Genomic DNA, 55,492 nt, shown 5'->3' on the forward strand with positions numbered 1-55,492 from the left:
CTGCACATCACCTCCGACCACGGGTCTGCCGACATCCCTGGCTACTCGGTCGTCATCGTCCCTGCAGGCGCCAGCAGCATAGAGGTCAAAAGCGCCGGCAGCTTCTTCATCCTCTACACCACCCAGAGCAAGGACATTGCCGCCAAGGCCGTCAATGCTGCAGCCTATGCCGCCCCCCGGCACCACGTCGCCCCCTGGGCCCCCTGGCCAGACCCGATTGGCGGCCCGAAGATCCGCCGCTACAGCATGGAGGTCGCCAACGAACCCGGCCGCTTCGGCCGTATCTGGCGCTGCTCCACCTTCATGGTCAACCTGTTTGTGGAAACCGCCCCGCGCGATGTCGAGAAGGTCTCGCCCCACTACCACGACGACTTCGAGCAGGGCTCGCTGCTCATGACCGGCACCATGAGCCACCACATCCGCTGGCCCTGGACCACCAACATGCGCAACTGGCTGCCCGACGAGCACATGGACTGCAGCAGTCCCTCGATTGCCATCATCCCGCCACCGGCCATCCACACCTCCAACGGCACCGGCACAGAGCTGCGTTTGATGGTCGATGTGTTCTGCCCGCCACGCATCGACTTCTCGCAAAAGCCGGGCTGGGTGCTCAACGCCCATGAATACCCCATGCCTGCGCAGGAAACCGCCCCGGCCTGATTGCCCCCGATCGCCACACCCCCGCCCCCCAAAAACAAGGCACACCATGACCACCCCACAAGGCGTACCCGCCGGTACGCGCGCCGCTGCATTCCGCGAACGCGTCCTCAGGCGCGAAACCGTCTACGGCACCTTCATCAAGACCTCGACCAGCCACAGCATAGAAATCATCGGCGGTGCGGGTTATGACTTCGTGCTGATAGATGCAGAACACGCCCCCTTCGACCGGGTCACAACCGACACCTGCATCCTGGCGGCCCGGGCAGTCGGGGCGGCCCCGCTGGTGCGGGTGGCCTCGCCCAACGACATCCTGGGGGCGCTGGACGATGGCGCTTTCGGGGTGATGGTGCCGCACATGACCTCGGCCAAAGCTACCAAAGAGATCGTGGATCTTTGCCGCTACTCGGGCAAACGCGGTTTCTCGAACTCGCCACGGGCCGGTGATTACGGCGTGCGCACGACCTGGGAGCACATTGATGCCTCTGACAAGGAAGTGTTGCTGCTGGGAATGATTGAAGACCCGGAGGCCATAGACCGGGCCGATGAGATCGTGGCGGTTGAAGGGCTGGATGCGGTCTTTATTGGCCGGGGTGACCTGACGGCGGCTTACCGCGACCGTGAAGCTGGCTCGCCAAAGGTGAAGGCAGCGACCTTGAGGGTCATTGAGGCCTGCAGGCGGCACGGCAAACCGGCTTTCCTCTTGACGGCGAATGCGAAAGAGGCGGCTGAGTATGCGGCGCTGGGCGTGAGCGGCTTTGTGACCGGCTCTGACCAGGGGTTCATGCGCTCTGCGGCTACTGCGGCTTTGCGTGAGTACCAGTCGGTACTGTCCAAAAAGTAAGGCGCGGGAAGCAGACATGAACGCCAGATTTATATCCGCCTTGTTTACCGCCATGTGCATGGCCATCCTGCCAGCGGCAGCGCAGGAAGCCTTCCCGGGCAAGCCCATCAAAATCATCGTTCCATTGGGTGCAGGCGGGTCGTCGGATCTGGGCGCAAGAATCGTTGCACGCAAGCTGTCCGAAGAACTCAAGCAGTCCGTCGTGGTTGAGAACCGCTCCGGAGGCAACCAGGTCATAGGAATTGGCGCGGTCAAAAGCGCACCCGCTGACGGCTACACCCTGCTCTGGACAACCAGCGGCATTTTTGCCGCTTCGGTCGTCAACAAAAACGTGCCCTTCGATGCGCTGAAAGACTTTGACCCCATCACTTTGGGCGGGCGCACCAACGCAGTGGTCATCGTGCACAACTCGGTGCCTGTCACTGACCTGAAGTCGTTTGTCGAGTATGCAAAGGCTAACCCCGGAAAGCTCAACTTCGCCTCAACCGGCGGTTCCGTCACGCTGCTGATCCAGTATTTCATGCAGACCGTCGGCATCGACATGCCTGTCATCACCTACAAAAGCCAGCCCGCGAGCATGAATGACTTTTTAAGCGGGCAGGTGCAGGTCATGATAGACAGGCCCAGTGTCTACAAGGCCCAGATTGCTACCCACGGCCGGGCTGTGGCAGTTACCGGCGCAAAAAGGGACAGGGACACGCCAGACGTGCCGACCGTCGCCGAACTGGGCTACAAGGGCTTTGACATTGACACCTGGCAGGCCATGTTCATCAGGTCAGGCACGCCCCCTGACCGCCTCGCAAAAATCCGCAGCGCCATGGCCAAAGTGATGGCCGACCCCGAGGTGCGCAAACAGTTTGCAGACATCGGCGTGGAGCCCGCGGGATCAAGCGCAGAAGAACTGGCCGCATTGAGCCGCAGCGATGCCGCGCGCTGGAAGGCCGTTGCCGCCAGATCGAAATACCAGGCTGAATAGCCACCCTCCGAACCACATCCCCACTTTCATTTTTTTAAATCGAACTGACAAGGCCGCACATGGTTAACGACGACACCCTCAAACTCAACGCAGTGCTTTCACTGCAGCTGTCCGAATACTGGAACGAAATCGACGTCAACGGCGGCAAGAACGCGCATACCTATTACACGGAAGACGCCGAGTTCCATGGCCAGTCTGCCTCGTATCTGGGGCGCGCGAAGATCCAGCAGTTTTACGACTGGCGCGTAAGCCAGGGTCCGCGCCTGTCGGTGCACAGCTTCACCAACTTCAGGGCCTGGTTCACCGGCGCTGACACGGCAGAAGCCACCAACTATTTGTGCCTGTATGCCGCCAACGGCGTGCGCATATTGCCGACCCATGCGCCCATCACCATATCGCTCGCCACCGACCGCTACAAGCGCGCAGCAGACGGCCGCTGGCTCTGCACCTACCGCCGTTTCGAGCACTGGTTTGAAGGCGGCGCGCCGATCACCAACCCCAACCTGGATGACAAATAACCGTCACCATCCGCCGCAGTTTTTTCAACGTCCATCAACGATGGTCAATTTCCCGAGGTATACGAATGTCTGAAGTCATCATCATCACCGGCGCCAGCAGTGGCATAGGCGCAGCCACCGCACGCATTCTTGCGGCGCAGGGCGCCAGCATCGTCATCAACTACGTCAGTTCCAAAGCGCTGGCTGAAGGTGTGGTCGCCGAAGTCAAGGCCCTGGGCGGTAAGGCGATTGCCGTGCAGGCCGACATGGGCATTGAGGCCGACATCGTTCGCCTGTACGCAGAAACCGACAAGGCCTTTGGTCCCGTCACCGGCGTCGTCAACAACGCAGCTGTCAATTCGCCCCACCACCTGAAGGTTGTCGACTACACCTTTGAAGAAGTCATGCGTGTACTGGGCGTCAACACCGCAGGCGTGCTGATCTCCTGCCGCGAGGCCGTCAAGCGCATGTCGACCAAAACCGGCGGCAAGGGCGGCGCCATCGTCAATGTGTCGTCCATAGGCGCACTGACCGGTTCGCCTGGCCGGTTCATTCACTACGCAGGTTCGAAAGCCGCCGTCGACACCATGAGCATGGGCATGGGGGTCGAGCTGGCACGCGAAGGCATACGCGTCAATTCAATACGCCCCGGCATGGTCGACACACCCATGCACGGCAAGACGGGCCAGGCAGATCGCGTTGCAGAAGCCGGTGCCGCCACACCGCTGGGCCGAGCAGGCCGGCCGGAAGAAGTCGCCGAATCCATCGTCTGGTTCCTCTCCGACAAGGCATCGCTTGTGACAGGCGCCTGCCTCAATGTGATGGGCGGGCAGCGCTGATGACGCAGGCTATTCAAAACGCAAGGACGGGCGTACCTGCCAAAGGTGCGTGGCGCACCAGCAACCCGGGACTGAGCAAGTCGCTGATGGTGGGGGCCATCGACCTGCACTGCCACAGCGGCCCCTCCGTCATGCCGCGCTACTTCGACCACTATGAAGCCATGCAGGAGGCATCGGATGCAGGCGTGCGCGCCCTGCTCATCAAGGACCATTACTACTCTGCCACGCCGGTAACCGAGCTGCTGAACAAACACTTCAGCCACCTGAAAGTCACACTGCTGTCGGGTGTGCCGCTCAACAACCAGGCCGGCGGGCTGAACATCTATGCCGTCGAGCACGGCATTGCCATGGGCGCAAAGCTGGTGTGGATGCCGACCTTCTCGGCCAAAAACCACATCGAGCACCACAAGCAGGGCGCCACGCCGGGCTTTCCATATGCAAAAAAGGCCATGAAGTCGCCCACGCCGCTGAGCATCCTCGACAGCGCCGGCAAGCTGGTGCCGGAAGTCTTCGAGATCCTCGACGCGATTGCCGAACATGACGTGGTGCTCTCGTCAGGCCACCTGCACATCACCGAAATCTGGCCGCTGTTTGAAGAGGCGATACGTCGCGGCGTCAAACGCATGATCTGCAACCACCCGACCTATGTCATCGATGCCACGCTGGAAGACATCACACGCATGGCGGGCATGGGCGTGTACATCGAGCACTCGATGTGCATGTTCTCGGAACTTGCGAAATGGCGCATCTATGAACCTGCAGCGCTCGACAGCCTCATCCAGGCCGCCGGTGTGGACAAAACCATTCTCGGCTCCGACCTCGGCCAGGTGGGCAATCCGCGGCTGGTTGACGGTTTTCTCGACGTCATCGAAACCTGCCTGGACCTTGGCTACAGCGAGGCCGACGTTCGCAAGATGGTGTCGGTCAACGCCGCAGAGCTGGTCGGTCTCTGACTGACCGCAGATCACGCGAACAGAGTCGGCAAACCCAAACATTATTTTTAAAGGAGACAAAATGACCACGAAACTGACAACATTCCTTCAAACATGCGTCCTGACGACCGCGTGTATTTTCAGTGCACAGGCGATGGCGCAAGCCTACCCCACAAGGCCGGTGAAGCTGGTGGTGCCCTACCCTGCCGGCGGCCCGGTGGACGGCGTTGCCCGGGGCGCTGCAGATCGCCTGTCGAAGATCTGGGGCCAGCCCGTCGTCGTTGAAAACAAGGCCGGGGCGAATGAGGTGATCGCGGCTGACTTTGTCGCCAAGTCACCCGCCGACGGCTACACCATCCTGTTCGGGGCCGACCCGACTTTTGCAACCAACCAGTTCCTCTTCAAGAAACTGCCTTACGACCCTGTCAAGGACCTGGTGCCCGTGAGCCGCATCGCCATCGTGAACATGGCCATCATCCTGAGCGGCACCTTCCCGCCGAACAACATGAAGGAGTTCGTGTCGCTGGTCAAGGCCAACCCCGGCAAGTTCAACTACTCCGCCGGTGCAGGGACTGCTGCGCACGTCCAGTTTGATGCCTTCCTGCGGCAGCAGGGCCTGGAGATGACGCACATTGCCTACAAGGGAACAGCTTCCGCATTGCAGGACATCCTTAGCGGCCAGATACAGGCCACCATGGGCGGCATCACGGTGGCCAAACCCCACCTCGCTTCAGGAAAGATGAAGCTGCTGGCCATCAACGGCAACAAGCGCACCAAATCGCTGCCTGATGTGCCGACCTACGCAGAAGCTGGTTTCCCGAATACCCAGGCCTTCTTCTATGTGGGTTTCGCAGTACCCAAGGGCACGCCCAAAAACGTCATCGACGCCATCACGACGGCCAACCGCAAGGTTGCCAACGATGCTGAATTTATCGAGAAGTCGCTCGATCCGTATGCCTACGAGCCGATCACCGAAACCCCTGAGCAGTTTGCGAAGTTCCTCGTCGGCGACCGCAAGCTGGCCGAAAAGCGGATTCGTGAAGCAGGCGCGCGCCTGGAGCAATGAAATCCCGATACCCCATCAATAAAACCCGACCATAACTGGAGACAACCATGACCAAGAAGACATTTATCAACGCCATCCTGCTGGGCGCAGCATGCCTGCTGTCCGCCCATGCGACGGCGCAGGGTTACCCGAACAAACCCATCAAGCTCATCGTGCCTTACGCTGCCGGCGGCCCGGTCGACGGGGTCGCCCGCGGCTACGCAGAACGCCTGTCAAAGGAATGGGGCCAGCCCGTGCTGGTAGACAACCGCGCCGGCGCCAATGAAGTGATTGCGGCAGACCTGGTGGCCAAGTCGCCCGCCGACGGCTACACCATTCTCTGGGGCGCCGACCCCACCTTCTCGACCAACCAGTTCCTGTTCCGCAAGCTGCCCTACAACCCGCTCACCGACCTGATTCCGGTCACCCGCGTGACCTTTGTCAACATGGCCCTCATCGTTGACGGCAGGCTGCCGGTCAACACCATGAAAGAGTTTGTCGCACTGGTCAAGGCCAACCCCGGCAAATACAACTACGGCTCTGCAGGCGCCGGCAGTGCTGTGCACGTGCACTTTGACGCCTTCCTCCGCCAGGAAGGCCTGAGCATGCCGCATATCGCCTACAAGGGCATCGCGCCTGCGGTGCAGGACATGCTGGGCGGCCAGGTGCACGCCATGATGGCCGGCATCACAGCGGCCACGCCGCACCTGGCATCGGGCAAGATGAAGATCCTGGCCATCAACGGCAACAAACGCGCCAAGATGATCCCGAATGTGCCGACCTTTGCAGAAGCGGGCTTCCCAAACACCCAGTCCTACTTCTTCATAGGCCTGACGGTGCCAAAGGGCACGCCAAGGCCCGTGGTCGACGCCATCGTGAGCGCCAATCGCAAGGTCCTGGCGGATCAGACGTTTGTCGAAAAGACCCTCGACCCCTATGCCTTTGAACCGCAAGCCGATACGCCGGAGCAGTTTGCAGCCTTTCTCGTGACTGACCGCAAGCTCGCAGAGAAAAAGGTCCGGGAAGCGGGCGCATTGCTCGACAACTAGGCCGGCCCCCTCAACATGCCCATCAACTGCCGCGCGTGCCTCTGGGTGCCGCGGCAGTTTGTATTTCAGTGCGGGCTGCATGACAACCAGCCCGTCATTTCCCGACATCAAGGAGACAGATGATGAACAACATCCACAAGCATCGCGACGCGCTCAGCAGGGTCAAACCGCTGGCCATTGCCCTTCTGCTGGCCGCAAGCAGCCATGCGGCACTGGCAGCCGCTGAGCGCGCGCCGGTGAACGCCCGCGCAAAGCCGCCCATCGTCCTGCAATCGACAGGCGCGTATGAAGTGGGCGGCAGGATCATCACCAACCCCGCCGACCCCAGGCAGACGCTGTCCTGTGACCACGGCTATGTTGAATACTTCATTCCCGCGAAACCGCGCAAGGTGGGCCTCATCATGTGGCACAGCTCGAGCACCAAGGTGTGGGAAAACCGCTGGGACGGCGGCGAGGGTTACAAGAGCATGTTCCTGCGCCAGCGCTACCCGGTTTACCTGTGGGACGGCCCGCGTGTCGGGCGCGCCAACTGGAGCTGCGAGCCCATCAACTACAAGCCCGAATTTTTCGACCAGCGCAACTTCATCGCCTGGCGTTTCGGGTCGGCCTACCCCAACTGGAATGCCGGCCTGCAGTTCCCGGTCAATGACCCGGAAGCGTGGAACCAGGCAACGCGCGCGCGTTATGACGAGTTCGACACGCTTGACAATGCCTTGCTGCAGGGCGAGGCCGGCGGCCAGGCCATCGACAAAATCGGCCCCGTGGTGGCCGTGACCAACTCTGCGGGCGGCTGGCGTGCCATGCTGTCGGCGCTCAAGGCCACGGGCAGCAACATGAAGGGCATCGTTGCCTACGAAACCCCGGGCTTTGTCTTTCCCGAGGGCGAGGGGCCTGCGCCCGACCCCAAAGGCCCGTTCGGGCCGCATTCGGTGCCGCTTGCCGAGTTCATGAAGCTGACCAGATTCCCGATGCAGATGGTCTTCGGCGACAACACCGCCACACATCCGTTCTGGGCAGGCTCACTCAACACGGCGCGCACCTTCTGTAGCATCGTCAACCGGCACGGCGGGGACTGCGAAGTTCTGGTGCTGCCCGATACCGGCCTGCGCGGCAACTCGCACATTCCGTTTGCCGACCTCAACAACGAGGCGGTGGGCCGCGAGTTGTCAAAATGGTTGCGGCGCAAGGGCCTGGACAGGTAGCGAACGGTGTTTTGACAGGGGGGTGACAAGGTCCGGCCACGCGGCCGTGACCTTGTCAGCTCAGAAGTGGCCGCCAGTCCTCACGGCTACCCCGCGCAACAGCCGCAGGCCGTTGCCCACCACCAGCAGGCTGGCCCCCATGTCTGCAAAAACGGCCATCCACATGCTTGCCGTTCCGAAAACGGCCATGACCAGAAATACAGCCTTGATGCCCAGTGCAAGCGATATGTTCTGCCACAAAATCGTGTGCGTCCGCCGGGAGAGCTGTACGGTTTCTGCAACCCGCTCCAGGTTGTCATTCATGATGACAACGTCTGCAGCTTCCATGGCTGTATCGCTGCCGGCACCTCCCATCGCAAAGCCCACATCAGCCTGGGCCAGAGCCGGCGCATCGTTGATGCCGTCACCCGTCATGCCCGTGGCGCCGTAGCGGCGCTGCATCTCCCTGATGGCCTCCAGCTTGGCCTCCGGCAGCAAATCACCGCGCGCATCTTCAATGCCCGCTTCACTGGCGATGGCCTTTGCTGTGGCAGCGTTGTCACCCGTCAGCATCACGGGCGTAACGCCAAGGGCTTTCAGCCTGGCAATGGCTTTGCGTGAGGTTTCCCTGATCGTGTCAGCCACTGCGAACAATGCCAGCACCTGTTTGTCATTGGCCAGCAAGGTGACCGTACGCCCCTGCTGCTCATGCGTCAACAGCTCGGCCTTCAGCGCCGGTGACGAAAGATTTTTTTCTTCCATCAAGCGGTGATTGCCCATAAAAAATGTTTCGCCATCCACATTGCCCTGAACACCGCGCCCCGGCAAAGCCGTGAAGTCCTGGACCCCGGCAACGTCCATTTGCAGGCCGGCTGCAATCGCTTTCGATACAGGGTGGTCAGATCTACCCGCAAGGCTTGCTGCGGCATGCCGCACGGCAGCTTGCTGTGCAGTGCCCCATAAGCGCCAGTCCACCAGTTTTGGCTTGCCTTCGGTGATGGTGCCGGTTTTGTCCAGTGCCATCGCCTTCAGGAGCCGGGCATCTTCCAGGTAGGTACCGCCCTTGATCAGGATGCCCCGGCGCGCCGCCGCAGACAAACCGCTCACCACAGTCACCGGTGTCGAGATCACCAGCGCACACGGACAGGCGATGACGAGCAACACAAGCGCCTTGTACAGCGCCTCATGCCAGGCCAGGCCCATCAGAAACGGCGTGAGCAAGGCAACAGCAACTGCAATCGCGAAGACGGCCGGCGTATAGATTGCTGCAAACCTGTCGACAAAACGCTGGGTCGGCGCGCGCGTGCCCTGCGCCTCTTCGACCGCGTGAATGATTCGCGCCAGAGTCGTGTTGTTGGCGGCTGCGGTGACACGTATTTCAAGCTCGCCGGTTTCATTGATGGTGCCCGCGAAGACCACATCACCTGCGGCTTTGTCTGCAGGAATACTCTCACCCGTGATCGGCGCCTGGTTGACCGCGCTGTTTCCCTTCGTCACCGTTCCGTCAAGCGGAATGCGCTCCCCGGGCTTGATGCGCACCACGGCCTCAAGCGGTACGTCGGCAACGGGTTTTGAAACCCACGCGCCATTCACCAGGACCAGCGCTTCTTCAGGGGCCATGGCCAGCAGGCCCTTGATGGCGTTGCGGGCACGGTCAACCGCCCTGGCTTCAATCAGTTCCGCAATCGCATACAGCGCCATCACCATGGCGGCTTCCGGCCATTGCCCAATCAAAAAAGCGCCGGTCACGGCCACCGCCATCAGGGCGTTGATGTTCAGCCTGGCCCTGAAGAGAGCGGCCATGCCCTTCCTGTAAGTCTCCAGGCCAGCCAGCGAGATGGCAACGCCGGCCACAGTCATGCCTGCGATCTTCCAGGTGGGCGTGCCAGGTGCGAAATAGGAGACGGCCTCCGCGCCAATAGCCAGCGCCAGCGCAGCCGCAAGGCGGTATATGCCGCCACCAGCGGCATGCGTTTCATGCAACGCGTGTTCATGTCCATCTTCATGACCGTCCTCGCCAGCCGGCTTGCCGCCCGTTGACAGGGGTTGAGGGTCGAAGCCCGCCTTGCGAATTGCATCAAGCGCAGCCGGGTAAGCATCTTCGGTCGCATCAATTCTCAGCGTGCGTGCACCCAGCTGAAAACCCAGCGAGCGGATGTTGGCAATCGGCTCAAGCGCCCGGCGAATCTCCGACTCTTCGGCGCTGCAATCCATGGTGGCGATGCGAAATGATCTGCCGCTCGCCCCAGTCCTTGCGCTGGCCGGGGAAGTCAATGCGACAGGCGCAGCGCAATCGGGTGTGCTGCAGCAATCTGTTCCTGTAGTGACGGTGGTTCTTGAATTCATGACCTGATTGGAAACCCTGAACAGACTTTAAGGTCAAGCGAAGCACAGCCCCGGTCAAAAAAGGGATTGTTAATACAGGAGTTAACATTTCCACCAAAAGTTAATATGGAAGTTAACTTTTGGTGGTTTTCTGACCCAATCAGCCTGCTCAACCCCGAAAAATGGCCTGAAAAAGCCGCTTTTGAGGCATCAAAACGGCTGCAGACCAATGAATACGCACGTGAGCAGCTACCAAATAAATAGCATCACATGCACTTAATGGGTGTGACGGTGGTGCGCGTCGGGGAAGTGGGCGTGTGTGTGCGAGATCGGCAGGTGCGTGTGGACATGCGTGTGGCGTGTGTTTGTACCGGCAAGGCCAGTCACGCCGTCGTGCGCGTGCTCATGGTGCTCGTCCCCGCTGCCGTGCACATGCTCATGGCTGTGTTCAATCGGCTCGTGAACATGCGGGTGCGCGTGGCGTTCTGACAGGTGCAGCCACAGGCCGACAGCCATGAGCAGGCCGGCAATCACCAGCGAAACCGTCAGCGGCTCACCCAGCACGCCCAGCGCCAGCACCGCACCGACAAAAGGCGCAATCGAGAAGTACGCGCCGGTGCGCGCTGCCCCCAGGTGCCGCAGACCGACAACAAACAGCGCAAGGCTGGCACCGTAGCTGCCAAAACCCAGCAGGCCCGCCCCAACAACCACAACAGGTGCAGGCCAGACAGCACCCAGCAGCATGGCCAGCACAAGATTGGTCGCGCCTGCCGCCAGGCCTTTCACCATGGCGATAAACGAGGCATCGGCCAGCGACACCCTGCGCGTGAGGTTGTTGTCCACGCCCCAGGCCAGGCAGGCACCCAGCACCGCCAGCGCCGGCCATGCCGCACCAAAACGCGCCTCTGAGGGCCACGACAACACCAGCCCGCCGGCCACGATGGCCAGCATGCCCAGCGCAATACGCCGCTCAAAATTCTCTTTGAAAACAAACCACGCGATCAGCGCGGTCAGCACGCCTTCGGCATTGAGCAGCAGCGACGCGCCCGAGGCCGGCATACCCGTGAGCCCCATCATCAGCAGCACAGGCCCGATGACCCCACCCGACAGCACGGCGCCAGCCAGCCACTTGCCTTCGCCGCGAGGCAGATGCACTTCAGGCGCACGGCGAAACGTTCGCAGCAACAGCAGGCCCGCGCCGGAACCCAGGTACAACAAGGCCGCCAGCAACCACGGGCTGGTCTGCGCCAGCAGCAGCTTGGCCAGCGGCGTGCCTGCGCCAAACAGCACGGCAGCGACCAGCGTTGCCATGACTCCCGGCTGCGCGAGGGGTTTCACACCATCACCCTGCCCGCCTGCATGGCCGTCTGGCGGTGCGGGTCTGGTCCGAACGGGTTTTCAGTTGCATCAAACGCCTTCCGCTGTTTATTGACCTCTTCACGATGCCCGTATTTGTCAAACTCCCCCCACGCACATGAGCCATCCATGAAACAAATTCTGCTTATGCTGCGAACGGACTAGGCAGATGCAGCCTGTCGACTTAGCATAGCCTCCAGTACCTTGCGGGCCGGCTTGCAGGAATATATTCCGGCGCAGTCACTGCAGAAGGTGCGAAGCAAAACCATCACAAACCGGAGACAAAGATGAACTCAAAGACAATTCTGGCACGCACCTGTGCAGTTGCATGTGCAGCCGTGCTTGCAGGGTGCGCAGCGCCCACTGCCCCCATACAGCCACCGCCAGCCGGCCCGGTCTTCACGCTTTGGTCTCCCGCCTTCGCCGATGGCGCCGTCCTGAGCACGGCGCACGCGGGCAATCTGGCGAGCAACCCCAACTGTGTGGGCCAGAACGTCACGCCGCCACTGGCCTGGGCCAATGTGCCAGCGGGCACCAAAAGCCTTGCCATGCTGGTGCACGACCAGGAAGGGCGCGGTGGCCTGGGCGTTGCGCACTGGGTCGCCTATGGCATTTCACCAGCCCTCACCGGCTTCGCCGAGAACGAGATTGGCCAGGCCTCACCCAAATACACAGGCGGCAAAAGCACCCTCAACCTGGGCAACTACATGGGCCCATGCCCGCCCGCAGGAACAGGCCTGCACCACTATGTGTACACCGTTATCGCGACGGACGCCGAACCAGCAGAACTCCCGGCAGGGCTGACCATGCAGGAGTTGCTGACCCGCCTGCAGGGCCGTGCCAAGGTTGCCAGCAGCATCGTCCTGCGCTACGGGCGTCCGTAAAAAGCTGCCGCTGGCGGGTGCGCCGCCGATTGGCATCCTCAGCGCTTGCCGCGCCTGCGGCGGCGCTGATGTTTCCCGATTGTGAGTTGCGGCAAATCTCTTTCGCTCGCCGCATGTAAAGTCTACTTTACATTTGGGAGCTGGGGGCGGCCCGATCAGGACAGTTTTGCCGAAAAACTGTCAAAAAAGGCCATTTTTGACTGTCAAATCAGGCTGCAGCCCTATGAATACATACGTGAGCAGCTACTGAATTAATAGCATATTCAGCCAGCGAGGCCGCCCGCCGTGAACGGCCCGGCCGCACCCCGCTGCCACGCCAGCGACGCAAACACGCCGCGCAGCACCGCATAAAGGCTCCACAGCAACAGCACCGGGATGATCAGCGTCTGCAGCAGAAAGATCACGATGAGTTTGACGATGTGTTCGGTCACACGCTCTGCCGCCTGCCTGATCTCTTCAAACCGCGCCTTCACGTCGGCGGTCTTGCTGATCCAATCTTTCATGCGCTCAAGAATGCCGGTGCTCTCGGGCGGTGCCGGCGGGTTGAGCTTGTTCGCCTGCGATGACGCACCATCAATCGCCTGCTGCGTCGCCGTGTAGTCTGCAGCCAGAAACTTCTGCCACAACACATCGGTGCCCAGCACCGCCAGCGGAATCGCAAAACGCACCATCAGCAGGATGATGAGGATGCGTGACAGCCACACTGGCGAACCCTGCCTGCGAAAACACAGCCAGATCCAGCCTGCCACTGCCGCCGTGAGCGCCAGCGACACGGGCCAGTAGGCACCGATCGCAATCGCCACCTTCATCACGCCAAACGCCACGCTGGCCATCAGCATGAAGTCAGAGAAATTCTTCACCAGGTCATTCACAGGCGCCAGCAGTTGCCCCGGCGTCAGGCTGACGCCCACACCCAGCGGCTGCGCCGAGAACTGCGTGCCCTGCACCACAGACAGCACACCGTGCAGCGCACGGGCGGTGGCAAAGCTGATGAGCGCGCGTTTGAGGCCCGCATCCACCTGAGTGGTGGCTGGTGTGTCCATGGGCGCCAGCCATGCGCAGACCGCTGTAGTGGCGAGACAAATAGCAAGGCAGATGGCGGCTGCACTCTGGCGGGTGAACTTCATGGGCAATCCTTTGGGCGCCAACTGGCGACACGCACAGGTTAACCCGGCATGGGGGCGGCACGCATTAACGCTTAGATGGGCGAAGTCTCAGTACCGGTTTCCAGCGTGACCTGCGCAAAGTGCAGGTGGTGCATGAACTCCCGCAGCACCAGCAGCACGGCGAAAAAGCGGGCATGCGTCGGCAGGGTTTCCTGACTGGCCGGCCGGCCTTCGCTGACCGCCACCAGCCGGTTGAACAGGGCCTCTACTTCACCGAGGGCAAGTCCAGTCTGCGCCAGGCCAGCGGCCTTCAGGCTGCTGCCGATCAGCGATGCTGCCTGCCCCCGCAGGATGAGCGAGGCGCTGCCCGCAAACTGGGCCGCCAGGGGCATCACGGCTTCTTCCGTCAACTCGATGGCGTGTTCGAGCTCCAGCGGCCGTGGCGGTTCATGCCTGAGGCTTTGCCGCACCAGCGAGTCGACGCCCAGTGCGAATTCCCTGCGCAACAGTATTTGCGCCGAAGCCACGCGTTGCACCAGGCTGGCCTCGCCGCCAATGTCCAGCACGGTGACATCGCCCGCAGCCAGCGGCATGGGCGTATCAGGGTGCTGTGCATCGCGGGTCATTGAAGGCCCGCACATGCCGGAGCGAGGGCGGCAAAAGTCAAATGCACCGGCGTTGGCGCCCCGAAGGTTGCGCCCTTGCGGAACCGCCTTCGAACAAACCTGTCAGGCCTCATGGTGTCTGCACCCATGGTGTGAAGTGTCCTTCCTGTGCGCTTGAGGATCATGCCAGGCTGCTGCTGGCAACCGCGCACATTGCATCATCACACAAGACCTCACCCCTGGTACATTGCAGCGTCGTCGCGGCTGCAAAGGATGGTGACCCCTATCCAGCCAATGCCGGCTTCAGCACCTCGACGCACCACTGCCTGAAGCTTGTGGGCGAACTGGCTTCTGACGTACGCGGCTCAGCCTTGTCGAGCCCGGCATTCTTGGCCAGCATCATGTCCAGCGCGCCCTGCGCCATGGCCTCAGATGTGCCGAAGCCCATCAGCCTGGCCTTGAAGGCCTCGCCCGTGATCTGCTGAAAACGCACCGGCTTGCCCAGTACGTCGGACATGATCTGCGCCATCTCGTTGAACGACAGGTCTTCGGGACCCAGCACGGCAAGACTGCCTTGGCCCGTCCATGAATCATCAAGCAGCAGCCTTGCAGCAGCAGCAGCGATATCGCGGGAAGCGCAGGTCGGGTTTTTCAGATCGCCTGAGACCGGTGAAACGAACACGCCCCGGGTTTTGATGGACTGCACCTGCCGCAGCAGGTTGTCCATGAACGATGGCATGACCAGCGCACGGTAGTTCACGCCGGTGGCGGCAATCAGGTCATCCATCGCCAGCGAGGCCGTCACGTAGCCTGCGCTCTTGCTCATGGGCGTGCCGCGCCCCAGGGCAGAGACACCGACTACACGCTTGACGCCATGGCGCCTGAACGCCTCGCACGCAGGTCTGGTGAAGTCGATGTAAGCGGCTTCAAGGCTTTCAGCGCGCGGGTTGGGCGGCAGCAGCCAGAACACCGCATCTGCACCAGCGAATGCCTTGTCGAGCACACCGGCATCGCCGTGCGAACCCAACACCACCTCGACGCGATCCCGCAGGTGTGCAGGCAGGCGAGCCGGGTCGCGCGCGATAACGCGGACAGGCTTGCCGCCCTGCAGCACGTTTTCAAGAACCTGCTGGCCTATGCCGCCCGTGGGCGCCGTAATGACGATCATGATGTGTTGCTTTCTGTCAATGCTGGCTTAGGATGGCCAGTGAGTCCACATCATCCTCAAATATCCAGATACAGAAAAGCCGTGAGCCTATACAGGTATGAGCATTAACACCCTGCCACCCGTTGACGCCGCCCTCACCCTGGGCGGCTTCCTGCGCGACCGCCGTGCACGCCTGCCGCCCGCAGCCGGCGAAAACAGCCGCCGCCGCACGCCGGGCCTGCGGCGTGAAGAAGTCGCCACACGTGCCCACGTCAGCGTCACCTGGTACACCTGGCTTGAGCAGGGGCGCGGCGGCCCGCCGTCTGATGAGGTGCTCGAACGACTGGCACGTGCGCTTGAACTGGATGCCGCCAGCCGCGAATTCATGTTCCTGCTGGCGCAGCAGCGGCCACCGCCCATCAGGGCCGGGCAGGCCGCCGACGTAAGCCCTGCCCTGCAACGCGTACTCGACGGCATGACCGCCACGCCAGCCATCATCAAGACACCGGTATGGGACATCGTCGCGTGGAACGCTGCAGCGGCAGCAGTGCTCAGCGACTATGCCTCGCAATCAGCCAAAGAGCGCAACCTGCTCAGGCGCCTCTTCATCACCGACAGCGTGCGCAAGTCCATGCCCGACTGGGAAGCCGATGCGCGCTTCGCGCTTGCGGCCTTTCGTGTCGATGCCGCACGTGCCGGCGACTCATCGGACGCTGCTGCACTGACGGCAGAACTGCAGGCAGGCAGCCCGGACTTTCGCCAGATGTGGGCAGGCAACGAAACCAGCGGCCACTATGTCGGCATCAAGCGTATTCAGCGCCCCGGGGTCGGCTCCATCACGCTTGAATACCAGTCGCTCTCGGTCGACAGCGCCGCTGGCTTGAGCATGGTTGTGTTTACACCGCTGACAAAGGCAGATGCCGACGGCATTGCCCTGCTGCTTTCAGGCAAGGGCTGAATCAGGGCTGCCCTGCCGCTGAAGCCTGGCCTTGGCCACTTCATGCCGCAACTGGTCAAAGCCAGTCGCGGGCACCGTCTCACCGTCACGGTCAGCAACTTCGGCCATGCGCGCGATCAGCGTTTCTGCATGCAGATCTTCAGGCTTGATATAGATGCCCTGGGTCATGGTGATGTGGGCCTGCTCAAAACCGCCGGCGCCCGCCAGCAGTATGGTGCGCGTCGGTGCGTCTTCGGTCACCAGCGCCACCAGGCCGGGGCTGACCGAAGTCGCTGCCAGCAGGGCCAGGTCTTCAGGCGTCAGCAGTTCTTCGGTCATGGCCGTAGCAGCCGTTGGTGCCAGGCAGTTCACGCGCACATTGTTGCGCTCGCCTTCCAGCGCCAGGGTTTGCATCAGGCCGACCAGCGCCATCTTGGCCGCGCCATAGTTGGCCTGGCCAAAGTTGCCGTAGAGGCCGGTTGACGAGGTCGTCATCACGATGCGGCCGAAGTTCTGCGCACGCATCAGGTTCCACACGGCATGGGTGCAGTTCGCAGCGCCCATCACATGCACATCCATCACCAGGCGGAAATCGTCCAGGCTCATCTTGGCAAAACTCTTGTCGCGCAATATGCCCGCGTTGTTCACCAGAATGTCGACCCGGCCCCACTTCCCGACAGCCTGCTTGACCATGTCTTCAACCTGCGTGCTCTTCGTCACGTCGGCATCATGGGCAAAGGCCTCACCACCCATGGCTTTTATTTCGGCAACCACACCTTCTGCGGGCGAGCCGGGCTGGCAGGCCCCGATGTCATTGACTACTACCCGCGCGCCGTGGCGGGCCAGTTCAAGCGCGTGCGACCGGCCCAGGCCGCGGCCCGAGCCCGTAACGATGGCGACGCGGTCTTGCAGAAGTTTTGTCATTCAATATGTCCTTTGATGATGATGGGCGTTTCCGCCACAGCAAATAACGAGTGGCAGATGGCATTGGGTTGGGGGCACACGCCTGTGCTTCACCGGTGAAGTGAAGCAGGCATTTGGCAACTATTGTCGGCGATCAGGCGGGCATAAGCCGGCCAGCCTGTCATCCTCATGACACCGTGGAAATACTCTCCACAGGTCGTGATGTTTGTGCCAGGCGCACGACCCCGGCTTCAGCGAGCGTGTCAATGGCAGCCACTTCCAGACCCATCTCGCCCAACACGGCTTGCGTGCTTTGCCCAAGCGTTTCCGCGCCCCGGGCGCTGGCTCCACCGTCCTCTGCAAAACTGAAGCCCAGCCCCCTGGTGCGCACATCCTGCGTGGCCTGCCTGAAAGTGAATTCCGGCAGCTTCACGCAGCCTGTACCGTCCACCTCACGCAAAAATTCACCCAGCTTGCGCACGCGCGCAGACGGCACCCCTGCGGCATTCAGGCGGGTCTCAAGATCCACCGCGCTATGGCTGGCGAATGCTGCGCGCAGCCGGCCAACCACATAGTCGGTATCACGCGGCACCACAAAGCCTCCGGGCGAGTTGAAGGCCTCCAGGTCAAGCGCACGGGCGTCTTCGCACAGCTCTTCGATCTGCAGCACCCCGGCCAGCTTGCGGAACTGCGCCGGCGTGTTGGCCGCCACTGCCAGCCAGCCGTCGGCGCAGGGATAGGTGTCCGCCGCCGGGCTACCGGTGTAGCCGCGGTTGCCTATGCGCTGGGGCTCTGTGCCGTTGGTGAGAAACGCGCTGGCGTTCGGGTACATCAGCATGAGTGAGGCCTGCACCATCGATGAATCAATGTACTGGCCCACACCTTCGCGCGCGCGGCGGTGCAACGATGACACGATGGACAGCGCACCCAGCATGCCCACGGCAACGTCAATCACCGGGAAACCGACCTTGAGCGGCGGTGCATCGGGGCTGTCGCCCGACATCATCATCATGCCCGTGAGTGCCTGCACCACGTGGTCGTAGGCGCCGCGCGTTGACCACTCGCCCTCCTGTCCGTAGCCGGAGATGGAGCAGTAAACGATGTCGGGCCTGATGGCCTTGATGGACCCGTAATCAAGCCCGTACTTTGCGACCACCCCAGGGCGGAAGTTTTCTATGAACACATCGGCCGACAGGGCAAGGGAACGCACCAGCTCTGCCCCTTGCGGCGTGCGTATGTCCATCGCCAGGGAACGCTTGCCGGCGTTGCAGGCCACGAAGCCGGTGGGCGTATCGCCCTCAGCCGCAGATTTGCTGGCCCGCATGACCTCACCGCCGTTGGGCGGCTCGATCTTGATGACTTCTGCGCCCATCTGGGCCAGGTAAAACGAAGTGAGCGGCCCCGCAATGACATGCGACATGTCGATAACGCGTACGCCTTCCAGTGGTTTGGACATGGTATTGAGCTTTGAATTTTTAACTTGCAGTCACGCCGGTGAGCCTGACAATTTCTGCCCACTTGCGGTACTCATCCTTCACGAATGCAGCATCGGCCTGCGGGCTGCTGCTTTGCGCCACCGCATTGCCGGTGGCCTCAAACAAGGGTTTCACGGCAGGGTCAGCCAGCGCCTTGATGGCTGCGGCGTAAATTTTGTTGACCGCCTCTGCCGGGCTTTTGGCTGGCAGCCACAGGCCAAACCAGAACTCCTGCACCGTCAGTTCGTTCTTCATCACCTCATTGAGCGTGGGCACGCCCGGCAGCTCTTTCAGAGGTGCGGCGCTGGTCACCGCCAGCGCGCGCAGCTTGCCGCCCTTGACCTGTGGGATGACGGTGCCCGCAATGGCAAAAGCGAAGTCGGTGTCGCCCCGCAGCAGCGAGAGCGGAATTTCAACCGACCCCTTGAGCGGAATGTGCGTGGCCTTGCCGCCGCTCAGCGACATCAGCGTGGCGCCACCGAGATGGGCCCCGGAGCCAATGCCACCCGAACCGTAATTCATCTTGCCCGGGTTGGCCTTGACCGCTGCAATCAACTCCTCGACCCTGCGGTAAGGCGAATTGGCAGCCACCACCAGCACGGTCGGCGATGTGCCAATGATGGTGACGGGCAGAAAGTCACTGACCGGTTCGAACTTGAGCGAAGGCTGCAGTGCTTTCTGTATCAGGTGCGAGTTCGAACCCATCAGCAGGGTGTAGCCATCAGCGGGCGCCTGCGCCACATACTGCGCGGCCAGCACACCGCCCGCACCGACCTTGTTTTCGACCACGATGGGCTGACCCAGGCCATCACCGAGCTTTGGCCCGAACTGCCGCATCAGCACATCGGGCCCGCCGCCTGCTGCGTAGGGAACGATCACGCGCACCGGCTTGTTGGGGAATACGTCGGCGGCATGCACACCAGTGGCGGCAAGCAGGCTGGCAGAAAAGCTGCTGAGGCAAAACGAGCGGCGGTCCATGGATGTCTCCTTTTTATTGATTGGCCCAAGCATAAAGCTGGCCCTGCTTCTCTAAAAGTGATATCTTTTTATGAATTGCAAACTTTTGGTTATCAATCCATGCCTGAAAAAATCTCACGCGAAACAGAACGGCTGGTTTCACGCCTGCGTTTTCGCCACCTGCGCCTCATCACGGAACTTGAACGCGGCGGTAGTCTTCGGGCGGCCGCACAGTCGCTGAACCTCACGCAGCCGGCACTCAGCAAAGCGCTCGCGGAGATCGAGTCCGCATTCGGGTTTGCACTCTTCACCCGCAACGCGCGCGGCCTGACCCCCACAGCCCAGGGCAGAGTCGCCCTGCGCGGTGCAGTGCTGCTGCTCGAAGAGCTGGCCCACCTGCGCGTGGAAGCGGCCGCCGGCGAAAACGCGGTAGCCACCGTGCGCATAGGCGCGCCTCCGTTTGTGGCGCAAGGTTACCTGCCGGAAGTTCTGAAAAAGCTGTTGCAGGGGGACCCACCCGTGCGCGTCCAGCTTCTGGAAGAACGTGTCCCGGTGCTGATGCAGGCACTGGTGCAGGGCGAGGTTGACGCGCTGCTCACCAGCTACCCCATGCACATGCCCAATGAAAGTGGCGTACAGCTGAGTTATGAAAAACTTTTCGAGGTCGACCTCAGCATCATTGCGCCGCACGACCACCCGCTGACACGCGCCCGCAAGGTCACCTGGCAGCGGCTGGCGCAGGAACCCTGGGTCATGCCGGCCAGAAGCTCGATGGCACGCCGCATGATTGAAGATTGTTTTACCCGGGACGGCGTGATACCGCCGCAGCCTGTCATCGAATCCACCAGCCCGGTCACCAACGTTCAACTGGTGGCCGCTGGCATAGGGCTGAGCGTTGCCCCCGAGACCACCGTGCTGCGCAATGCGCAGAATCTGAGTCTTGTCAAAAGGGTCAGGGTCTCACCGCCCATTCCGTCCGGACCTGTTGCCCTCATCTATCGCATGGCAGTTGCGAACCCGAGGGTGGCGTTTTTTCGGGCGGCACTGGGTTTGAGCCGGGCGACCTGAACTGCCCTGCAAGCTTTCATAGCGCCGGCATGGCATTCTGAAAAGTTATCGCCATATCAAAACATATCAATTTACCGAATCGTTAACGCCACCTACATTCCCCGGGAGACAACACCAGACAGAATAAATTTCAGGAGACAACATGCTTACGGGACACCCATTGCCCCTGCTTGCCGGCATGGCGCAGGAAGGCTTGCCATGAATGCCCAGGCGGAAATGCACCATCCGGCCAACACAGAAGGCATAAGCCCGGGAGTCGGCACCGTACAGGCCCGTGACGTAAGTCACACCTTCGAGGCAAGCGGGATCGGACCTACCATCGCGCTTTCAAAAACCAGCCTGGAGGTCAGGCCCGGTGAGTTCGTCGCCATGGTCGGACCCAGTGGCTGCGGAAAAACAACCCTGCTTAACGCCTTCGCCGGGCTGGTTATCCCGAGTGATGGTGAAGTGCTGGTCAACGGTTCGCCGGTGGCCGGCATCAGCCTCGATGTCGGCTACATGTTTGCACGAGACGGGCTGATGCCCTGGCGCACGGCCCTCGACAACGTCGCTTTCGGCCTGGAAGTGCGCGGCATGGCCAAAGGCGAGCGGGACGACACCGCAGCCGGCTACCTGCAACTGGTGGGTCTGGGTGATTTTTTGCACCACCGCCGGCAGGAGTTGTCGCAAGGCATGAGGCAACGCGTCGCGCTGGCCCGAACGCTGGCAACATCGCCACGCATCATCCTGATGGACGAACCCTTTGCCGCGCTTGATGCGCAGACCAAGCTGGAGGTACAGGACGAATTCCTGAAGATCTGGGAACAGCACAAACGCACGGTGGTCTTCGTCACACACGACATTGTGGAGGCCATCACCATGGCGGACCGCATCATCGTTTTCTCGCGCCGCCCGGGCCGTATCGTCGGTGAGTTCATCAACCACCTTCCCCGGCCCCGCTCTGCCAGCGCACTGCGCCACGACCAGACCTTCGAGCAGCTGCGGCATGACATCAGCAGTTGCCTGACCGCCCACAGCACGGTACAAAAAACATGAACACCAGGCAGTTTCGCATTTACGCATGGCAGATAGGCATTCTTGTTGTTGCACTTGGCAGCTGGGAGTTGTGTGTAGCGACCGGTTTCCTCAGCCCGTTCTGGGCGTCAAGCCCAAGCCGCATTGCCCTGGCACTGGTCGAGGTCGTCAGTGACCCGCTGTTTCCCACACACGTGGGCACCACGCTGCTTGAACTGGTGGCAGGTTTCGCAGCCGGCTCGATCCTGGGCATCGCCATCGGTTTTGTGCTGGCGCAGTGGCCTCTGGTGGAAAAGATCTTCGACCCCTTCCTGCACGCCATCAACAGCTTGCCCCGTGTGGCACTGGCACCGCTTTTTATCCTGTGGCTGGGCATAGGCCTGGGGTCAAAAATCCTGATAGCAGCGACGCTGGTGGTGTTCATCGTCATCGGCAACACCCTGGCCGCAGCCCGAAGTGTCGACGCCGACATGATGACTGCGGCGCGCCTCCTCGGGGCCACGCGTCTGCAGCTGTTTCTCAAAGTGGTGCTTCCCGCATCCATTCCCGTCATTTTTGCGGGGCTGAGGCTTGGCGTTGTCTACGCCATGCTGGGTGCAGTGGTCGGAGAAATGATCGCTGCGACAAGCGGACTGGGTTACATGCTGAGTTTCTTCGCGGGCAGCCTGCAAGTCGGGCACCTGATGGCCACGCTCGTGGTGCTCGTGGTCCTGTCGACCTCTTTGTCGGCCCTTACCAGCTGGGTCGAGCGCCGCATTCTTGACTGGGGCGGGTCGTCACGCAAGCGCCTCGCAGCGCGGGCTGGCAAGACCCCCGCCTGAGGTCACCCGCTGAATCACATCACGCCTGCATCAACAACCAAAGGAGACGACATGAATCTGAAAAACTGGACACGCCTGCTGGGCATTGCAGTTCTCGCCGCAGCATTGAGCCCTGCTGTCACGCAAGCACAGAACCTCGAGAAGATGAAAATCCAGCACTACGCCGGCTCGATGATCAGCCTGGTCACCTATATCGGACTTGACCAGAACATTTTCAAAAAGCACGGACTCGATGTGCAGCTGGTTGCCACTGCCACCGGGCCGGACGCCACCGCCGCCCTGCTCTCGGGCGGTGTCGACCTGATGCTCAATTCCGGCGACAACATGCTGCGCGCTCTCGACAAGGGAAGCCCCGCCATGAAAGTGCTGGTCGGCAATGTCAGGGAAATGCCGTTTTCGGTCGTCGTCAGCAATGATGTGACACTGCCGCCTGGCAACTACCAGGAGGCGATGAAAGGCCTGGCCGGCAAACGGCTGGGCGTGCTGGCCCGCGGTTCCAGCAGCGAGATGATTTTCAGGGCGCTGGTCTCGGCATCGGGCCTCAACCCTGACAAGGACGTGACCTGGATTGCCGTGGGAGGCCTGCCCACAGCCATCCCGGCATTCCAGACCAAACTGATTGATGCCTACCTCGGCTTCGAACCCTTCCAGACCGCCATGACCAGCCAGAAGGTGGGCCGCGTGGTTCTGGACATGCGCAAGAGCCAGGGGCCAGCGGGCCTTGTGAACTTTCCGTATAACTTCTACATTGCCCGCGCCGACAGCCTCACATCAAAACCCGACACGATGAGAAAACTGGCGGCGGCCCTGACAGAAGCGCACGCCTTCATGCAGTCCCCGGCCAACCTGAATGCAGTGGTTAAAAGTGCATCAAGATTCATCAGCATTGAAGAAGGCCTGCTGCGCCAGATGGTGATAAACGACCTGCCCGTCTACAGCCCGGTCGTGTCTGAAGCGGGCATGAACAAATGGATCGCATTTTCTCAATCGGCACTCGGTGTCAAACGCGAGTTCACACCTGCAGAACTTGTCGCTACAGGTTACATACCCAAAAACTGAACGATGTCCGTGAAGATTGAATGCGTGGTGCCCGCCGGCAACGAACTGGGCGAAAGCCCCTGCTGGGACGACCAGAACCAGCGCCTTTTATGGGTCGATGCGTGGAAGGCGCGCATTCACACCTGGGCACCGGCCACCGGGGTCAGCAGTTTTTTTGATCTGCCTGCGCCCCTTGATTCACAGCGCATCGGCTCTTTTGCGCTCGACAATTCTGGCAGCTTCATCTGCGCCATGAACCGGGACTTCTGGCGCTTCGATCCTTTGACGGGCAGCGCCAGCTTTGTGTCTGAAGGTGAAACCACGGGGGGCCCCGCCAACCGGCTCAATGACGGCAAATGCGACCGCAAGGGACGTTTCTGGTGCGGGTCTTTCAACACAGGCGACTGGTCGGCCAACACAGGCGTGCTGTACCGGCTGGAAGAAGGCAGGCAGGCCGTCCGCCAATTTGACGGTGTGGGTATCTCCAACGGCATCGCGTTCAGCCCTGACGACAGGATTTTTTATTTCGCAGACAGCCAGGCAGGTGTGGTCTGGCAATTTGATTTTGATATTGATGCCGGCGTGTTGTCCAATCGCCGCCCCTTCATCTCCATGCAGCACATCACCGGCCTGGTGGATGGTGCCGCCGTGGATGCAGAAGGCTTTTACTGGTGCGCGCTTTGCAAGGGTGGTGCCATCGCCCGATTCGACCCGGCGGGCAAGCTGGTCAGATGGATCGAATTGCCTACGCGCGACCCCACCATGTGTACCTTCGGCGGCGCAGACCTGGACATACTCTATGTCACTACGGCACGCCGCTTTCTCGACGCAGGGTCACTTGTGCGGCAACCGCAGGCCGGGCACCTGCTCGCCATCACAGGGCTGGGTGTGCGTGGCCTGAAAGAACCGCGCTTCGGCAGCTGACTGCGTTCAAGCGCTGAAGCGAATTGGGCCTGCCCAAGGTTCACCAAGCGCAAAGCAAGACACGACATCGCAAAAAAAAGCCCGGCGACAGCCAGGCTTTAAAACGGAATAAACCGCCGGAGACAAAGGCATTTGAATGCCTCGTTAACTTTTTTATCCTACAGGATGGGCATGAAGCTTATGTGACAAGGCCCGAGAAGTTCTGCCGCACCAGCGGCAGCGCCCAGTGGCGCACCCAGGTCGCCATGGTTTTGCGGGGGTCACCGAGTGCAAAACTTGCATTGAAGCGCGGTTGCTTCAGGGACATGGACACCATTGTTTCGACGGCCGGTGTGGCTGAATCAGCCACCCAGTCAAAAAATGTGGGCGCCACGGCCATGCGGTTTGCCTCAACAAGTTCAATCACCAGGTCGTCGAGTGCCTTGATGGCAAGAATGGAAGCCTGGTCTGCAGTCAAATAATGGGAAGTCATGGAAGTCATGGAAGTCATGGAAGTCAAAAATATCATCAACAGGTGAAATGGGCAGGCAGTCAGGGAGCCAGGCACTCACGCAACTTCCGCTTCAAGAGATTCAAGGGGCAAGAGCATGGCAATGCGCTCACTCAGGCCATCTGCCCGCTCCTGGCCAGCGATGTCAGCAACGGTAAACAGCATCTGGTCCGCAATCATCAACATCGACGTGCGGTCACGCGCCTCCCTGAGCTGGTCGCGGTACTGGGTTGCAAGGTCTGGCAGCTTTCTGGCAAACATGCGCTCGCAGATGTCGAAGAGAAACATGCGCGTGGTCGCCAGCGAGCGTTTGCCCTCAAAGCTGTCCGACGAGCCTCTTTCAATGGCTGGTGGCGGCTGCACACTGGCCACCATCTCTGCCGTGGTGACCCGCACCGCGTCAACCACAACGGCAACTTGCGTCACGGCTGGCTGGCCTGAAGAACGCATGGCGAGGTAGCCTTCGCTCACCAGCTTGTCGAGAAGGCCTGTGGTGTCCTGCAACAGAAGCATCATCTCGTTGCGGGTCTTGGTGCCATCGGCCAGAAAGAGCGCGCCACGTTCGCGGACGCTCAAAAGGCGCTCTTTGGCAGCCAGTTCGGCTTTGGCTTTGTCTGTACGGTGAAGTTGCATGATGAGGCGCCTGGATAGCCCTCAAATCTAGTGGCGCTTGATGTCCGCACCGTGACGCCATCAATTCCCGACTAAAGAGCCGGGTTGAATTATTTTTTTACAAATTACAGGCTCACGATAGACAGCCGCGTCATCACCTCTACATAATTTTGATCCGCAGGGCGCATGATGCCCTCAACCAAAGGATAAACAAGCAATGAATGCCATCAAAAGAGCCCGCAGGCTGATCAAGTCAGACCCTACATCGGCATCCGCCATCACCCTGGCCAATCTTGTCAGGGCCCTGGAGTCTGATGAGGCGTTTGCGCTGGGGGATCTCTACAAGCTGGGGTTTGACGACTTCAACCTTGGACTGGATGTGCTGAAAGAGTGGCGACTGGATCGGTACTACATGAGCAAGGGCAAGCTGATTGATATAGCGGTGCAGTTGCATCAGTTGAATTGAGCTAACCGCGTTGGGCTAGCGACAATGAACTCGGATGCCCTGCGCTAATACAAATTCAAATCAAACCACCGTCCCAAATCACGCAGTCAGTACCGCCTTTTTCTTCAAAATTTTTATTGAGGCCATCGCTCGGAATAGAGACTCTTTGCGACCCAGTCAATGAAGAATCGGAAGGCAGCCACGATATTCATTGTGAAACCGTCGTACCGGCTCCATATTGCGAGGGTCGCCCGAAAGAATGGAGAGCAACTGGGCCGCCAGAGCAACGACCGCGTTCGAATTACGAACCACATCGTAGGTCAATTGCGATGGATACCCCGCAAGAGTCCTTGACAATGGATGAAGTCCGCCATGAGCGTAACTGTTCAGGGCCTTCCAGGTCACATCACGGAATTCTTTGAGCTGCTCCACAATCGGCCCAGGCGCACTGCTGCTTCTTTCAAGCTCCTTAAGCATGTCTGCCAGCATAGGTCCCTCATTTGCACGCTTGGCGTTTTCCAACGTCAGCGGCTCGCCAAGCTTTTCGATCCAAGTGTCGCTTGCAGCATGCAATAGCCAAATCCCTCGAACCAGGCTTTCATACTGAGGCCGCATCAGTGAATAGGCCGAGGGAAACAGACCCTTTCCAATGAGCACAAGAGCTCCGGTGGCATGCTGCAAGGATAAATGACCTGCCTGAAATGCAACCAAGCAACGCTGCCCCTCTACGGGGATCAGGTTGCTGACATGCGCATGCACTGCTTTTTGGAACGCTTCCGTTGTGGCGAGCAATGCCGTCAGCCTTTCCCCGTCTATGTGCGGTCTTGTTGTCACGCCAATCTCCCCTCATTGCTAAATTCGAGAAATATTCTGAAACTCGTTATCTCTCCGGTAAGCCAACTCGGCATCGTCTGAATTCCGACGCGGGTCAGGTTGCCCAATTTGACTTGGAGTTCGGACCTCTCAAATTTCATGTTCTTCCCCGCTGAATTAGCGGCTTACGAGCGGAATAGCCAACTCCAACATTGCATCTTCGGGGGACAAACCATCACGAATTAGCTCAACCAGTTGCTCCTTCATGCCGTGATCCAGCTTCGGAACTTTCCCTTCGAGATAGCTCTGGTGCACCAATTCGCGCGCATCCTTCTCCTTTCGTCTTTTCAGGGGAACAGCCGCCTTACGTGTTGCCTCAATATGGATATCCCACTGCCCTTGCCATTTCGCCCAGTCGTAGGCGGCGACGGCATCCATGTCGGCTTGCCAAGACCCATGCACCGTTCGATAACTATCCCCCGGATGACCAGACTCATTGACTGCAAGGCACGTCAGCGGCGGCAACTGATGTTCTTGGATAAATCGAACGATAACCTCCAATCTACGTCCCATTGATATTGGAATGGCCGACTGGACAACCTCATCACCTGGATGCGCTACCCGTGCAAGTTCCAGTACCCGCTTGTAGCGAATGGGAAGTCCCGCGTGATTGCATGCTTGATCAATCAGGATGCCGTAGAAAATTCGTGCGAGATGAGCGTCGGTAGTCGTTATTTTCATGAAGAAATTCTTTTTTCAATTAAACAAAGCCTCAAACCCATCCAGCGGCTCAAACAGCTTGTTCCGATACCGAAGCCGCGTAGGCCCAGGCATCGCCCTCTCCTTCACCGGGTGGTGTACGTCACCCGGGTAACAGATAACACGTTCGCCATCGAGCTGGAATGAATGCGGCAGGACGATGGAGGGCTTGCGGCTGCGTGCGTCGGCCATGGCGGCTTGCACGCCTGCAAAGCGTGAGATGTGTGCCAGCGTCATGATTTGCGGTGGCGCCATTTCAATCAGGCCATCACGCTGAAGCTCGAGCGCGGCCCTAGGTGTGAGCCAGGTGCTTTCAGTGGCTTCGAAGTTGTCGTGTGTGGCGACCTGCCCTGCCGGTGCAGCGGCTACAAAAAAACGGGTGTCAAAACGCTTGTTCATCACCGTAGGGCTGACGGGCGTGATCCAGCGTGACCAGGGGGCCAGGCTTCTGGTTTGCAGGCGCAGCTTCATTTGCGCGAGCACGGCATCAAAGGGCTGGCCTTCGCGCAGCAAGGCGGTGGCCTGCTCTGCGTGGGTGTGGGTGGCGCCTTCGGCAAACAGAATGCCTGATTCCTCAAACACCTCACGCACGGCGGCGATGTACAGGCCTGCGGCTGTCAGTGTGTCGATGTCTGACTCGTTGAGTGCGCTGTGCAGGTCGGCCAGTGGCTGGTCGAGATGCGCGCCTGTGTCGAGCTGGGCGTCGCCCTTGTCGACCTTGCCGCCAGGGAAGACGAACGCGCCCCCCAGAACGGTTGACTTGAGATGGCGCTTGATCAAAAAGACTTCAATGCCTTTGACATCACCTATGCTGTCGCGCAGCATGATGACGGTGGCGGCTGGGCGCGGTGGTTCGGTGACGACTTCGTGGTTCAGTTCCATGAGGGCTTTTCTTTGGTCGGTCTGCGGCGCAGCTTGGGAGGGCCAGCTTGCCATGCGCATCGATTATGGCTGCGCCCAAGGAACGCCAGAAGCAGCCGCGCCGTTATTGAGCTACAAAATTCATAGCTGCTCACGTGCGTATTTACTGGCCTGCAGCCGTTTTAGGCCTCAAAAACAGGCAATTTTCAGCTTTTTTTGCGCCTGAAAGGCCTTTTGGCGATCGCCAGACAATCCGCCAGCCGCCAAATGACAAGTCTTCTTTACACTCTGGAATTGCTGTGCGGACTTATCGCGGTATTGGCCTGGGTGAGACTCACCCCATTAACGATCCGCGAATGTCAGACACCGGCAGGTGCACCGTACGCGGCAGCAACTCGTTTTCGGGCACACCCCGGCCAAGGCGCTCGATCAACGCCACCGGGTCGAACTCGACGCCTATCGGGTTCTCCTCGAAGTGCGGCCCGTCCATGAACGCGTTGGCATCATCGTTGGATGTGAAGCAGTCAGCCTGAAACTCCATCTGGTTGCCATCCGGATCGGCGTAGTACAGCGACACGGTGACGCCATGGTGAATGCACCAGTAAGGCAGCACGCCCTGCGCTTTCAACTCCTGGTATTTGTCCAGCAGTTCCTGAAGACCGCGATAGCCGTATGCAACATGGTCAACACCGGGTTGGCCGCGCGGCACGCGTGCTTCAGACTCACCCTTGATGATGCCCAGGTTGAGCAGTGCCACCCTGTGGTGCTCGTCGTCATAGGTGACGAATGCAATGACGGGGCTCTGGTATTGCACCTTGCCGCCAAACACCTTCACATACCAGGCCAGCATCTGGTCAAAGCGGTAGGTGCGGTATACGACGTGGGCGAAACTGCGGGGGCGGATAGTCATGGTTGTGTCCTCGGTCAGGGAAATGAAAAGCACGGTGTGCCCGAACCATAACAGCCGTGCCAGCCGCAAGCCCCGGCGTCTACCCGTAGGTAGACAAGGCCATCTCTTCGCTTGAATAGACAGGCAGCAGGCGGGCGTCTTCGGGGATGGGCGGCAGGCTGGCGTTCCATGCGTTCCATGCGGCCTTGAGTTCTTCAAGCTTGTCTGGCTGGCGCCAGCGCAGGTTGGCGCGCTCGCGGACGTCTGCGGCGATGTTGAACAAATAATCCGTGCCATCCATGGACAGGTATTTCCACTCGCCCCGGATGATTGCCTTTTGCTGGCGATGCTTCATGCGCCAGCACAGATCACCGGAACGGTTCCACCCCACATCATCAAATGCCGGGCTAAGGTCTACGCCGTCCAGCGGATAAGCGCTGTCGGCGGATACACTCGCCACCGAGAGAAAGGTGCTGGCCCAGTCCATCGTCAGGCTGGGGGTACCGTGCACCTGCCCGGCCCTGATTTTTTCTGGCCACCGCGCGATGAGGGGCACACGAATCCCGCCTTCGAGCAAATCCATCTTCTGCCCCATCAGCGGCCAATTGTTCGAATAACGTTCACCACCGTTGTCGCTTGTAAAAACAACCAGGGTGTTGTTGTCCACACCCTTGTCCTTCAGGGCTTTCATGATCAGGCCAATTCCCTCATCCATGTGATGAATCATGCGCTGGTAGACAGGGACGGACCCGCCGTCTATGTGTTCGCCATGGCTGGCCGTATGCAGGGATTCCGCGCGGTCGTCTCTCGTCAACCACGGCCAATGCGGCGCGGTGTAGTGAACGCTCATGAAAAATGGCTGCGCGGGAGAGCTTTTCCCGATGAAGTCGACCGCCCGTTTACTGATCAGGTCGGTGAAATAACCGTCCTCGTCGACCATATCCTCGTTGTGCCACAAATCCGCATTGCCCCGGATGTCTGTATGCGCGAAATAGTCAAGCCCACCGCTGTGGCAGCCGAAAAATTCGTCATACCCGGACAGGCGCGGGCCATACAGCGGCGGCTTGCCCAGATGCCATTTACCGAACAGCGCCGTGTGGTAGCCGGAGGCTTTCAGCAGTGAAGGCAGCGTCGGGTGATCGGCGGGCAGGCCGAGGCCCTTGCTGTCAGGGTGGCCGAGCGGCTCTTCTGCCGCACCACGCAACCTGTACTGCCAGCGCCCGGTGATCAGCGCAAACCGCGTTGGCGAACAAAGGGCCGAGTTGGCATAGCCGTGCGTGAAACGCATGCCTTCAGCTGCCATGGCATCGAGGTTGGGCGAGACATCAGCGGAGCAGTTGTACACATCGCGTGCGCCCGTGCACCCGAGATCGGCATACCCCAGGTCATCGGCAAGAATGAAGATCAGGTTCGGTCGGTTGGCCATCGGGCAGCTTCCAGTTTCAGTCGGCACGCACATTGGCGGTTTGTGCAATGCGCCCCATTTTTGTCATGTCGGATGCAATCAGGCTGGCGAATTCCTCCGGTGAGCCTGGAAAAGGCTCGGCACCCAGGGTTGCGTAGACAGTTTTCAGTTCTTCCGACGCCAGTGCCTTGCGCACTGCGACATTGAGGCGATCAATGATGTCGCGCGGCGTCCCTGCCTTGACGACAATGCCCTGCCAGTCGCGAATCATGAAATCAGGGTAGCCAGCCTCTGCCATGGTCGGTACATCCTTCAAGGCCTGAACCCGGTGGGGACCCGTGACTGCGAGCGCCTTCAGGCGGCCGGACTGGATATGCCCCACCACGGGGCCGGTGCCGGCAAACATGAACTGCACCTGCCCGCCGAGCAGATCGCCGATGGCTTGTGGAAAGGCCAGATAGGGGACATGCGTGGCCTGGGTATTGGTCTGCTGCTTGAGCAACTCACCGGCCATCTGCGCGGGTGACCCTATGCCGCCGGACGCGAAGTTGATCTGCCCGGGCCTTGCCCTCAACTGTGCTTCCAGCTCCTTGACCGATTTCGCGGGGAAGTTCGGGTTGGTCACCAGCACGTTGTAGGAGAACAAGGTCTGGCCCACCGGCGAGAAATCGCGCTTGAGGTCAAAGCTGGGTTGTTTGAAGATGGTCTGGGTCAGGGTCATGCCCATGTACACCATAAACAGCGTGTAACCATCAGCGGGCTGCCTGGCGACTTCCGCCGCAGCGACGATGCCGCCCGCGCCCACCCTGTTTTCAACCACCACAGGCTGGCCGAAGTCGGCCGACATGCGCGTTGCGACAACCCGGGCCAGCACATCGACCGGATTGCCGGCAGAAGTCGGGACGATCAGGCGGATCGGCTTGGCAGGAAAACTTTGTGCACCTGCAGAGAGACAGAGCAATGCGAGTGCGGATGTGACAAGAAGCCCTGACAGGCGGTGAAAATTTTTCATGATGTCTCCTGGTGTTTTATAGGTAACTCTCAACTTGCTCAGGTGGCCAATGCCGTGCGATGGCCTGACGCTATTCGGAATCAAATATCCACGCCATGCCTTCGAGTGTTTCTTCGGGTGATTTTGAGCGGAGGAATTGATTGCGCAGGTCTGCGCTTGCGTCGGATGCGTGATAAACATGGCCGTACAGCCGGGCGGTCAACTGCACACGCGTAGTCCGGAGGTAGCGCCGGTCCTGGTAGCGCCCGAAAGCCTTTGCGTAGTCCCCATCGCAGCACGAGACTTCGTCGGCGAGGCAAACAGCATCTTCCATCGCCATGCACGCGCCCTGCGCGAGGTATTGAAGCATGGGGTGTGCAGCGTCACCGAGCAGCGTGACGCGCCCTTTTGACCAGGTCTTGATGGGCTCGCGGTCACGCAACACATACATGCGCCAGTCCTGGATCGACTCGATGAATGCGCGGACCTGCGGATGCGCATTGCTGATCCGTTCACGCAGTTCCCCGGGGTCGCCGAAAGAGTCCCAGCCTTCGTCAAACTTGTCACTGTGAAATACCACGCTGACGTTGTAGTAGCGGTCTCCCCTCATCGGCCAGAGGACCATGTGCATTTTGGGGCCAAGCCAAACCGCCATCGAGTTTTCGCGCAGGCCTTCAGGAACATCATCGAAAGGCACGATGGCCCTGTAGCAGATATGCCCGGCCGTTCGCGGCTGGCCGTCCCCCACGATCACGCTGCGAACCAGCGACCACAGGCCGTCCGCGCCGACCAGTGCAGCGCCCCGACGTTCGGAGCCATCGGACAGTCGCACCGACACGGCACTGCCGTCATCTTCGAAAGAAGCGATCTTGCTCGCCGTATTCAGCTGGATCAGCGGAGACTTCTCGCAGGCCTGGAGCAGTACCTTGTGCAGATCAGCCCGGTGCATCAGTCCGTAGGGAAATCCAAACCGGCGGCGAAAATTTGCACCCACTGGCAGGCGAACAATTTCCGTCGCCGTCGCGGCGTCCTTGACAAGCAGGGCCTCGGGGAAAGTGGCGAGCTTTTCAATCTGCGAGGAAAGGCCCAGTTTTTCAAATATGCGAAAGGCGTTGGGACCCACCTGCAGCCCGGCCCCCACCTCCGCGAACTTGTCGGCCTGTTCGAAAAGCTCTGAAGCATGCCCACGCTGCGCAAGGGCAATTGCAGTGGTCAAGCCACCAATCCCACCACCTGAAACCAGAATGGGCTGACTGCCCGGCGAATGTGATGTCATCTGTTTTTGTCTCCTTGGACCTGAATGTAGGGATAAACAAACCATCGCGGAAGGTATGATTCAGGCATGAGGCATGTCATTAAGACATAACACCCACCATGCGAAGCGAAGAGATCACATTGGCCCAATTGCGGGCCCTGCTGGCAGTCAAGCAGGAGGGCAGCATGACCGCAGCTGCGGTGATGCTGCGTGTGACACAACCCGTATTGACCCGCTGCCTGCAACAGCTTGAGCGCCAGGTGGGCGTGACGCTGCTGCGGCGCAGCTCACGCGGTGCGGTGCTGAATGATTATGGGGAAGCCCTGGTAGCCAGGGCCCGGGTGGTCAACGAGGAGCTCAAACGGGCCATTGACGAAATCGGGCAGATGCAGGGCCGTCTCAGCGGGAGCGTGACCATTGCGTGCTCCCACATTCCCGTGAAGCTTTTTGTCCCGGAGGCCATAGGCCAGCTGCAGCAGAACTTTCCCGATGTGGAGGTCCATATCATCGAAGCCGTTTACCCCGAGGTGATGGAGGGGTTTCGCCAGGGCGTGCTGGATTTTGCGTTGGGCCCGGTGCCCGGAAAAGGCCTTGGCCGCGATTACAAGGCAGCATTGCTGCTAAAGGCAGACATCGCCATCGTGGTCAGAAAAGGCCACCCCTATGCGGGCGCAAAATCGCTTTCCGACCTGAAAGACCAACGCTGGATGATTACCGGGCCGGTGGAAGGCCCCGGTGACATCGTGAAAAAGCTGTTTGCCCAGCACGGCATTGCACCACCCGCCACCCCGGTTTCACTGGACACCGTATGGGCAGCGCTGGAAGTCATCAAGCACAGCAATCTTGTCGGGTTGATTCCCCGGCTGATGATTGAGTCGGCAAAAGATGAAGTCATGATCGTCCCGGTGAGTGAAGATATCGCGCCCGTACGGATAGAAGTGATCACTGCAAAGACAGCCATACTCACACCCGCAGCACGGGCCCTGCTGTCAGCAGTCAGGGCAAGCGCCATGAGCTGGCAGAACCGTCCTGGGGAATCGGGCTCACGATGAGCACAGGCAAGGCAGATGAAGCCTGAAAATCGCCGCTGCCGGCGGGGCCCACGACTCACGGCCCGAACTTGCGTTATGTCAAGGCCCCAGGCCAGTGCCGCACCTACAGTGTCATGAAGGATTGCCATGCCAGAATTCCCCCCCGCACCGACCACCAGCAACCGTTTGCGCCTGCGCAGGCTGGGCATAGACACTTACCAGGAACCGGTGCTGTACATGCACCGCGACTGCCCGGTTTGCCGCTCTGAGGGCTTTGAAGCCCAGTCGCGGGTGGAAATGCGGCTCAATGGCCACACCATAATCGCGACGCTCAATGTTGTCAGCGGCGACTTCCTCTCGCCGGATGAAGCAGGCCTGTCAGAGGCCGCCTGGCGCCTTCTTGACGCACAGCCGGGTGCGGAGGTGTCACTGCACCACCCTGCACCGCTTGAATCGCTGGGCCATGTGCGTGCCAAAGTGTACGGAAGGCACCTGGGCCAGGCCGCCTTCGATGCGGTGATTGGAGACGTGGCGGCGGGCCGCTATTCAGACCTGCAGCTTGCGGCCTTCGTGACCGCCTGTGCGGGGGACCACCTGAACATGGACGAAACCATTTCGCTCACGCGCGCCATGGTCAATGCAGGCGAGCGCATGCACTGGGGTGAGGGGCTGGTGATGGACAAGCATTGCGTGGGCGGGTTGCCCGGCAACCGGACCACCATGATCATCGTGCCCATCATTGCGGCTTGCGGGCTGCGCATGCCCAAGACCTCGTCGCGGGCCATCACCTCGCCGGCCGGCACGGCAGACGCCATGGAGACGCTGGCACCGGTGGATCTGGATGTGACGCAGATACGGCGCGTCGTGGACCGCACCGGCGGCTGCATTGTCTGGGGCGGTGCGGTACGCCTCAGCCCTGCGGACGATATTCTCATCCGCGTCGAGCGCCCCCTGGACATCGACAGCCAGGGGCAGCTGGTGGCGTCCATCCTGTCGAAGAAGGCTGCAGCGGGCGCCACGCATGTCCTGATCGACATGCCCGTGGGGCTGACCGCCAAGGTGCGCAGCGCGCATGCCGCCAACCAGCTTGCGCGGCAACTTGAACAGGTTGGCCAGGCCCTGGGCCTGCAGATGCGCGTGGTGCAAACCGATGGCGTGGCGCCCGTGGGGCACGGCATAGGCCCGGCCCTGGAGGCGCGTGACGTACTTGCAGTATTGCGCCGCGAAGAGCGGGCGTCCGCAGATCTTGCACAGCGCTCCCTGCATCTGGCCGGGCAGATTCTTGAATTTGGCGGCGCAGCCACGACTGGCAACGGCATGGCGCTGGCCCGGACAGTGCTGGACGACGGCCGCGCCTGGAAGAAGTTTCAGGAGATTTGTGAAGCGCAGGGCGGCCTGCGTGAACCCCCGGTCGCGCCATGCCAGCAGCCGGTACCCTCAAGGCACGCGGGCACCGTGATCGCCATCGACAACCGGCGCCTGGCCAGAATCGCCAAGCTGGCCGGAGCACCTACCTCGGCATGCGCCGGCATCGACATGAACGTGCAACTGGGCGCGGTTGTGGAGCGCGGGCAGACCTTGTTCACGCTGCATGCGGCGTCACCGGGTGAACTGGCCTACGCGATGGAATACGCCACCGCCCAGGCTGAAGCCGTGCATGTGATGGAGGACGCAAGGTGAAGCGTGAAAAGATGCTGGTCATCGCCCTGCCCGGCGGCGCCTCATTGGCTGCGGCGCTGGCGCGCAGCCTGCGCTGTGACTGGAGCGAGCTGGCGCTGCACCACTTTCCCGACGGCGAAACCGGCGTGCGCATCGACGTCGCCGTCAAGGGCTGCTGTGTCATCCTGGCCGGCAGCCTGAACCAGCCCGACACAAAGACCCTGCCCCTGATTTATGCCGCTGATGCAGCGCTTGAGCTGGGCGCTGTTCAGGTCGGGCTGGTCGCACCTTACCTGGCCTACATGCGGCAGGACAAGCGCTTTCACCCCGGCGAAGCCATCACATCACGCAGCTATGCGCGCATGCTGTCGGCATCGCTGGATTTTCTGGTGACCGTCGACCCGCACCTGCACCGCATACACACGCTGGACGAGATTTACTCGATCCGCACGCAAGTCGTGCCGGCGGCGCCCCTGATTGCCCGCTGGCTGCGCAGCCATGTGCATTCACCCTGGCTGATCGGGCCTGATGAAGAAAGCGCGCAATGGGTGGCCGAAGTCGCCGGACTGGTGGGCGCCCCATGGACTGTTCTGCACAAGACGCGGCGCGGCGACCGGGATGTCGGCGTCAGACTCGCCAGCCGCGAACGCTGGCCGGAGCATGTGCCGGTGCTGCTTGACGACATCATTTCCACCGGCGAAACCATGCTTGCGGCCACAAGGCTGCTGCAAAAAGCCGGGCTGGGCGCACCCCTGTGCGTTGGCGTGCACGCGCTGTTTGATGCTCAGGCGCAAAGCCGTTTGCTAGAAGCCGGCGTGTCGCGCGTGCTGACCTGCGACACGGTCACCCACGCATCAAACACCATTCGCATGGCACCCGCACTGGCACGCGCCTGCCGCGAGATCAGCGCCTGAAAAGCGCAGGGCACCAGACCGCCAGCCACCCACGCGATCAGAAATCGCCGCTGCCGCCGTTGGCCAGGCTTTCGAACTTGGTGATGCGGTTGAGGAAGGCGAGCTTGACGGTGCCCGTGGGGCCGTTACGCTGCTTGCTGATGATGACTTCGGCAACGCCCGGTTCCTTGCAGGCTTCCTTGGTGTAGTACTCGTCGCGGTAGATAAACATGATGATGTCCGCGTCCTGCTCGATGGCGCCGGATTCGCGCAGGTCGCTCATCATGGGGCGTTTGTCGGTGCGTGACTCGACGCCCCGGCTGAGCTGCGAGAGTGCAATCACGGGGCATTGCAGCTCTTTGGCGAGCATCTTCAGGCCGCGCGAGATTTCGCCCACCGCGGTAGCACGATTTTCATCGGCCATGCCGCCGGACACGCTCATGAGCTGCAGGTAATCGACCACGATCAGACCGAGCTTGCCGCACTGGCGCGCCAGGCGGCGTGCGTTGGCGCGCAACTCGCTCACGGTGAGGCCGGGGGTTTCGTCGATGTGCAGCGAGACGGAGCGCAGCTTTTCAATCGCTTCCGTCAAACGCGGCCATTCTTCATCGGTGAGTGCGCCTGTGCGCAGGTGCGTCTGGTCAATGCGGCCAATGGAGCCAACGATACGCACGGCGAGCTGCGAGGCACCCATTTCCATGGAGAACACGGCGACGGGCAGGCCGGCTTCGATGGCCACGTTTTCTGCGATGTTGATGGCCAGGGCAGTTTTGCCCATTGAGGGCCGCGCGGCCAGGATAATCAGGTCGCCAGCCTGGAAGCCCGAGGTCATGCGGTCGAGGTCATAGAAGCCGGTGGGCACGCCGGTGACGTCCTGCGGGTTCTCGGCCATCTCGGTCACGCGGTCGAGCAGGCTGACGACCAGCGTGTCCATGCTCTGGAAACCTTCCTTCATGCGCGAGCCCTGCTCGCCTATCTTGAAGATCTTCTGCTCGGCTTCATCGAGGATGGTGGCAACGTCCTTGCCCTGCGGGCTGAAGGCATTGGTGGCGATCTCGTCGCTGGCGGACACCAGCTTGCGCAGGATGGAGCGCTCACGCACGATCTCTGCATAACGGCGTATGTTGCTGGCGCTGGGCACGTACTGCGCAAGCGAATTGAGGTAACCCAGGCCGCCCATTTCTTCGGCCTTGCCCTGGTTTTGCAGGTGCTCGTAAACGGTGATGACGTCGGCCGGCTTGCTGGCGTTGATGAGCGCGCCCACGGCTGCGTAAATCAGTTTGTGTTCGGCGCGGTAAAAGTCGCTGTCAACCAGCAGGTCACCGACGCGGTCCCAGGCGTTGTTGTCGAGCAGCAGGCCACCCAGAACGCTGGATTCGCCCTCTATGGAATGCGGCGGAATACGCAGCTGGGCAATCTGCCTGTCGGGGCTGTAGCCGGGGTCGTCAAAGGTGGAAAGTACGGCGGACATGGCTCTCTCAGTTGACCTCAAATGCTACCGTGCGATCACTGCCAATACCACAAGCAGATGTAAATGTTGGGGACAACCACCAACGAGTGCCTGTGAATAACTCGGGATAAGTATGTACAACTTATCAAATCGCCGGGAAATTAAAAAAGCCGCTCAGCGAGCGGCTTTTTGTGGGAAAGAAAACGCGTATTAAGCGGTTTCGCCCAGCACGGTGACAGTGATGTCAACCAGCACGTCGGTGTGCAGTGCAACGCTGACAGCGTGGTCGCCAGTGGTCTTCAACGGACCGACAGGCATGCGGATCTGCGACTTGGCAACGGCAAAGCCCTGCTTGGTCAGTTCTGCAGCGATGTCATGGTTGGTGACCGAGCCGAACAGACGGCCGTCAACGCCAGCCTTCTGCGTGAGCTTGATGCCGGTGCCGCCGAGCTTTTCGCCCTGGGCTTGCGATTCGGCCAGCTTGGCAGCGGCTGCTTTTTCGAGTTCGGCGCGCCGGGCTTCGAACTCGGCCTTGTTGGCTTCGGTGGCGCGGCGTGCGCGGCCTGAAGGGATCAGGAAGTTGCGTGCGTAGCCGTCCTTGACCTTGACGATTTCGCCAAGATTGCCGAGGTTAACGACTTTGTCGAGCAGAATGATTTGCATGGTCGTTAACTCCTTACAGGGTACGGTGCTGGTCGCTGTACGGCAGCATCGCGAGGAAGCGTGCGCGTTTGACAGCGGTGTTGATCTGGCGCTGGAAGATCGCGCGCGTGCCGGTCAGGCGTGCGGGGATGATCTTGCCGTTTTCAGAGACGAAGTCACGCAGGGTGTCGATGTCCTTGTAGTCGATTTCTTCGACGCCGGCAGCGGTGAAGCGGCAAAAGCGCTTGCGCTTGAACAGCAGTGATTGTGTGTTGCGCTTTGGGCGCTTGTCTTTGTTGAAACGTTTTGGTCCGGGCATGATGGACTCCTTAAATTTGGTTTATCGCTTGGATATGGAAAACAATGCTTTTGCTTGTACGTGCGTTGATCAGGAACCCGGTAAACAGCTGGGGTTTGCCTAATTCGGCTTTGGCTGAAGTTTCAGCCAATGCACCGAATGCGACTGCCCTGACTGTCAACTTGACCTGCCTTGTGACACCTGCCTCAACAACCTCGGACGCGTGTTCGAGTACCAGATTGAGGGCCGGTATGCCGGCTGGCGTGTAGCGGAGAGGACTGGCCTCGGCGATGCACGCGGTCAGATTGACCTGGTTCAATGACTGATCAGTTGTTGCCTGCGTACTCTGCCTGCTGGGTCTTGCGCGCTTCTTCGCGCTCGACGTTGCGCATCATCAGTGAAGGGCCGGTTTCGGCTTTCTTCTTGACAACAGTGAGGTGACGCAGGACGGCATCGTTGAACTTGAACGCGTGCTCAATTTCTTCCATGACTTCCTTGGTGGCTTCAATGTTGATGCACAGGTAGTGGGCTTTGGCGAGTTTCTGGATCAGGTACACCAGCTGGCGGCGGCCCCAATCTTCAACACGATGCACTTTTCCACCGCCGGCGGTGATCATGCCCTTGTAACGTTCCAGCATGGCTGGGACTTGCTCGCTTTGATCCGGGTGGATCAGCAAGACGATCTCGTAGTGACGCATAAAACTCCTTTTGGGTTGATTGAGCTGCCCCAGCGTCGGGTAGGGTGCAGCAAGGCGAAGCCCATGATTATAGCACCCCCACGGTTGCTCACTGCGTGTAGCGCCCTGCCCCCGAGGGGGCCGCTGCTCCTGCGGCCCGGCGAAGCCGGTTCCGCGGACCCTGCTTGCGAAGACCTCGCTCTGCTTAAGGCCTGGATTCCCCCGCCCGTGTCCGAATCCGGGCAGCGTTTAGAGGCTTTTTAAATCAGGATACCGGATGTACTCGACCAGATCCTGCGACTTCTGGCCGGGTTTGGGCGTGACCAGGCTGACGAGGATGATCACGGCGAAGCCCACAGGCACGCCGAAAACGCCGGCCGATATGGGATCTATGCCCCACCAGAGCTGCACCGGTCTTGTAATACCGAAAGTCGAGCGTAGCCAGGGCTGGTTAACCAACATGTAGAAGAAAGTAATACCCAAACCCGACATCATGCCCAGGGCGGCGGCGATGCCTGTGGCGCGTTTCCAGAAAATGCCCAGGCTGAGCGCGGGGAAGAACGAGGCCGCCGCGAACGAAAACGCTGCAGAAACCAGAAAAAGGATGTCGGCCGGCTTTTGTGCCGCCACGTAGGCAGCCAGCAAGGCGACGATGAGCAGCAGGATTTTCGACACCGTGACCCGGCTCACCGTGGAGGCGTTCGGGTCGATCATCTTGTAATAGAGGTCATGCCCCAGTGCATTGGAGATCGTCAGCAGCAGGCCATCGGCCGTAGACAGCGCGGCAGCCAGCCCGCCGGCCGCTACCAGGCCTGACACAACATAAGGCAGGCCAGAAAGCTCGGGGGTGAGCAGCACGATGATGTCGCCGCTGATGGTGAGCTCGTTGAGCTGCAGGATGTTGTCCTTGTTGATGTCCACCACCGACAGCAGGGCGGGGTCCACCCTGTTCCATGAACTGACCCATGCCGGCAACTGGTCAACCTGCATGCCGACGAGATTGGTGAAGACTTCGTACTTGACCAGCACGGCGAGCGCGGGCGCCGTGAAGTACAGCAAGACGATAAAAAACAGCGACCACGTGACAGACTGCCGCGCCTGCCGCACGCTGGGCACGGTGTAGTAGCGCATGAGTATGTGTGGCAAGGCCGCCGTGCCCACCATGAGGCAGAACACCAGCGCCAGAAAGTTGCGGCGGGAGGTGTCGTACAGCGCCTGTTCTTTAGGCGTGCCATCGGGGTCACCCGAGAACTGGGCTGCGTGCGGCGGCATGCCATTGAGCGGCTGGGTCTTGATGTCGGCCGTGCGCTTGGCTTCTGTCCATGCCTTGACGGCGGCGGCTTCGTCCTTGGGCATGTTGGCCATGAGTTTGCCGGCACTTGAAATCGCGGCGACCGATGCATTGCCGCCCTTAAGCTCGTCCATCTTGCGGATGGCTGCAGCCTTGTCCTGGGCCAGTGACTGCGTGGGGTGCTTCAGCTTTTCGGCCAGGGCTTCCGAACGCTGCTGGAACAGCGCCCTCACCTGCTGCTCTTTCGGGTCCAGGGTGATTTCCTTTTCCTTGGCGGTGACCTTCTCGAGCTGAAACCCGTAAATGAGTTGCGGCACCGGCACATTGGTCTGCTTGACGGACAGCCACACCACAGGGATCAGGTAGGCCACGACAAGGATGATGTACTGAGCCACCTGCGTCCATGTCACTGCACGCATGCCACCCAGAAAAGAGCACACCAGGATGCCGCCCAGGCCCAGAAAGATGCCCAGCTCGAAAGCGATGCCGGTCAGGTAGGACGTGATCAACCCCACGCCGTAAATCTGCGCGACAAGGTAGGTGAAGGAACACAGGATGGCCGCGCCCAGGCCGATGAAACGCGGCAGGTGCCCTTCATAACGTTCACCCAGAAAATCAGGAATCGTGTACTGGCCGAACTTGCGCAGGTAAGGCGCCAGCACCAGCGCCACCAGGCAGTAACCACCCGTCCAGCCCATGATGAAGGCCAGGCCGCTGTAGCCCGTGAGGTAAAGCGTGCCTGCCAGGCCGATAAAGGATGCGGCCGACATCCAGTCGGCGCCAGTGGCCATACCGTTGTACACGGCGGGCACGCGGCGGCCGGCAACGTAATACTCGGATGCCTCTGTCGTGCGGCTCATGACGCCAATGCCGGCGTAAAGCCCGATGGTGGCCATCAGGAAGGTAAAGCCAATCCACAGGCGCGGCAGGCCCATGCGCTCTGCAAGCGCGAGCGCCAGCACAAAAAGCACGAAGCCTGCGGTGTACCAGCTGTAGACGCGGTTGAGCTGCGCGCGAAACTGGGGGCTGGACATCTTGATGCCGTCGCGCGTACCAAAGAAGCCTGCCATCAGTCTTCCTCCTCTTCCACGCCATGCTCGATATCGAGGCGGTTCATGTACCAGGCGTAAAAGCCTATCAGCAGGCAGTACACCAGCAAGGCGCCCTGCGCCCCCATCCAGAAGCTGAAGGGCCAGCCGAAGAATCTGAAGTTCAGCGCGCGGGCAAAGTAGCTCACGCCAAAGGTGACGATGAACCAGATCATCAGCAACACCGCGATGACTATGCGGTTCTTGCGCCAATAGCTGCGATGGGTGGCGGTGGTTTCAGGGTGCGGCATGGGGCGCCACGGTTAGGGGAGACAAGGCAAGCGTCTGTCGCTCCAGCTGCGCAGCGACTTTCGGCTCAAACTGCCTGAGGTGCAAAAGAACTTTGTGCACCTCATCGCCCTGGCCCAGGGACGCCCACGCCTGGGCGAGGCGATACCAGGCATGCGGACTCATGGGCTGCAACACTGTTGCCGTTTTGAGCGTAACCACAGCTTCGTCAAACTGCTGCGCGTGCATCAGCGCGAGGCCCAGTCCGTACCAGGCGCGGTCCATGCGCTCATCCAGCGCCACGGCTTTCCTGAAGGCAGTTTCTGCTTCGGAGTGCTCGCCAGACTTTTGTAGCAAATAACCTAGATTGAACCAGCCCGAGGCGGCGTGTGGCGAGGTTTCGACAAGCCGTTGCAGGCAATCTATGGCCGCGGGCAAGCTGTTTTGTGCCGCGTACAAATGCCCGCAACTGGCAAGCGCGTACGCATCGTGCGGCCTGATGCACAGCATACTTTCAAAAGCACGCTGTGCCGCTTTAGGCTGCACAAACACCAGCAGTGTTCGCGCCTTGAGTTTGAGAAATGCGTAACGCACGGCCCTGTTCATTTGCACAGGGCCACGCCTATCTGCAGGCAAATGCTGACCTTGGCAACAACGGCTGCGCACCACAAAACCAGCAATCCAAAGAAGGCGACCAGGGGCATATGGCGGTCGAGCACCACACGTGGCGACACCCAGCGTGCGGCGCGAACCCAGGGGCGGCCAATGAGCTGCAGCAGCCGATACACCGGGTTGTTTGCCCGGTCCGCACCCGCCATCACACCAACCACCGCTTGCGCCACAAGGGCGAACAAGGCGATTTCTGCAATCAGTTTGATGAGGACAACGACGGTGAGCATGGGTAAAAAAGAAAGCCCCCCGATTGTCATCGGAGGGCTTTCAAATTAGCGCTGTTGCCACGCCCTGCTCACCCGGGGTTTTCCCTCAGGTAGGGCGACGCAGGCTTTCAGCTTGCCAGACGCTTCCAGGTATCGATGACCGTATCGGGGTTCAGCGAGATGGAGCCAATGCCCTGCTCTTTCAGCCAGATCGCAAAGTCGGGGTGGTCGCTGGGGCCCTGGCCGCAGATGCCGACGTACTTGCCCTGCTTCTTGCAGGCCGTGATCGCCATGGTCAGCAATGCCTGAACGGCAGGGTCGCGCTCATCGAAGTCCTTGGCCAGAATCTCCAGGCCGGAATCGCGGTCAAGACCCAGCGTGAGCTGCGTCAGGTCGTTGGAGCCAATCGAGAAACCGTCGAAATATTCAAGGAAGCGCTCGGCCAGCACGGCGTTGCTCGGGATCTCGCACATCATGATGATGCGCAGGCCGTCCTGGCCGCGCTTGAGGCCGTGTTGCGCGAGCAGTTCGGTCACGGCCTTGGCCTGGCCCAGGGTGCGCACAAAAGGCACCATCACCTCAACGTTGGTCAGGCCCATGTCGTTGCGCACGCGTTTGAGCGCTTCGCACTCCATCGCAAACGCTTCGGCAAAGTCTGCGCTCAGGTAACGTGCCGCGCCGCGGAAGCCCAGCATCGGGTTTTCTTCTTCCGGCTCGTAGCGTGAGCCGCCAATCAGTTTGCGGTATTCATTGGACTTGAAGTCGGACAAACGCACGATGACCGACTTGGGCCAGAAGGCCGCACCGATGGTGGCAATACCTTCGGCGACCTTGTCGACGTAAAAAGCACGCGGTGAGGCATGGCCGCGCGCCACGCTTTCGACGGCCTTCTTCAGGTCGGCATCGACATTGGGGTAGTCGAGGATGGCCTTGGGGTGCACGCCGATGTTGTTGTTGATGATGAACTCAAGCCGCGCCAGGCCCACGCCTTCATTCGGGATCTGGCAGAAGTCAAACGCCAGCTGCGGATTGCCCACGTTCATCATGATCTTGACGTCGACGGGCGGCATTTCGCCGCGCTGCACTTCGGTGACTTCGGTCTCCAGCAGGCCGTCATAGATGTTGCCGGTATCGCCCTCAGCGCAGCTCACCGTGACCAGCATGCCGTCCTTCAGCGTCTCGGTCGCGTTGCCGCAACCAACCACGGCCGGGATGCCGAGTTCACGCGCAATGATGGCGGCGTGGCAGGTGCGGCCACCGCGGTTGGTGACGATGGCACTGGCGCGCTTCATGACGGGCTCCCAGTTGGGGTCTGTCATGTCGGTCACCAGGATATCGCCGGCCTGAACCTGATCCATGTCCTTGATGTCGTGCACGATGCGGACCGGGCCGGTGCCAATCTTCTGGCCGATGGCGCGGCCTTCTGCCAGCACGGTGCCCTTGCCCTGGTTGGCCTTGAGTTTGTAACGCAGCTCGGCCTTGCCCTTGGACTGGCTCTTCACCGTCTCGGGGCGCGCCTGCAGGATGTAAAGCTCGCCGTCTATGCCGTCCTTGCCCCACTCGATGTCCATGGGGCGGCCGTAATGCTCTTCAATGATGAGGGCGTAACGGGCGAGTTGCTCGACGTCATCATCGGTCAGCGAATAGCGATTGCGCAGTTCGGTCGGCACGTCGGTCGTCTTGACCAGCTTGCCACCGGCTTTTTTCTCGTCTGCGGAGGTGAACTCCATCTGCAGCAGCTTGCTGCCCAGATTGCGGCGAATAACGGCGCGCTTGCCTGCCTTCAGGATGGGCTTGTGCACATAGAACTCGTCCGGGTTGACGGCGCCCTGCACCACGGTTTCGCCCAGGCCGTAGCTGGAGGTGATGAACACCACATCTTCAAAACCGCTTTCGGTGTCTATGGTGAACATCACGCCGGCGGCGCCCTTGTCGCTGCGCACCATGCGCTGGATACCTGCAGACAGGGCCACGTCGGAATGCGCAAAACCCTGGTGCACGCGGTAGCTGATGGCGCGGTCGTTGTAGAGAGAGGCGAACACCTCTTTCATCTTGTGCAGCACGTCTTCAATACCGACCACGTTGAGGAAGGTTTCCTGCTGGCCTGCGAAGGATGCGTCTGGCAAATCCTCAGCCGTGGCGGATGAACGCACGGCGAAGCTGGCCTGGGCGTTACTGCCGCAGAGGGTTGCAAAACTTTCGCGGACGGCCTTTTCAAGATCAGCCGGGAAAGGCTGCGACTCGACCATCGCGCGAATCTTGCCGCCGGCTTCGGCCAGCGCTCGCACGTCGTCGGTGTTCAGTGCGTCAAGCACTGCATTGATTTTTTTGTCCAGGCCGTCGTGGGCCAGGAAGGCCCTGAATGCATGGGCCGTCGTCGCGAATCCGGTGGGAACCCGCACGCCCTTGGGTCCGGTGGGCAGTTGCGAGATCATCTCGCCGAGGCTGGCGTTTTTACCGCCTACTGCCTCGACATCTGTCATTCTCAGGTTTTCAAACGGTACGACCAGGGCGGTCGCCTCAAACAGGTTGGACATGAAAATACTCCGGGAGGTTTAAAAACCGGCGAATCCACCACGTGCGGCGTGCAACCTTGTTGTTCTTTGAAGGGGTTAGGGCGGGACATGGTGTGACAAATCTGGATAATTGCGCCAATTGTAGAGGGCTGGCGCACTTGCCGTGCGGTCAGTTTTTACGTCCTTTTTGCCGTCTTACAGCCACAGGCCCCATCGCCATGTCCAACCGCACCGTGTTTTTCATCTCTGACGGCACCGGCATTACCGCCGAAACCTTTGGCAACGCCATCCTGGCCCAGTTCGAGATGACACCCCGCCATGTGCGGCTGCCCTTTATCGACAGCGTGGACAAGGCGCACCAGGCGATACGCCAGATCAACCACACCGGTGAAGTCGAAGGCAAACGCCCCATCGTCTTCACCACGCTGGTGAACATGGAAATCCTGGCCGTCATCAAGACCCATTGCAACGGCATGCTGCTGGACATGTTCGGCATGTTCGTCGCGCCGCTGGAGAGCGAACTGGGCCTGAAGTCCAACCACCGCGTGGGGCGTTTCTCTGATGCCTCAAAAAGCAAGGAATACGACGACCGCATCGAGGCGATCAACTTCTCGCTGGCCCATGACGACGGCCAGAGCAACCGTGACCTGGAAGGCTCTGACGTGATATTGGTAGGCGTGAGCCGCAGCGGCAAGACGCCGACATCGCTTTACCTGGCCATGCAGTACGGCCTGAAGGCGTCGAACTACCCGCTGATTCCTGAAGACTTCGAGCGCCGCCAGTTGCCGCCTGCGCTGGTGCCGCACCGCAAGAAGATTTTCGGCCTGACGATTGCGGCGGAGCGCCTGGCCCAGATCCGCAACGAGCGCCGGCCCAACTCCAAATACGCCAGCCTGGCCAATTGCCGCGACGAAATCCATGAGGCCGAAGCCATGATGCGCCGCGAAGGCATTCGCTGGCTGTCGACCACCACCAAGTCGATTGAAGAGATTGCGACCACCATCCTGCAGGAGATCAGGCCTGAGCGGCTGGTTTACTGAAGGCGCTTTTTGCCGCGCCTGAAGTAAATACGGCCATTTTTTAACGTACATGTTAAAAAATGGCCGAAAGTTAACTTGCATATTAACTTTTGGGCTTGCAGACCCGAATCAGGTCGCCACAAAGCATCAAAAACAACAGAAATGGGGCTTTTAAGGGCATCAAATCGGCTGCAGGCCAATAGATACGTACGTGAGCAGCTACTGAATTAATAGCAATCAGGCTGCCCACCGGCCCATCAACCCAGCACCGCAACACCCTTGACCTGGGCAAAAACCGCCTTGCCGGGCGACAGGCCCAGCGCATCGGCGGATTTTTGGCTCACACGCGCCAGCAAGGTGCTGCCGCCTGCATCCAGGCTGACCATGACCTGGCCGGGGTTGTCTGGCGACAGGCCGCTGACCACGGCGGCAAAGACGTTGAGCACACTGCTGCCATCCTGCCGCGCCAGGGTCAAGCTGACACCCCGCGCCTGAATGCGCACCCGCACTCGCTGGCCGACCTGCAATTTCGGGTTCAGCAGGCTGATGCGTCCGCCGGCAAAGTCGGCGTGGCTGAGGTGGTATTGCGGCTCAAGCCCGCTGACGGTGGCGTCGATGATGGCTGCGGCGCTGTCGCCGTGGGCCATGGGCAGGTCCATGCGTGTCATCAACTCGCGCGCGGGGCCGGCAGCCAGCAGCTTGCCGTCGGCCAGCAGCACCAGGTGGTCGGCCAGCCGGGCGACCTCATCGGGCGAATGGCTCACATACAGCACCGGCATGTCGAGCTCGTCATGCAGGCGCTCAAGGTAAGGCAGGATTTCAGCCTTGCGCTGAACGTCGAGCGAGGCCAGCGGCTCGTCCATCAGCAGCAGGCTGGGGCTGGTGGCCAGCGCACGGGCAATGGCCACACGCTGTCGCTCTCCGCCCGACAGGGTGTCGCTGCGGCGATTGAGCAGCTGGCCTATGCCGAGTAACTCAATCGCCTGGTCAAGAGGCACACGCCTTTTGGCCGCAGGCACTCGTTTGAGGCCATAGTCAAGATTGCCCTGCACATCGAGGTGGGCGAACAGGCTGGCCTCCTGGAACACATAACCCAGCGGACGCTGATGTACCGGCACAAAGACGCCAGCCTTGTCGTCCTGCCAGACCTCACCGTTCACTGAAAGAAAGCCGCCACCCGAACGCTCCAGCCCCGCAATACAGCGCAGCAAGGTGGTCTTGCCCGAGCCTGATGGTCCATAGATGGCCGTTACGCCACGGCCTGGCAGGCTAAGGGCCACATCAAGCGAAAAGTCGCCATTGCGCTGGCTGAATGACGCTGTGATGCCCATCATGCCTCGCCCCGCACTCGCCCGCGCCGCCTGCCCGTGGGCTGCAGGATGTACAGCGCCAGCAGCACGACAAAGGAGAACAGCATCAACCCACCTGCCAGCCAGTGTGCCTGTGTGTATTCAAGCGCTTCGACGTGGTCGTAGATCTGCACAGACATCACCCGCGTCTTGCCGGGAATGTTGCCGCCCAGCATGAGCACGATGCCGAATTCGCCAACCGTGTGCGCAAAGCCCATCACGGCGGCCGTGAGGTAGGCCGGCCGTGCCAGCGGGAAGACAACGGTGAGGAATGTGTCGAACGGCGAAGCTCGCAAGGTGGCCGCCACTTCAAGCGGCCGCTCGCCTATGGCTTCAAACGCGTTTTGCAGGGGCTGCACGACAAAGGGCATCGAATACAGCACCGAACCAATCACCAGCCCGGCAAAACTGAACGGCAACAGCCCCCAGCCCAGTGACTGCGTGAGCTGGCCCACCGGCCCCTGCGGCCCCATCAGCACCAGCAAATAGAAGCCCAGCACCACGGGTGGCAGTATCAGGGGCAAGGCGACCACCGCACTCACCGGGCCTTTCACCCACGACCGTGTGCGCGCCAGCCACCAGGCCAGCGGTGTGCCGACAAGCAGCAGCACCAGCGTTGTGCTGGTGGCCAGCCTGACCGTGAGCCAGATCGCCTGCAAACCTGCCTGGTCCATGTGCTAGTACCGCAATCCGAAAGTATCAACAAGAAGTACCGATTTTCCCTGGCTGTCATTGCGGACTTGATCCGCAATCCATCGTGAACGAAGCGGGGATGGATCCCCCCGGGTCGTGGCCCGGGGCAGGCTCCTCAAGTCCGGGATGACAGGGAAAAAGCCCATAGAAGTCATATCCGGTGGTTTATCAATTGCCACTCTGGTAGCCGAACGACCTGATGACCGTTTTGGCCTTGTCGGTCTTGAGGTAAGCCATCAGCGCCACGGCCGCCTTGTTGTCCTTGCCCCTGGCCAGCAGCACCGCATCCTGGCGAATCGGGCTGTGCAGGTTTTCGGGGACTATCCAAGCCGAGCCGCTTTTGATCCTGCCGTCTTCATACACCTGCGACAGGGCCACAAAGCCCAGCTCGGCATTGCCGGTCGAAATGAAACTGAAGGCCTGCCCAATGCTTTCACCTATAACGAGCTTGCGTTCCAGCGTGGCCATCAGACCCAGTTTGGTCATCGTCTCAACGGCAGCAGCGCCATAAGGTGCCAGCTTGGGAGCGGCAATGGCAATTTTGGAGAAAGCGTTTTTCTTCAGCACCTCGCCCTGCGCATCAACCACCCCGGGCTGCGCCGACCAGAGCACCAGCTTGCCGGTGGCGTAAGTAAAGCGGCTGCCGTTGACGGCGCCGCCCTCTTTCTCAAGCTTTGCCGGCGTCTCGTCATCAGCGGCCAGGAAAACCTCAAACGGCGCGCCACTGATGATCTGCGCATAGAAGCGGGCGGTTGCGCCAAAAGCCAGCGTGGCTTTATGCCCGGTGTCTTTCTCGAAATCAGCGGCGATACGTTTCATTGGCGCGGTGAAGTTGGCAGCTACGGCGACCTGCACTTCATCAGCCCATGCACTGGCAAAAGACAATAGAGAAAGCAGCAAGGCAGAGATCAAACGCGCGGGGCGCAGAAAATACATGGGGTCTCCGGAAAGGCCAGTTTTCGCTATTCTATTTTAGAATAGCGCCTCCCCGTTTATCTCGTTCTCAGCCCAGCATTTAGACAAACACGAGCCAGCCATGCCACCCAAAAAAATCGCCCCTGCAGCCCTTTCGTTTGACAGCGCCCTCAGCCACGAACCCGCCGACAAGCGCATAGACATCCTGCGGCTGGTTGGCGAGAGTGGCTCCATCTCGCAGGCCGCGCGCCATGCCGGCGTCAGCTACAAGGCGGCCTGGCAAGCCATAGACACTTTGACCAACCTGGCCGGCGTGATGCTGGTCGAGCGCGCAGTGGGCGGCTCGGGCGGCGGCGGTGCAAAGATCACGCAGGCAGGCATGCAACTGCTGTCACTCGCAAGAAAGCTCACCGATTCGCGCGCGGACGTACTGGCGGCTGCATCCAGAGGGTCATCGGCACTGGCCACTCCGGCACTGCCCTACATCGGCGTACGCACAAGCATGCGCAACCAGCTGCCGTGCGTGGTCGAAAAGCTCGAAGTCAAAGGCCAGGTGGTACGGGTGTTTTTAAAACTCGCTGGTGGCAGCGTGCTGGTGTCCCGCGTCACCAAAGCCAGCGCCGAACTGATGGGTTTGAAAAAAGGCCAGTCAGTTCTGGCACTCTGCAAGGCAACCGCAGTCATGGTGCGCCCCGGTAGCGTGACCGCATCGACAGCAGGCAAACAAAAACTCGGCGGTGTAGCCCAACGCATCAGCCGCGGCGCCAGCGGTGATGAGGTCTCGCTGCAACTGGACGCCGGCCTGCAACTGGTCGGATTTGCAGAGGCTGGCAGCGGTATCAAAGCCAAGGCCGTGGTGACTGCGATGGTCGATGAGTCTGCGCTGGTGATTGCCCTGCCTGCCTGAATGAGGCAAACCGCCTTGCCCTGACACGGGCTGGTATGCGAAACTGGATTGCAAATCTGCGGGGTTTCGCGGATTTTTTATACCTGTATAAATCTGTACGAAATTTTTCACAACGCCAGCAGGCATGCGGCATCAGGGAGGATTTTGATGACCACGTTATATTGCACTGCCATTTTTATACCGCAGGCTTTGCGGTATAAATTATGTTAGGTTTCCAAAGTACTCATGACATTTGTTCGCACTCAGCAATTCCAGACCTATCCACCTCGCACCATATCCCGGGGAACCTTCAGAGCACTTGTTGATGCACTCAAGGAGTTCCGGCCGGGACTGATTACTACGGATAGGAAAATCAAAGCCCAGGCGATCAGCCACGGCAAGATCACGAACCTTGAGGGGCCGGAATCTTGGAAAGTTTTGGACGAACATTCGTTGTCGGAACTTGAACACTTGCAAGTCGAAATGCTACTTACTGCAAGCCCAACGGAAAGCTGCGAGTTGCATATCGAATTTCGCGGCAATCACGTCGCTTTGAGCGTCTCTGACATCAAAACCGGTTGGGGGAAGGCCGTCTTCGAGGAAGCTCGCCACCTGCTTGAGCTTTATGAAATTTCGTTGCGCGGTTGGAAGCAATCATTTATCCGGACTTATCAACTCGTAGAAATTCTGCAAACACCGTTAATGGTTCTTGCCGCCGCAGTCTTCGCCGTTTGGTTGAAGTATGGCGGCGTCAACTATGCCTACGCTGCCGTTGGTTTTATGTTGTCCGGAGTCATACCAACACTGCGTACGCTCTGGCGCTTCTTCCGCCCTGCAAAGAGGATTCAGATCGTCCAGGAGGCTGATCCCAAGGTTCCCAAGTTTCCCTGGATGGAGGCATCCTCTGTTTTGGCATTCATTGCCTCAGTGCTGAGCTTGACCAAGGAGGTGATTACCTGGCTAGGCACGAAATGAGTGGAGCATGCTGGAAACCTAACCGGCCGCTCGAGCCGAATCGCGTCGGCAGGCCGCCGCTCGCGGCTCAGCTTCAACGTTAGACATCAGATATGAGTTCACTTCGTACACGACTCGGAGCGGTCATCTCGCTGTGCTGGATAGTGGCAATCGTCTACTTGGCCGTCAGAGACCCGGCCGCGCTCGCCAAGATGAGTCCAAATGAATGGGGCGACTTTCTGGCCGGCTCCTTCGCCCCGCTAGCCTTCCTCTGGCTCGTACTTGGCTACCTGCAGAAGGAGATGAACTCCGCCTCAGCACAGATGCCCTTCGCCTACAAGCGGAAGAACTTAAAAACTCGGTGCAGCAACAGCGCGAGTTAGTCGAGGTGTCGCGACAGCAGGTAGAAAGCGAGCGCGAAGCACTAGCTTTTGAGAGGCGCCTCAGAGAAGACCTCTCAGAACCCAAGTTCTCTGTGCTTGGGGGTGGCGGATCATTCCGTGGAGATGGCCAATCCACCTACGGCATCACCATCAGCAATACTGGTCATGACGCGACAGCATTCTCTGCAAGGATCAACCTTCTCGAAATAGGCTGGCGAGAAATCATGTCCTATCCGCTGTTCGGGAAGGGAGCCAGCTACACGGTACGGGTAGAACACCCAACGCCGCTAGAAGCAGGCAATTCACTGCTTGTCCTCACGTTTACCGACGGGCTTGGCAAATCGGTCGAGAAAACGTACCAGATTAGCCGAGAGAGTGCGCATCCTCATGCAGGCCTCAAGTTCCAGCGCACTGATGTCTAACTCAAACGTTCGGCCATGTAGCCAACACCTACGCCAAAGCTCTCCGCCTTGAAGAGCCCATTTGTTCAGCCCGTCAACCAACTTGAGCGCGTAAAGGCAGCACAAGTCTGTCCGTACTGTTTCGCGCAGGTGTACACAATCTGGGGGGAAGATCTGAGAAGGCGTGGCCGATGCCCGGAATGCAAGAAGCGAATCTACCGTTTCAAGTCGGTGATGCTTTCCAGACGAGACATGTTGCTCTTCGTGAGCACCTATATGGCCGTTGCGTTTGCCGTGATCAGCTTGCTTCTCTATCAGCTCTACTTCACTTGAAATGCAACCGAACGAACCTACGCGGCTGATTAATGCCAGCACCAAAGCAGAGGGCAGACTCATTCAATGTGTCGAACCCACGCACCCCAAAAATGCAGCCCAACCACTCGCTCAAGCTGAAGGTCAGGCAGCAGAGAATGCTCGCTATGGCCCAGACAACCCTTCCAAGGCATATTCAGATCCTGCTCCTCATTTTCTTTGCGGCCAACCTTTTGCACTTCACGCACAACGCCGAGTACATCGCGTACTACCCAGGCATGCCGACCTCGTTCACCCGGGAGAAGATTTACCTGGCCTGGGTCGCAGGGGTGAGCGTCGGGCTTGCAGGCCTGCTTGCGTACAGGGCAAAGTTGAAAATCCTGGGCCTGGTGCTGCTTGCGGCATACGGAGCCCTTGGCATAGACGGATTGGCTCACTACACATTGGCGCTGTGTTCCGAGCACACGCTTGCAACAAATTTGACCATCTGGTTTGAAGTCCTGACCGGCCTTTCATTGTTGCTTTCGTCTGTAGTTTTGATCGGCAAAACACTCTCAATGCGATCACAGCAAGGCAGCTGATGCCCGGGATCGTGACCCGTTCGGTCGGGTTGTGAATATGGCGCCCCACTCATGCAAGCCTATCGCCGAATAGGTGCCGCCAACACTTTTAATAGTAAATTACTATCGATATTTATCAATTAAAAGTGTTAAACTATCAATTCGAAACGTTTCAACCACCCTTCTGAAGGAATCCAAAGCATGTCATCACTGATCAACACACAGGTCCAGCAGTTCAAAACCGAGGCTTTCCACAATGGCAAGTTCGTCACCGTGTCTGACGAAACGCTCAAGGGCAAGTGGTCTGTCCTGATCTTCATGCCGGCTGCGTTCACCTTCAACTGCCCGACCGAAGTCGAAGACGCTGCCGACAACTACGCGGAATTCCAGAAGGCCGGTGCAGAGGTTTACATCGTCACCACCGACACGCACTTCTCGCACAAGGTCTGGCATGAGACCTCCCCAGCCGTTGGCAAGGCCAAGTTCCCGCTGGTCGGCGACCCTACCCATGTGCTGACCAAGGCATTTGACGTGTACATCCCTGAAGAAGGCCTGGCTCTGCGCGGCACCTTTGTGATCAACCCTGAAGGCGTGATCAAGACGGCTGAAGTGCATTCCAACGAAATCGCACGCGACGTGAAAGAAACCCTGCGCAAGCTGAAGGCTGCCCAGTACACCGCAGCCCACCCTGGCCAGGTCTGCCCAGCCAAGTGGAACGAAGGCGCCAAGACCATCGCCCCTTCGATCGACCTAGTCGGCAAGATCTAAACGCCCTGCCTTCCCCTTCCTGAAGAAGGCCCGGGCATTGCACACACAAGTGTGTTGCCCGGGCTTTTTTGTTTCCAACTGATATTGAAAGTGAGTCTGTCATGCTCGACGCTGCCACCAAAGCCCAACTGAAAAGCTATCTCGAACGCGCCACGGCGCCCATCGAAATCGTTGCTTCACTGGACGACAGCGAGGCATCGGGCGAAGTGTTGTCGCTGCTCAAAGACGTGGCCGAATCGTCGCCATTGGTCACGCTGACGACAAGCCGCAACGACACCCACCGCAAGCCGTCTTTCTCGATCAACCGCCCCGGTGAAAATCACGGCCCGCGTTTTGCCGGCCTGCCCATGGGGCATGAGTTCACCTCGCTGATCCTGGCGCTGCTGCAGATTGGCGGCTACCCGCCCAAGGTCGAGGAAGAAATCCTGCAGCAGATTCGCGCGCTTGATGGCGATTTCGAATTTGAGGTGTATGTCTCGCTGACCTGCCACAACTGCCCGGACGTGGTGCAGGCGCTGAACGTGATGGCGGTACAGAACCCGCGCATCAAGACCACCATGATCGAAGGCGGCACCTTCCAGGAGGAGGTGAAAGAACGCGAGATCATGGGCGTGCCCACGGTGTTCCTGAACGGCACCATGTTTGGCAACGGCCGCATGAGCCTGGAAGAGATCCTGGCCAAGATCGACACCAGCGGCGTTGAACGCGAAGCCAAAAAGATCGATGCCAAGGACCCGTTCGACGTACTGATCGTCGGCGGTGGCCCCGCAGGCGCTGCGGCGGCCGTGTATGCGGCGCGCAAGGGCATACGCACAGGTGTCGCATGCGAGCGCTTCGGCGGCCAGGTGCTGGACACCATGGGCATCGAGAACTTCATCTCCGTCAAGGAAACCGATGGCCCCAGGTTTGCCGTCGCACTCGAAGAACATGTGCGCGCCTACGACGTGGACATCATGAACCTGCAGCGTGCGAAGGCGCTGGTACCCAACACCGGCCCGGGCAACGACCTGATAGAGATCAGGCTTGAAAGCGGCGCGACGCTGAAAAGCAAATCGGTCGTCATCTCGACCGGCGCACGCTGGAAGAACATCAACGTCCCCGGCGAACATGAGTTCAAGAACAAGGGTGTCGCCTATTGCCCGCATTGCGACGGCCCCCTGTTCAAGGGCAAACGCGTGGCGGTGATTGGCGGCGGCAACTCCGGTGTTGAAGCGGCCATTGACCTGGCGGGCCTGGTCGGCCATGTCACGCTGATCGAGTTCGACACTGCCCTGCGCGCTGACGCCGTGCTGCAGCGCAAGCTCAACAGCCTGACGAATGTGACGGTGATCACCAACGCGCAAACGACCGAGATCACCGGTGACCAGAAGGTCAACGGTCTGGTCTACAAGGACCGCGCCAGCGGCGAGCTGAAGACCGTCGAGCTGGAAGGTGTGTTCATACAGATAGGCCTGGTGCCCAACACCGACTGGCTCAAGGGTGTGGTCGAGTTGTCAAAGCA

59 protein-coding genes (1 of these 59 cut by a window edge) are annotated in these 55,492 nt (G+C 60.2%); 28 read left to right on the forward strand and 31 right to left on the reverse strand.

All coding sequences use genetic code 11. The features are described from left to right. The 9 genes from HYX42_RS20940 to HYX42_RS20980 form a co-directional block, all read left to right on the forward strand. Positions 1 to 660: hypothetical protein (locus HYX42_RS20940; RefSeq protein WP_293406845.1), on the forward strand; the 660-nt coding region annotated here is incomplete at its 5' end. Positions 661 to 706: 46 nt separating this feature from the next. Then, positions 707 to 1,501 (forward strand): aldolase/citrate lyase family protein, encoded by a 795-nt coding sequence (locus tag HYX42_RS20945; RefSeq protein ID WP_293406846.1) that lies wholly within the window; start codon positions 707 to 709, stop codon positions 1,499 to 1,501. A 16-nt stretch (positions 1,502 to 1,517) separates the two neighbouring features. After that, a complete protein-coding gene (locus tag HYX42_RS20950) occupies positions 1,518 to 2,477 on the forward strand; it encodes a tripartite tricarboxylate transporter substrate binding protein (RefSeq protein WP_293406848.1) in 960 nt (319 codons plus the stop codon). Positions 2,478 to 2,536: 59 nt separating this feature from the next. Next, on the forward strand, positions 2,537 to 2,995 hold the full coding sequence (locus HYX42_RS20955) for a hypothetical protein (RefSeq protein WP_293406850.1): 459 nt from the start codon (positions 2,537 to 2,539) through the stop codon (positions 2,993 to 2,995). 65 nt (positions 2,996 to 3,060) lie between these two features. After that, positions 3,061 to 3,813, forward strand: coding sequence for an SDR family oxidoreductase (locus HYX42_RS20960; protein WP_293406852.1), 753 nt, complete (start codon positions 3,061 to 3,063; stop codon positions 3,811 to 3,813). Continuing rightward, entirely contained in the window at positions 3,813 to 4,766 is a 954-nt protein-coding gene (locus HYX42_RS20965; protein WP_293406855.1) for a DUF6282 family protein, read from the forward strand. Before HYX42_RS20960 ends, HYX42_RS20965 begins: the two co-directional genes overlap by 1 nt. 61 nt (positions 4,767 to 4,827) lie before the next feature. Beyond that, positions 4,828 to 5,811, forward strand: coding sequence for a tripartite tricarboxylate transporter substrate binding protein (locus tag HYX42_RS20970; RefSeq protein WP_293406857.1), 984 nt, complete (start codon positions 4,828 to 4,830; stop codon positions 5,809 to 5,811). Between the two features lie 47 nt (positions 5,812 to 5,858). After that, on the forward strand, positions 5,859 to 6,839 hold the full coding sequence (locus HYX42_RS20975) for a tripartite tricarboxylate transporter substrate binding protein (protein WP_293406859.1): 981 nt from the start codon (positions 5,859 to 5,861) through the stop codon (positions 6,837 to 6,839). Between the two features lie 122 nt (positions 6,840 to 6,961). Beyond that, a complete protein-coding gene (locus tag HYX42_RS20980; RefSeq protein WP_293406861.1) occupies positions 6,962 to 8,041 on the forward strand; it encodes an alpha/beta fold hydrolase in 1,080 nt (359 codons plus the stop codon). Between the two features lie 60 nt (positions 8,042 to 8,101). On the opposite strand, the gene HYX42_RS20985 is transcribed toward HYX42_RS20980, so the two are convergent. Then, positions 8,102 to 10,234: a heavy metal translocating P-type ATPase gene (locus HYX42_RS20985; protein WP_366931176.1), complete on the reverse strand. Its 2,133-nt coding sequence runs from the start codon at positions 10,232 to 10,234 to the stop codon at positions 8,102 to 8,104. Between the two features lie 237 nt (positions 10,235 to 10,471). On the opposite strand from HYX42_RS20985, the gene HYX42_RS20990 reads away from it, so the two are divergent. Next, entirely contained in the window at positions 10,472 to 10,609 is a 138-nt protein-coding gene (locus HYX42_RS20990; protein WP_293406865.1) for a hypothetical protein, read from the forward strand. 12 nt (positions 10,610 to 10,621) lie between these two features. Here HYX42_RS20990 and HYX42_RS20995 read toward each other — a convergent pair whose 3' ends face one another. Then, a complete protein-coding gene (locus HYX42_RS20995) occupies positions 10,622 to 11,656 on the reverse strand; it encodes an EamA family transporter (RefSeq protein ID WP_293406868.1) in 1,035 nt (344 codons plus the stop codon). 23 nt (positions 11,657 to 11,679) lie between these two features. Beyond that, complete coding sequence (locus tag HYX42_RS21000) at positions 11,680 to 11,832, reverse strand: hypothetical protein (protein WP_293406870.1); 153 nt, start codon at positions 11,830 to 11,832, stop codon at positions 11,680 to 11,682. A 156-nt stretch (positions 11,833 to 11,988) separates the two neighbouring features. Here HYX42_RS21000 and HYX42_RS21005 point away from each other — a divergent pair, with 156 nt between their 5' ends. Then, the gene (locus HYX42_RS21005) at positions 11,989 to 12,585 is read left to right on the forward strand and encodes a YbhB/YbcL family Raf kinase inhibitor-like protein (protein WP_293406872.1); all 597 of its coding nucleotides are present in this window, start codon (positions 11,989 to 11,991) and stop codon (positions 12,583 to 12,585) included. A 263-nt stretch (positions 12,586 to 12,848) separates the two neighbouring features. On the opposite strand, the gene HYX42_RS21010 is transcribed toward HYX42_RS21005, so the two are convergent. The 3 genes from HYX42_RS21010 to HYX42_RS21020 form a co-directional block, all read right to left on the reverse strand. Next, positions 12,849 to 13,712 (reverse strand): hypothetical protein, encoded by an 864-nt coding sequence (locus HYX42_RS21010; protein WP_293406874.1) that lies wholly within the window; start codon positions 13,710 to 13,712, stop codon positions 12,849 to 12,851. A 71-nt stretch (positions 13,713 to 13,783) separates the two neighbouring features. Then, complete coding sequence (locus HYX42_RS21015) at positions 13,784 to 14,317, reverse strand: hypothetical protein (RefSeq protein ID WP_293406876.1); 534 nt, start codon at positions 14,315 to 14,317, stop codon at positions 13,784 to 13,786. Between the two features lie 262 nt (positions 14,318 to 14,579). Next, the gene (locus HYX42_RS21020) at positions 14,580 to 15,464 is read right to left on the reverse strand and encodes an NAD(P)H-binding protein (RefSeq protein WP_293406878.1); all 885 of its coding nucleotides are present in this window, start codon (positions 15,462 to 15,464) and stop codon (positions 14,580 to 14,582) included. Between the two features lie 97 nt (positions 15,465 to 15,561). Here HYX42_RS21020 and HYX42_RS21025 point away from each other — a divergent pair, with 97 nt between their 5' ends. Further along, the gene (locus HYX42_RS21025) at positions 15,562 to 16,401 is read left to right on the forward strand and encodes a helix-turn-helix transcriptional regulator (protein WP_293406880.1); all 840 of its coding nucleotides are present in this window, start codon (positions 15,562 to 15,564) and stop codon (positions 16,399 to 16,401) included. Here the strand turns inward: HYX42_RS21025 and HYX42_RS21030 are convergent. From HYX42_RS21030 to HYX42_RS21040, 3 genes are all read right to left on the reverse strand, one after another. Then, positions 16,387 to 17,304, reverse strand: a complete 918-nt coding sequence (locus HYX42_RS21030) for an SDR family NAD(P)-dependent oxidoreductase (RefSeq protein ID WP_293406882.1) — start codon at positions 17,302 to 17,304, stop codon at positions 16,387 to 16,389. The two genes, HYX42_RS21025 and HYX42_RS21030, sit on opposite strands and share 15 nt — an antisense overlap. A 166-nt stretch (positions 17,305 to 17,470) precedes the next feature. Continuing rightward, complete coding sequence (locus HYX42_RS21035) at positions 17,471 to 18,739, reverse strand: CoA transferase (RefSeq protein ID WP_293406884.1); 1,269 nt, start codon at positions 18,737 to 18,739, stop codon at positions 17,471 to 17,473. 19 nt (positions 18,740 to 18,758) lie between these two features. Beyond that, on the reverse strand, positions 18,759 to 19,736 hold the full coding sequence (locus HYX42_RS21040) for a tripartite tricarboxylate transporter substrate binding protein (RefSeq protein WP_293406886.1): 978 nt from the start codon (positions 19,734 to 19,736) through the stop codon (positions 18,759 to 18,761). Positions 19,737 to 19,835: 99 nt separating this feature from the next. Here HYX42_RS21040 and HYX42_RS21045 point away from each other — a divergent pair, with 99 nt between their 5' ends. From HYX42_RS21045 to HYX42_RS21065, 5 genes are all read left to right on the forward strand, one after another. Continuing rightward, a complete protein-coding gene (locus HYX42_RS21045) occupies positions 19,836 to 20,783 on the forward strand; it encodes a LysR family transcriptional regulator (RefSeq protein ID WP_293406888.1) in 948 nt (315 codons plus the stop codon). A 198-nt stretch (positions 20,784 to 20,981) separates the two neighbouring features. Continuing rightward, entirely contained in the window at positions 20,982 to 21,818 is an 837-nt protein-coding gene (locus HYX42_RS21050) for an ABC transporter ATP-binding protein (RefSeq protein WP_293406891.1), read from the forward strand. After that, positions 21,815 to 22,618, forward strand: coding sequence for an ABC transporter permease (locus HYX42_RS21055; protein ID WP_293406893.1), 804 nt, complete (start codon positions 21,815 to 21,817; stop codon positions 22,616 to 22,618). The genes HYX42_RS21050 and HYX42_RS21055 overlap by 4 nt, the downstream gene beginning before the upstream one ends. A gap of 51 nt (positions 22,619 to 22,669) precedes the next feature. Continuing rightward, positions 22,670 to 23,677: an ABC transporter substrate-binding protein gene (locus tag HYX42_RS21060; protein WP_293406895.1), complete on the forward strand. Its 1,008-nt coding sequence runs from the start codon at positions 22,670 to 22,672 to the stop codon at positions 23,675 to 23,677. 3 nt (positions 23,678 to 23,680) lie between these two features. Then, positions 23,681 to 24,580 carry an SMP-30/gluconolactonase/LRE family protein gene (locus HYX42_RS21065; protein WP_293406897.1) on the forward strand — a complete coding sequence of 300 codons (900 nt, stop codon included), beginning with the start codon at positions 23,681 to 23,683 and terminating at the stop codon, positions 24,578 to 24,580. Positions 24,581 to 24,758: 178 nt separating this feature from the next. On the opposite strand, the gene HYX42_RS21070 is transcribed toward HYX42_RS21065, so the two are convergent. Together HYX42_RS21070 and HYX42_RS21075 are read right to left on the reverse strand one after the other, a co-directional pair. Next, positions 24,759 to 25,052, reverse strand: a complete 294-nt coding sequence (locus HYX42_RS21070; RefSeq protein WP_293406899.1) for a hypothetical protein — start codon at positions 25,050 to 25,052, stop codon at positions 24,759 to 24,761. A 75-nt stretch (positions 25,053 to 25,127) separates the two neighbouring features. Continuing rightward, the gene (locus tag HYX42_RS21075) at positions 25,128 to 25,703 is read right to left on the reverse strand and encodes a hypothetical protein (RefSeq protein WP_293406901.1); all 576 of its coding nucleotides are present in this window, start codon (positions 25,701 to 25,703) and stop codon (positions 25,128 to 25,130) included. Between the two features lie 196 nt (positions 25,704 to 25,899). Here HYX42_RS21075 and HYX42_RS21080 point away from each other — a divergent pair, with 196 nt between their 5' ends. Continuing rightward, positions 25,900 to 26,148, forward strand: coding sequence for a hypothetical protein (locus tag HYX42_RS21080; RefSeq protein ID WP_293406903.1), 249 nt, complete (start codon positions 25,900 to 25,902; stop codon positions 26,146 to 26,148). Between the two features lie 156 nt (positions 26,149 to 26,304). Here HYX42_RS21080 and HYX42_RS21085 read toward each other — a convergent pair whose 3' ends face one another. The 7 genes from HYX42_RS21085 to HYX42_RS21115 form a co-directional block, all read right to left on the reverse strand. Beyond that, positions 26,305 to 26,961, reverse strand: coding sequence for a hypothetical protein (locus HYX42_RS21085; protein ID WP_293406905.1), 657 nt, complete (start codon positions 26,959 to 26,961; stop codon positions 26,305 to 26,307). 156 nt (positions 26,962 to 27,117) lie between these two features. Continuing rightward, positions 27,118 to 27,681 carry a hypothetical protein gene (locus tag HYX42_RS21090; RefSeq protein ID WP_293406907.1) on the reverse strand — a complete coding sequence of 188 codons (564 nt, stop codon included), beginning with the start codon at positions 27,679 to 27,681 and terminating at the stop codon, positions 27,118 to 27,120. A gap of 15 nt (positions 27,682 to 27,696) precedes the next feature. Further along, positions 27,697 to 28,581 (reverse strand): NUDIX hydrolase, encoded by an 885-nt coding sequence (locus HYX42_RS21095; RefSeq protein WP_293406909.1) that lies wholly within the window; start codon positions 28,579 to 28,581, stop codon positions 27,697 to 27,699. A gap of 313 nt (positions 28,582 to 28,894) precedes the next feature. Then, positions 28,895 to 29,470 (reverse strand): VOC family protein, encoded by a 576-nt coding sequence (locus HYX42_RS21100; RefSeq protein ID WP_293406911.1) that lies wholly within the window; start codon positions 29,468 to 29,470, stop codon positions 28,895 to 28,897. Positions 29,471 to 29,549: 79 nt separating this feature from the next. Next, a complete protein-coding gene (locus tag HYX42_RS21105) occupies positions 29,550 to 30,875 on the reverse strand; it encodes a sulfatase-like hydrolase/transferase (protein ID WP_293406913.1) in 1,326 nt (441 codons plus the stop codon). A 16-nt stretch (positions 30,876 to 30,891) separates the two neighbouring features. Then, complete coding sequence (locus HYX42_RS21110; protein WP_293406915.1) at positions 30,892 to 31,866, reverse strand: tripartite tricarboxylate transporter substrate binding protein; 975 nt, start codon at positions 31,864 to 31,866, stop codon at positions 30,892 to 30,894. 70 nt (positions 31,867 to 31,936) lie between these two features. After that, entirely contained in the window at positions 31,937 to 33,121 is a 1,185-nt protein-coding gene (locus HYX42_RS21115) for a 3-hydroxybenzoate 6-monooxygenase (protein ID WP_293406917.1), read from the reverse strand. A gap of 98 nt (positions 33,122 to 33,219) precedes the next feature. Between HYX42_RS21115 and HYX42_RS21120 the strand changes: the two genes are divergently transcribed. The 3 genes from HYX42_RS21120 (at position 33,220) to HYX42_RS21130 (ending at position 36,704) form a co-directional block, all read left to right on the forward strand. Continuing rightward, the gene (locus tag HYX42_RS21120) at positions 33,220 to 34,152 is read left to right on the forward strand and encodes a LysR substrate-binding domain-containing protein (RefSeq protein WP_293406919.1); all 933 of its coding nucleotides are present in this window, start codon (positions 33,220 to 33,222) and stop codon (positions 34,150 to 34,152) included. Between the two features lie 126 nt (positions 34,153 to 34,278). Continuing rightward, complete coding sequence (locus HYX42_RS21125; RefSeq protein WP_293406921.1) at positions 34,279 to 35,811, forward strand: thymidine phosphorylase family protein; 1,533 nt, start codon at positions 34,279 to 34,281, stop codon at positions 35,809 to 35,811. Beyond that, positions 35,808 to 36,704: a ribose-phosphate pyrophosphokinase gene (locus tag HYX42_RS21130; RefSeq protein WP_366931171.1), complete on the forward strand. Its 897-nt coding sequence runs from the start codon at positions 35,808 to 35,810 to the stop codon at positions 36,702 to 36,704. The genes HYX42_RS21125 and HYX42_RS21130 overlap by 4 nt, the downstream gene beginning before the upstream one ends. Before the next feature lie 37 nt (positions 36,705 to 36,741). Here the strand turns inward: HYX42_RS21130 and dnaB are convergent, their stop codons facing one another. The 10 genes from dnaB to ppsA all read right to left on the reverse strand — a co-directional run bounded on the left by dnaB (position 36,742) and on the right by ppsA (position 45,772). After that, positions 36,742 to 38,154, reverse strand: coding sequence for a replicative DNA helicase (gene dnaB, locus HYX42_RS21135; protein ID WP_293406923.1), 1,413 nt, complete (start codon positions 38,152 to 38,154; stop codon positions 36,742 to 36,744). Positions 38,155 to 38,343: 189 nt separating this feature from the next. Further along, positions 38,344 to 38,796, reverse strand: coding sequence for a 50S ribosomal protein L9 (gene rplI / locus HYX42_RS21140; RefSeq protein WP_293406924.1), 453 nt, complete (start codon positions 38,794 to 38,796; stop codon positions 38,344 to 38,346). Positions 38,797 to 38,809: 13 nt separating this feature from the next. Next, entirely contained in the window at positions 38,810 to 39,094 is a 285-nt protein-coding gene (gene rpsR, locus HYX42_RS21145) for a 30S ribosomal protein S18 (protein ID WP_293406926.1), read from the reverse strand. A gap of 10 nt (positions 39,095 to 39,104) precedes the next feature. Further along, positions 39,105 to 39,392: a primosomal replication protein N gene (priB, locus tag HYX42_RS21150; protein WP_293406928.1), complete on the reverse strand. Its 288-nt coding sequence runs from the start codon at positions 39,390 to 39,392 to the stop codon at positions 39,105 to 39,107. Between the two features lie 7 nt (positions 39,393 to 39,399). After that, complete coding sequence (gene rpsF, locus HYX42_RS21155) at positions 39,400 to 39,771, reverse strand: 30S ribosomal protein S6 (RefSeq protein WP_293406930.1); 372 nt, start codon at positions 39,769 to 39,771, stop codon at positions 39,400 to 39,402. Positions 39,772 to 39,999: 228 nt separating this feature from the next. Beyond that, positions 40,000 to 42,111, reverse strand: a complete 2,112-nt coding sequence (locus HYX42_RS21160) for a sodium:solute symporter family protein (RefSeq protein WP_293406932.1) — start codon at positions 42,109 to 42,111, stop codon at positions 40,000 to 40,002. Further along, the gene (locus HYX42_RS21165; protein WP_293406934.1) at positions 42,111 to 42,380 is read right to left on the reverse strand and encodes a DUF4212 domain-containing protein; all 270 of its coding nucleotides are present in this window, start codon (positions 42,378 to 42,380) and stop codon (positions 42,111 to 42,113) included. The genes HYX42_RS21160 and HYX42_RS21165 overlap by 1 nt, the downstream gene beginning before the upstream one ends. Further along, positions 42,367 to 42,963 (reverse strand): tetratricopeptide repeat protein, encoded by a 597-nt coding sequence (locus tag HYX42_RS21170; RefSeq protein ID WP_293407719.1) that lies wholly within the window; start codon positions 42,961 to 42,963, stop codon positions 42,367 to 42,369. The genes HYX42_RS21165 and HYX42_RS21170 overlap by 14 nt, the downstream gene beginning before the upstream one ends. Continuing rightward, on the reverse strand, positions 42,960 to 43,256 hold the full coding sequence (locus tag HYX42_RS21175; RefSeq protein ID WP_293406936.1) for a hypothetical protein: 297 nt from the start codon (positions 43,254 to 43,256) through the stop codon (positions 42,960 to 42,962). Before HYX42_RS21175 ends, HYX42_RS21170 begins: the two co-directional genes overlap by 4 nt. A gap of 107 nt (positions 43,257 to 43,363) precedes the next feature. Next, on the reverse strand, positions 43,364 to 45,772 hold the full coding sequence (gene ppsA, locus HYX42_RS21180; RefSeq protein ID WP_293406937.1) for a phosphoenolpyruvate synthase: 2,409 nt from the start codon (positions 45,770 to 45,772) through the stop codon (positions 43,364 to 43,366). A gap of 197 nt (positions 45,773 to 45,969) precedes the next feature. On the opposite strand from ppsA, the gene HYX42_RS21185 reads away from it, so the two are divergent. Further along, on the forward strand, positions 45,970 to 46,791 hold the full coding sequence (locus HYX42_RS21185; protein WP_293406940.1) for a pyruvate, water dikinase regulatory protein: 822 nt from the start codon (positions 45,970 to 45,972) through the stop codon (positions 46,789 to 46,791). A gap of 236 nt (positions 46,792 to 47,027) precedes the next feature. Here the strand turns inward: HYX42_RS21185 and modC are convergent, their stop codons facing one another. The 3 genes from modC to modA form a co-directional block, all read right to left on the reverse strand. Further along, positions 47,028 to 48,104 carry a molybdenum ABC transporter ATP-binding protein gene (modC, locus tag HYX42_RS21190; protein WP_293406943.1) on the reverse strand — a complete coding sequence of 359 codons (1,077 nt, stop codon included), beginning with the start codon at positions 48,102 to 48,104 and terminating at the stop codon, positions 47,028 to 47,030. Next, a complete protein-coding gene (gene modB, locus HYX42_RS21195; protein ID WP_293406945.1) occupies positions 48,101 to 48,793 on the reverse strand; it encodes a molybdate ABC transporter permease subunit in 693 nt (230 codons plus the stop codon). Before modB ends, modC begins: the two co-directional genes overlap by 4 nt. A gap of 187 nt (positions 48,794 to 48,980) precedes the next feature. Further along, on the reverse strand, positions 48,981 to 49,748 hold the full coding sequence (gene modA / locus HYX42_RS21200) for a molybdate ABC transporter substrate-binding protein (protein WP_293406947.1): 768 nt from the start codon (positions 49,746 to 49,748) through the stop codon (positions 48,981 to 48,983). 100 nt (positions 49,749 to 49,848) lie between these two features. Between modA and HYX42_RS21205 the strand changes: the two genes are divergently transcribed. The 6 genes from HYX42_RS21205 to ahpF all read left to right on the forward strand — a co-directional run. After that, positions 49,849 to 50,634: a TOBE domain-containing protein gene (locus HYX42_RS21205; RefSeq protein WP_293406949.1), complete on the forward strand. Its 786-nt coding sequence runs from the start codon at positions 49,849 to 49,851 to the stop codon at positions 50,632 to 50,634. A gap of 225 nt (positions 50,635 to 50,859) precedes the next feature. Then, a complete protein-coding gene (locus tag HYX42_RS21210; RefSeq protein ID WP_293406951.1) occupies positions 50,860 to 51,588 on the forward strand; it encodes a hypothetical protein in 729 nt (242 codons plus the stop codon). Positions 51,589 to 51,928: 340 nt separating this feature from the next. After that, complete coding sequence (locus HYX42_RS21215) at positions 51,929 to 52,372, forward strand: hypothetical protein (RefSeq protein WP_293406953.1); 444 nt, start codon at positions 51,929 to 51,931, stop codon at positions 52,370 to 52,372. 404 nt (positions 52,373 to 52,776) lie between these two features. Continuing rightward, positions 52,777 to 53,244 carry a hypothetical protein gene (locus HYX42_RS21220; protein WP_293406955.1) on the forward strand — a complete coding sequence of 156 codons (468 nt, stop codon included), beginning with the start codon at positions 52,777 to 52,779 and terminating at the stop codon, positions 53,242 to 53,244. Positions 53,245 to 53,424: 180 nt separating this feature from the next. Further along, positions 53,425 to 53,991 (forward strand): alkyl hydroperoxide reductase subunit C, encoded by a 567-nt coding sequence (gene ahpC / locus HYX42_RS21225; protein ID WP_293406957.1) that lies wholly within the window; start codon positions 53,425 to 53,427, stop codon positions 53,989 to 53,991. A gap of 101 nt (positions 53,992 to 54,092) precedes the next feature. Then, on the forward strand, positions 54,093 to 55,492 hold the 5' portion of the coding sequence (gene ahpF / locus HYX42_RS21230) for an alkyl hydroperoxide reductase subunit F (RefSeq protein WP_293406959.1). 169 nt of this gene lie beyond the right edge of the window; the window shows 1,400 of its 1,569 coding nt (coding positions 1-1,400); its start codon is at positions 54,093 to 54,095; the stop codon falls past the right edge of the window.

The sequence above is a fragment of the Polaromonas sp. genome (assembly GCF_016185115.1).
In the GTDB taxonomy this organism is placed as follows: domain Bacteria; phylum Pseudomonadota; class Gammaproteobacteria; order Burkholderiales; family Burkholderiaceae_C; genus Polaromonas.

Bases quoted from the DNA above. Each gene is read 5' to 3' on its own strand.
- modC (WP_293406943.1), bottom strand. From the start codon at position 48,104: ATGATGGGCATCACAGCGTCATTCAGCCAGCGCAATGGCGACTTTTCG.
- HYX42_RS21110 (WP_293406915.1), bottom strand. From the start codon at position 31,866: ATGAAAAATTTTCACCGCCTGTCAGGGCTTCTTGTCACATCCGCACTC.
- HYX42_RS21060 (WP_293406895.1), top strand. From the start codon at position 22,670: ATGAATCTGAAAAACTGGACACGCCTGCTGGGCATTGCAGTTCTCGCC.
- HYX42_RS20945 (WP_293406846.1), top strand. From the start codon at position 707: ATGACCACCCCACAAGGCGTACCCGCCGGTACGCGCGCCGCTGCATTC.
- HYX42_RS21075 (WP_293406901.1), bottom strand. From the start codon at position 25,703: ATGCAACTTCACCGTACAGACAAAGCCAAAGCCGAACTGGCTGCCAAA.
- HYX42_RS21015 (WP_293406876.1), bottom strand. From the start codon at position 14,317: ATGACCCGCGATGCACAGCACCCTGATACGCCCATGCCGCTGGCTGCG.
- HYX42_RS21010 (WP_293406874.1), bottom strand. From the start codon at position 13,712: ATGAAGTTCACCCGCCAGAGTGCAGCCGCCATCTGCCTTGCTATTTGT.
- HYX42_RS21030 (WP_293406882.1), bottom strand. From the start codon at position 17,304: ATGACAAAACTTCTGCAAGACCGCGTCGCCATCGTTACGGGCTCGGGC.
- HYX42_RS21220 (WP_293406955.1), top strand. From the start codon at position 52,777: ATGCAGCCCAACCACTCGCTCAAGCTGAAGGTCAGGCAGCAGAGAATG.
- HYX42_RS21205 (WP_293406949.1), top strand. From the start codon at position 49,849: ATGCCACCCAAAAAAATCGCCCCTGCAGCCCTTTCGTTTGACAGCGCC.
- modB (WP_293406945.1), bottom strand. From the start codon at position 48,793: ATGGACCAGGCAGGTTTGCAGGCGATCTGGCTCACGGTCAGGCTGGCC.
- HYX42_RS21045 (WP_293406888.1), top strand. From the start codon at position 19,836: ATGCCTGAAAAAATCTCACGCGAAACAGAACGGCTGGTTTCACGCCTG.
- rplI (WP_293406924.1), bottom strand. From the start codon at position 38,796: ATGCAAATCATTCTGCTCGACAAAGTCGTTAACCTCGGCAATCTTGGC.
- HYX42_RS20960 (WP_293406852.1), top strand. From the start codon at position 3,061: ATGTCTGAAGTCATCATCATCACCGGCGCCAGCAGTGGCATAGGCGCA.
- dnaB (WP_293406923.1), bottom strand. From the start codon at position 38,154: ATGTCCGCCGTACTTTCCACCTTTGACGACCCCGGCTACAGCCCCGAC.
- HYX42_RS21040 (WP_293406886.1), bottom strand. From the start codon at position 19,736: ATGGACCGCCGCTCGTTTTGCCTCAGCAGCTTTTCTGCCAGCCTGCTT.
- HYX42_RS20985 (WP_366931176.1), bottom strand. From the start codon at position 10,234: ATGGATTGCAGCGCCGAAGAGTCGGAGATTCGCCGGGCGCTTGAGCCG.
- HYX42_RS21035 (WP_293406884.1), bottom strand. From the start codon at position 18,739: ATGTCCAAACCACTGGAAGGCGTACGCGTTATCGACATGTCGCATGTC.
- HYX42_RS21185 (WP_293406940.1), top strand. From the start codon at position 45,970: ATGTCCAACCGCACCGTGTTTTTCATCTCTGACGGCACCGGCATTACC.
- HYX42_RS21095 (WP_293406909.1), bottom strand. From the start codon at position 28,581: ATGGAACTGAACCACGAAGTCGTCACCGAACCACCGCGCCCAGCCGCC.
- HYX42_RS21165 (WP_293406934.1), bottom strand. From the start codon at position 42,380: ATGCCGCACCCTGAAACCACCGCCACCCATCGCAGCTATTGGCGCAAG.
- HYX42_RS21025 (WP_293406880.1), top strand. From the start codon at position 15,562: ATGAGCATTAACACCCTGCCACCCGTTGACGCCGCCCTCACCCTGGGC.
- HYX42_RS21055 (WP_293406893.1), top strand. From the start codon at position 21,815: ATGAACACCAGGCAGTTTCGCATTTACGCATGGCAGATAGGCATTCTT.
- HYX42_RS21125 (WP_293406921.1), top strand. From the start codon at position 34,279: ATGCCAGAATTCCCCCCCGCACCGACCACCAGCAACCGTTTGCGCCTG.
- HYX42_RS21020 (WP_293406878.1), bottom strand. From the start codon at position 15,464: ATGATCGTCATTACGGCGCCCACGGGCGGCATAGGCCAGCAGGTTCTT.
- HYX42_RS21210 (WP_293406951.1), top strand. From the start codon at position 50,860: ATGACATTTGTTCGCACTCAGCAATTCCAGACCTATCCACCTCGCACC.
- modA (WP_293406947.1), bottom strand. From the start codon at position 49,748: ATGTATTTTCTGCGCCCCGCGCGTTTGATCTCTGCCTTGCTGCTTTCT.
- HYX42_RS21120 (WP_293406919.1), top strand. From the start codon at position 33,220: ATGCGAAGCGAAGAGATCACATTGGCCCAATTGCGGGCCCTGCTGGCA.
- HYX42_RS21070 (WP_293406899.1), bottom strand. From the start codon at position 25,052: ATGACTTCCCATTATTTGACTGCAGACCAGGCTTCCATTCTTGCCATC.
- HYX42_RS21090 (WP_293406907.1), bottom strand. From the start codon at position 27,681: ATGAAAATAACGACTACCGACGCTCATCTCGCACGAATTTTCTACGGC.
- HYX42_RS21005 (WP_293406872.1), top strand. From the start codon at position 11,989: ATGAACTCAAAGACAATTCTGGCACGCACCTGTGCAGTTGCATGTGCA.
- HYX42_RS21080 (WP_293406903.1), top strand. From the start codon at position 25,900: ATGAATGCCATCAAAAGAGCCCGCAGGCTGATCAAGTCAGACCCTACA.
- HYX42_RS21105 (WP_293406913.1), bottom strand. From the start codon at position 30,875: ATGGCCAACCGACCGAACCTGATCTTCATTCTTGCCGATGACCTGGGG.
- HYX42_RS21000 (WP_293406870.1), bottom strand. From the start codon at position 11,832: ATGGATGGCTCATGTGCGTGGGGGGAGTTTGACAAATACGGGCATCGT.
- HYX42_RS20970 (WP_293406857.1), top strand. From the start codon at position 4,828: ATGACCACGAAACTGACAACATTCCTTCAAACATGCGTCCTGACGACC.
- HYX42_RS21115 (WP_293406917.1), bottom strand. From the start codon at position 33,121: ATGACATCACATTCGCCGGGCAGTCAGCCCATTCTGGTTTCAGGTGGT.
- rpsF (WP_293406930.1), bottom strand. From the start codon at position 39,771: ATGCGTCACTACGAGATCGTCTTGCTGATCCACCCGGATCAAAGCGAG.
- HYX42_RS21175 (WP_293406936.1), bottom strand. From the start codon at position 43,256: ATGCTCACCGTCGTTGTCCTCATCAAACTGATTGCAGAAATCGCCTTG.
- ahpC (WP_293406957.1), top strand. From the start codon at position 53,425: ATGTCATCACTGATCAACACACAGGTCCAGCAGTTCAAAACCGAGGCT.
- HYX42_RS21160 (WP_293406932.1), bottom strand. From the start codon at position 42,111: ATGGCAGGCTTCTTTGGTACGCGCGACGGCATCAAGATGTCCAGCCCC.
- ppsA (WP_293406937.1), bottom strand. From the start codon at position 45,772: ATGTCCAACCTGTTTGAGGCGACCGCCCTGGTCGTACCGTTTGAAAAC.
- HYX42_RS21170 (WP_293407719.1), bottom strand. From the start codon at position 42,963: ATGAACAGGGCCGTGCGTTACGCATTTCTCAAACTCAAGGCGCGAACA.
- HYX42_RS20975 (WP_293406859.1), top strand. From the start codon at position 5,859: ATGACCAAGAAGACATTTATCAACGCCATCCTGCTGGGCGCAGCATGC.
- rpsR (WP_293406926.1), bottom strand. From the start codon at position 39,094: ATGCCCGGACCAAAACGTTTCAACAAAGACAAGCGCCCAAAGCGCAAC.
- HYX42_RS21100 (WP_293406911.1), bottom strand. From the start codon at position 29,470: ATGACTATCCGCCCCCGCAGTTTCGCCCACGTCGTATACCGCACCTAC.
- HYX42_RS20980 (WP_293406861.1), top strand. From the start codon at position 6,962: ATGAACAACATCCACAAGCATCGCGACGCGCTCAGCAGGGTCAAACCG.
- HYX42_RS20990 (WP_293406865.1), top strand. From the start codon at position 10,472: ATGGAAGTTAACTTTTGGTGGTTTTCTGACCCAATCAGCCTGCTCAAC.
- HYX42_RS20965 (WP_293406855.1), top strand. From the start codon at position 3,813: ATGACGCAGGCTATTCAAAACGCAAGGACGGGCGTACCTGCCAAAGGT.
- HYX42_RS20995 (WP_293406868.1), bottom strand. From the start codon at position 11,656: ATGGCAACGCTGGTCGCTGCCGTGCTGTTTGGCGCAGGCACGCCGCTG.
- HYX42_RS20955 (WP_293406850.1), top strand. From the start codon at position 2,537: ATGGTTAACGACGACACCCTCAAACTCAACGCAGTGCTTTCACTGCAG.
- HYX42_RS20950 (WP_293406848.1), top strand. From the start codon at position 1,518: ATGAACGCCAGATTTATATCCGCCTTGTTTACCGCCATGTGCATGGCC.
- HYX42_RS21050 (WP_293406891.1), top strand. From the start codon at position 20,982: ATGAATGCCCAGGCGGAAATGCACCATCCGGCCAACACAGAAGGCATA.
- HYX42_RS21065 (WP_293406897.1), top strand. From the start codon at position 23,681: ATGTCCGTGAAGATTGAATGCGTGGTGCCCGCCGGCAACGAACTGGGC.